Source organism: Streptomyces sp. WG5 (assembly GCF_049974565.1).
Lineage (GTDB): Bacteria > Actinomycetota > Actinomycetes > Streptomycetales > Streptomycetaceae > Streptomyces.
On record NZ_JBNGGC010000017.1, the window covers coordinates 113744 to 170228 of the forward strand.

Here is a 56485-nt window from a genome sequence, read left to right on the forward strand (position 1 = left end):
ACAAGATCAGCCTCCGGGAGGCGATGCGGGAGTCGTCGAACTCTGCCTTCGTGCAGCTCGGCATGGACGTCGGTCTGGACAAGGTGAAGGAGGCCGCCGTTGACGCGGGCCTTCTCGAGGACAGCCTGGCGGGTGCCGGCTACCCGTCGTTCTCCATCGGTGTCTCGTCCCCGAGTGCCATCCGTATGGCGGACGCGTACGCGACCTTCGCGGCGAGCGGCAAGCAGAGCGAGCCCTACTCCGTGACCAAGGTGACGGACAAGAGCGGCACGATCTACACGCACAAGGTCGAGACCGAGCAGGCGTTCAGCGCTCAGGTCGCGGACAACGTCACGGACATTCTGAAAACCGTCGTCGAGGAAGGTACGGGTACCAACGCCCGGCTGCCGGGCCGCGAGGTGGCGGGCAAGACCGGTACCACGGACGGCAACAAGTCCGCCTGGTTCGTCGGCTACACGCCGCAGCTGTCGACCGCGATCAGCATGTTCCGCTACCCGGACGACGAGTCCGTCAAGGAGCGGAAGTTCCTGGAGATGTACGGAACAGGCGGTGAGGAGACGATCCACGGCGCGTCGTTCCCGTCCCACATCTGGAAGGACTACATGGAAGACGCGCTGAAGGGCACCAAGGCGGAGAAGTTCCCGAAGCCGGAGCCCATCGGCGAGGTCGTCAACGACACCCCGCCGCCGAGCCCGTCCCCCTCTCCCTCTCCCTCTTCCTCCGAGACGGAGGAGGCGAGCCCCTCGCCGAGCCCGTCGCCGAGCAGGACGGAGACCAGCCCCACACCGTCCGCACCGACATCGACGTGCGAGGTTTGGGACTGGAACTGCAACAACGGGAATGATGGCGACAATGACAACTCCGACAACGACCCGGGCGGCCCGGGCGGGAGCGGGTCACCCTCACCGACGTCCACCGAGACGGAGGGCAACGGCGACGGAGACGGGAACAGCCAGGGAAACACCATCTGGGGCTCGAACGGTTAGCTGAAGAGTTGCCCGGCATGGGCGTTTCACGTGAAACGCCCGCAAGTTTCACGTGAAACAGGGGCCGTCGCATCCACGAGGGTGCGGCGGCCCCGGCGTATTCCCAGGTACGTACGGCAGGATGTGCCCCATGCCCAGTGCAGAATCGACGCCAGCGAGCGTGCACGAGCCGGACCCGGCACAACCGACCAGGGAGGACACGGTCGCCGCCGCCGGCAGCGAGCTGATCGGCGGCCCTCTCGGCCGACGTGCCCTGCTCGGGACGTCCTGGTGGACTCCTGTGCGGGTGATCGCTCTTGTGGCGATCGGCATGTTCGCCCTCGGCCTGGTCCAGAAGGCGCCCTGTTACAACGGTGCCTGGTTCTTCGGTGCCAGCTCCCAGTACACGCATGCGTGCTACTCGGACATCCCGCACCTCTACCAGGGGCGCGGGTTCGTCGACGGGCTTGTGCCGTACTTCGACAAGTTGCCGGGCGACATGGAGTACCTCGAATACCCGGTGCTGACCGGCGTTTTCATGGAGGTTGCGTCCTGGCTCACCCCGGGTGACGGCTCGATCCAGGACCAGGAGCAGTGGTACTGGATGGTCAACGCCGGGATGCTCATGGTGTGTGCGGTCGTCATCGCCGTATGCGTGACCCGTACGCACGCGCGGCGCCCCTGGGACGGCCTGCTGGTCGCCCTTGCGCCGGCCTTGGCGCTGACCGCGACCGTCAACTGGGACCTGCTGGCTGTTGCTCTGACGTCCGCCGCGATCCTGATGTGGTCGCGGGGGCGTTCGTTGGCCTTCGGTGTTCTGCTGGGGCTGGCCACGGCCGCGAAGCTCTATCCCTTCCTGATCCTGGGCCCGCTGCTCGTGCTGTGCTGGCGTGCGGGCAAGTGGCGTGACTTCGGGAAGGCCCTGGGAGGTGCGGCCGTCGCCTGGCTCGTGGTGAACCTGCCGGTGATGCTCTTCGCGTTCGACGGCTGGTCGAAGTTCTACACGTTCAGCCAGGAACGCGGAGTCGACTTCGGATCCTTCTGGCTGATCCTGGCCCAGAACTCCGACAACCCGCCCAGCACCGAGACCGTCAACACGCTGGCCACGCTCCTGATGGTGGTGTGCTGCGGCGGCATCGCGGCGCTCACCCTGACCGCCCCCAGGCGTCCGCGGTTCGCCCAGCTCGCCTTCCTGATCGTCGCGGCGTTCATCCTCACCAACAAGGTCTACTCACCGCAGTACGTGCTGTGGCTGATTCCGCTGGCCGCCCTGGCCCGGCCGAAGTGGCGCGACTTCCTGATCTGGCAGGCATGCGAGGTCGTTTACTTCCTGGGCATCTGGATGTATCTCGCGTACACGACCAGCGGCGACGCCCACAAAGGCCTGCCGACGGACGGTTATCACTGGGCCATCGGCGTCCACCTGCTGGGGACGCTGTTCCTGTGTGTCATGGTCGTGCGCGACATTCTGATGCCGGACCGGGACCCGGTCCGGCGAACGGGCGACGACGACCCGTCGGGTGGTGTGCTCGACGGCGCGAAGGACGCCTTCGTCCTGGGACCCGCCGCTCATTCCCCGCATCACACGGCTCACTACGAGACATCCCGGGTGCAGTGGGGCGTGGGACAGCAGACGGGTCGTTCGCTCTGAGCGAACAGGGCCCTGGCGCGGAACTGCCGCCGTAAGCCATGGGGAAGGCCGTACACGGGACAGCGTGTACGGCCTTTGTCGCTGTTGCCGGATCCGACGCCGGCCCGGCCGTCAGCGGTCGACGATCCGGTCGAACTGCGTGGTGGTGTGCCGCAGATGGGCCACCAGTTCGTCACCGACCTTGGGCTCCGGCGCGTCCGAGGGCACGAACAGGATCGAGACCTGCATGTGCGGCGGCTCCGCGAACCAGCGCTGCTTGCCGCCCCAGACGAACGGCGCGAGATTGCGGTTGACCGTGGCGAGTCCGGCCCGGGCGACACCCTTGGCGCGCGGCATGACGCCGTGCAGCGCCTTCGGTGCTTCCAGGCCCACCCCGTGCGACGTACCGCCCGCCACGACCACCAGGAAGCCGTCGGAGGCGGCCCTCTGCTGCCGGTAGCCGAAGCGCTCGCCCTTGGCGACGCGCGTGACGTCGAGGACCGCCCCGCGGTACTCGGTGGCCTCGTGGTCCCCCAGCCACAGCCGGGTACCGATCCGGGCGCGGAAGCGGGTCTGCGGGAACTGCTGCTGGAGCCGGGCGAGTTCGTCCGCCTTGAGGTGGCTGACGAACATCGTGTGCAGCGGCAGCCGGGCCGCGCGCAGCCGGTCCATCCAGCCGATGACCTCCTCGACGGCGTCCGAGCCGTCGGTACGGTCCAGCGGCAGGTGGATGGCGAAGCCCTCCAGCCGGACGTTCTCTATGGCGGCGTGAAGCTGCGGCAGGTCCTGCTCGCTGATGCCGTGCCGCTTCATCGAGGACATCACCTCGATGACCACGCGCGCGCCCACGAGGCCGTACACGCCGTCGATGGACGACACCGAGCGCACGACCCGGTCGGGCAGCGGTACGGGCTCCTCGCCGCGCCGGTACGGCGTCAGGACCAGCAGGTCACCGCCGAAGAAGTCCTTGATCCGGGCAGCCTCGTACGTCGTGCCGACGGCCAGCACGTCCGAGCCCAGCCGCGTGGCCTCCTCCGCCAGCCGCTCGTGGCCGAAGCCGTAGCCGTTGCCCTTGCAGACCGGTACCAGCCCGGGGAACTGCTCCTGCACGTGCTTGTGGTGCGCCCGCCAGCGCGCGGTGTCGACGTAGAGCGTGAGCGCCATGGCCGGATCTGGGACCTTTCTCGTGGCTGCGGTGTGCTGCGGTGTGCTGCGGTGTGTTGGGACTGTCGGGGGAAAGCCTTGGGGGAGCTGTGAAAGCTGTCACCGACGCTACGGGAGCCGGCGGCGTCGGGCAGGGGATCAGCGGCGTGACATGTAGATGTCGAGTGCCTTGTGGAGCAGCTTGTTCAGTGGGAAGTCCCACTCGCCGAGGTACTCGGCCGCCTGCCCGCCTGTGCCGACCTTGAACTGGATCAGGCCGAAGAGGTGGTCGTTCTCGTCCAGGGAGTCGGAGATGCCGCGCAGGTCGTAGACGGTGGCGCCCAGGGCGTAGGCGTCGCGCAGCATGGCCCACTGCATCGCGTTCGAGGGCCGGACCTCGCGGCCGATGTTGTCGGAGGCGCCGTAGGAGTACCAGACGTGCCCGCCGACGACCAGCATGGTCGCCGCCGACAGGTTCACCCCGTTGTGCCGGGCGAAGTACAGCCGCATGCGGTTGGGGTCCTCGTTGTTGAGGGCCGCCCACATGCGCTGGAAGTACGACAGCGGACGCGGCCGGAAGCGGTCGCGCACGGCCGTGATCTCGTACAGGCGCTGCCACTCCTCGAGGTCGTGGTAGCCGCCCTGGACGACCTCGACACCGGCCTTCTCGGCCTTCTTGATGTTGCGGCGCCACAGCTGGTTGAAGTTCTTGTGGACCTCTTCCAGGGACCGGTTGGCCAGTGGCACCTGGAAGACGTAGCGGGGCTGCACGTCACCGAAGCCGGCGCCGCCGTCCTCGCCCTGCTGCCAGCCCATGCGGCGCAGCTTGTCGGCCACCTCGAAGGCGCGCGGCTCGATGTGGTCGGCCTCTATGTCACGCAGGCGCTTGACGTCGGGATCCTGGATGCCCTTCTTGATGGACGTGGCGTCCCAGCGGCGGATGATCACCGGCGGGCCCATCTTCACCGAGAAGGCGCCCTGCTGCTTGAGATGCGCCAGCATGGGCTCCATCCAGTCCTGCAGGTTCGGCGCGAACCAGTTGATGACCGGGCCCTCGGGGAGGTAGGCGAGGTAACGCTTGATCTTGGGCAGCTGCCGGTACAGGACCAGTCCCGCGCCGACCAGATGACCGGTCCGGTCGTCGAACCAGCCGAGGTTCTCCGAGCGCCATTCCGCCTTCACGTCTGCCCATGCCGGGACCTGCATGTGACTCGCCGCGGGCAGACTCTGGATGTAGGCCAGATGCTGTTCGCGGCTGATGGTCCTCAGGGTCAGGCTCATTCGGGGCGCTCCTCGGGCTGGTGTGTCCCCATGGGTACAGGGGCTCCGGCTCTCGCGCGAAGCCTACTGCGCCCCGTGAGCGCCCCGTCCGGCGTACGGGTGGAAGGCGGCCGTCGCGGGTGTCGGCGGCCGGGACTCAGCCGCCGACGAACCCGCCGAAGTTGCTGAAGGGCCCGCCGTGGGCCATGCCGAAGAAGAAGCCGATCGCGCAGGCTCCGATGCCCACCACCAGGCCGAACCGCTCCCGGGTCGTCTCGGAGACGTACTGGCCGTAACCGCCGGTCAGGATTCCGATGAGCCCGGCCCACGAGGTCAGGACGTGGAGCCACGAGAATCCCGCGGTGACCAGGGCCAGCACGCCGAGCGCCAGCGTCACGACCAGCAGCGTGTCCTGCAGGGGGTGCGGTTTGCCGTCGGTGGCCAGCAGCCCGGTCCGGGGCTTGGCGGATCGCATGATCTGTGCCATGGGGAACCTCCTGCCAGAGGCAGTGTGTCTTCGCCCTTCACATTCCGCTGAGTACCGATTGTGTCCCCTCACAGCCGGATTTCAACCGCAAGCCGGTGGACGGGTACTCTGTACCTTCTGCACTGGTGTCTGCTGCCGTCCCATGGCCGGGCCACCTCCCCGGAGGAGGCCCGCTTGTCCGTGGGTCCTGGTTTACTCGTTGATACCGGTGCCAACGCATCGCAACCCTCCTGCCACGGAACGACCGTGGCCGCTGAGTCCAAAGGAGGTGGGTTCCACATGCGTCACTACGAGGTGATGGTCATCCTCGACCCCGATCTCGAGGAGCGTGCTGTCTCCCCGCTGATCGAGAACTTCCTCTCTGTCGTCCGTGACGGCGGCGGAAAGGTCGAGAAGGTCGACACCTGGGGCCGTCGTCGTCTCTCGTACGAGATCAAGAAGAAGCCCGAGGGCATCTACTCGGTCATCGACCTGCAGGCCGAGCCTGCGGTCGTCAAGGAGCTCGACCGCCAGATGAACCTGAACGAGTCGGTCCTCCGGACCAAGGTCCTCCGTCCCGAGATGCACTGAGCCTTCCGCTCAGCCGATCCCGGGATTCGAGTAGCAGCACAAGCAGCCAGCAGCAAACCCGCCGAGAGGTTCCCCCATGGCAGGCGAGACCGTCATCACGGTCGTCGGCAATCTTGTCGACGACCCCGAGCTGCGCTTCACCCCGTCCGGTGCGGCCGTCGCGAAGTTCCGTGTCGCGTCGACTCCCCGCACCTTCGACCGTCAGACGAACGAGTGGAAGGACGGCGAAAGCCTCTTCCTCACCTGCTCGGTCTGGCGTCAGGCGGCGGAGAACGTCGCCGAGTCGCTCCAGCGAGGCATGCGCGTCATCGTGCAGGGCCGGCTGAAGCAGCGGTCCTACGAGGACCGTGAGGGCGTCAAGCGCACGGTCTACGAGCTGGACGTCGACGAGGTCGGCGCCAGCCTGCGCAGTGCCACGGCCAAGGTCACCAAGACCTCGGGCCAGGGCCGCGGAGGCCAGGGTGGTTACGGCGGCGGTGGCGGCCAGGGTGGCGGCGGCTGGGGCGGCGGCCCCGGCGGTGGCCAGCAGGGCGGCGGCGCTCCGGCCGACGACCCCTGGGCGACCAGCGCTCCCGCCGGTGGCCAGCAGGGTGGTGGCGGCCAGGGAGGCGGCGGCTGGGGCGGTGGCTCCGGCGGCGGTGGCGGCTACTCGGACGAGCCCCCCTTCTAGAGGGCGCTCCACTCACACTTCTTGATCACACAGGAGAAACATCATGGCTAAGCCGCCTGTGCGCAAGCCGAAGAAGAAGGTCTGCGCATTCTGCAAGGACAAGGTCACGTACGTGGACTACAAGGACACGAACATGCTGCGGAAGTTCATTTCCGACCGTGGCAAGATCCGTGCCCGCCGCGTGACCGGTAACTGCACCCAGCACCAGCGTGACGTCGCCACGGCCGTGAAGAACAGCCGTGAGATGGCGCTGCTGCCCTACACCTCCACCGCGCGATAAGGGAAGGGTGACCGACTAATGAAGATCATCCTCACCCACGAGGTCTCCGGCCTCGGTGCCGCGGGCGACGTCGTCGACGTCAAGGACGGTTACGCTCGCAACTACCTGATCCCGCGGAAGTTCGCCATCCGCTGGACCAAGGGCGGCGAGAAGGACGTCGAGCAGATCCGTCGTGCTCGCAAGATCCACGAGATCCAGACCATCGAGCAGGCCAACCAGGTCAAGGGCCAGCTCGAGGGCGTGAAGGTCCGCCTGGCCGTTCGCTCCGGCGAGGCCGGTCGCCTCTTCGGCTCCGTCACCCCGGCCGACGTCGCTTCGGCGATCAAGGCTGCCGGTGGTCCGGAGGTCGACAAGCGTCGCATTGAGCTGGGTTCGCCGATCAAGACCCTGGGCGCCCACGAGACGTCCGTGCGTCTGCACCCCGAGGTTGCCGCCAAGGTCAGCATCGAGGTCGTCGCAGCCTGAGCACTGCTCTCGCTGAAGCGATGAGAGGGGGCCGCTTCTCCCGGAAGGGGGATGCGGCCCCCTCTTCGTGGTCGGGTTCTCACGGCCTCGCTTTGCGGCCGCTTCACGCCTGAGTTTCACGTGAAACATCGTGTTTCATGCGAAACGGTCAGCGCGTCGCGCCGGTGACGACCCAGCGGCCCGATCGCGTTCGCAGCCACAGTGTCACCAGGCGCATCGTCATCATCAGCGTCATGGCTGCCCACACGGCGGTGAGCCCACCACCGAGCGTCGGGACCAGAAGCGCCGCGGGAGTGAAGACCGCGAGAGTGACCAACATTGCCCAAGCGAGATACGGGCCGTCGCCGGCGCCCATCAGAACGCCGTCCAGGACGTACACCACTCCGCAGATCGGCTGCGATACGGCCACGATCACGAGAGCGGGCAGGGCGGTGTCCTTGACAGCGGAGTCCCCGGTGAAAAGGGCCAGGAACACCGGACGCGAGAGCACCACGAGCACTCCGAGCACGACCCCGACCGCGACGCCCCACTCCACCATCCTGCGGCAGGCGTCGCGGGCACCCTGGGCGTCGCCGGCTCCCAGGCAGCGCCCGATGATGGCCTGCCCGGCGATGGCGATGGCATCGAGGGCGAAGGCGAGCAGGCTCCACAGGGACAGGATGATCTGATGGGCCGCGACGTCGGCGTCACCGAGCCGGGCCGCCACAGCCGTGGCGATCATGAGGATCGCCCGCAGCGAGAGGGTACGCACCAGCAGCGGCACCCCGGCCTGGGCGGAGGCCCTGATGCCGGCAATGTCCGGGCGCAGCGAGGCACCGTGTCGGCGTGCCCCGCGGATCACCACCCAGAGGTACACGGTGGCCATGCCGCACTGGGCGATGACGGTGCCCCAGGCGGAGCCCGCGATGCCGAGGCCGGCGCCGTAGACGAGGACGACGTTGAGGGCGGCGTTGGCGACGAAGCCGGCGATGGCGACGTAGAGGGGGGTCCGGGTGTTCTGCAGTCCCCGCAGGACACCGGTCGAGGCGAGTACGACGAGCATGGCAGGGATGCCGAGGGCGGAGATACGCAGATACGTGACGGCGTACGGAGCCGCGGCGTCGGAGGCGCCGAAGAGTTCTACGAGGGAGGGGGCCGTGGGCAGGACGACGGCGATGACGGCGGCACCGAGCAGCAACGCCAGCCAGATGCCGTCCATGCCCTGGCGGATCGCGGATTGCAGATCGCCCGCGCCGACACGCCGGGACACGGCCGCCGTGGTGGCGTAGGCGAGGAAGACGAAGACGCTGACGGCTGTGGTGAGCAGGGCCGAGGCGATGCCTAGTCCGGCGAGTTGTGCGGTGCCGAGATGGCCGATGATCGCGCTGTCGGCCATGACGAAGAGGGGCTCGGCGACGAGCGCGCCGAAGGCAGGGACGGCCAGCGCGATGATGTCTCGGTCGTACCGGCGCCGGGCGGTTCGGGAGCGCGCGGGAGCCTGTGTCATGGGCACCAATCTAATCGTCCACAGGTAAGAGATGCAATGCGACTGTGACCCTTACGCGTCGTCTCGTCGTGTGCACTTCTGGGCACGGTTCGAAGCGATCTTGAACTGAGTGGGAAAGTTTTTCTTCTGCACAGGGAGTGGACGGCAGAGGTGCAGGTCAGATGGGTTTGTCAGGGGAGTGCGAGGGCTTGTTCACAGGGCTGTCCACCGGGTCGTGCACAGGTTTCGGGGAGTTCTCCACAGCATCTGGCCGGTCGTCCACATGGCCTGTGGATAACCAGATTGGCTGACGGTGCCCGCAGGCCTACGGTGGTCCGGCGTCTGCTCCGTCCGTCGGCTGGTGAACCCTCACAAAACCGACGCGCCAGAACCGGATTCGGGCGTCCTATTTGTCAGTGCCGTGCCGTAGAAATGAGAGCACGGCGAGGTCCGCTCGGCGGACGGGAGGAGGTGGCTCGGTGAGCATTTCCGAGCCCTTGGACGACCCGTGGGCCGACACCGGTCCCAGTGATCGTCTGCCCGCTTCCCGCCGTCGAGGAGACGGCGGCCGCAGCCGCGACGAGCAGCACGAGCGGGGTCCGGACAGTGCCGGGTGGGACGGCGGCGGGCCGTCGTTCGAGCGGGTGCCGCCGCAGGACCTGGACGCGGAGCAGTCCGTCCTCGGCGGCATGCTCCTGTCCAAGGACGCCATTGCAGACGTCGTCGAGATCCTCAAGGGCCACGACTTCTACAAGCCGGCCCACGAGACGGTCTACCAGGCCATCCTCGACGTCTACGCCAAGGGCGAGCCGGCCGACCCCATCACGATCGCGGCCGAGCTCACCAAACGTGGCGAGATCAACAAGGTCGGCGGAGCATCGTATCTGCACACTCTCGTCCAGACCGTGCCGACGGCCGCGAACGCCGCGTACTACGCGGAGATCGTGCACGAACGTGCCGTCCTGCGCCGTCTGGTGGAGGCCGGCACACGGATCACGCAGATGGGGTACGCGGCCGACGACGACGTCGACGAGATCGTCAACCGCGCCCAGGCGGAGATCTACGCCGTTACTGAGCAGCGCACCAGTGAGGACTACCTGCCGCTCGGTGACATCATGGAGGGGGCCCTCGACGAGATCGAGGCGATCGGGTCGCGCAGCGGCGAGATGACCGGTGTGCCCACGGGGTTCACGGACTTCGACTCGCTGACCAACGGGCTGCATCCCGGTCAGATGATCGTCATCGCGGCCCGTCCCGCCATGGGTAAGTCGACGCTCGCGCTGGACTTCGCGCGGGCCGCCTCGATCAAGAGCAACCTGCCGAGCGTCATCTTCTCGCTCGAAATGGGGCGCAACGAGATCGCGATGCGTCTGCTGTCCGCCGAGGCCCGCGTAGCGCTGCACCACATGCGGTCCGGCACGATGACAGACGACGACTGGACTCGCCTGGCCCGTCGGATGCCGGATGTCTCGGCCGCTCCGCTCTACATCGATGACTCCCCGAACCTGTCGATGATGGAGATCCGTGCCAAGTGCCGCCGTCTCAAACAGCGCAACGACCTCAAGCTGGTCATCATCGACTATCTCCAGCTGATGCAGTCGGGCGGTTCCAAGCGCGCGGAGAGCCGTCAGCAGGAGGTCTCGGACATGTCCCGTAACCTCAAGCTTCTGGCCAAGGAACTGGAGATCCCGGTCATCGCGCTCTCCCAGCTGAACCGTGGTCCCGAGCAGCGCACCGACAAGAAGCCGATGGTCTCCGACCTGCGTGAGTCAGGTTCGATCGAGCAGGACGCCGACATGGTCATCCTGCTGCACCGCGAGGACGCCTATGAGAAGGAGTCGCCGCGCGCGGGCGAGGCGGATCTGATCGTGGCCAAGCACCGCAACGGCCCGACGGCGACGATCACCGTCGCTTTCCAGGGCCACTACTCGCGTTTCGTGGACATGGCCCAGACCTGACCCAGTGGGGGGAAATCGGCTCGACGCGCGACGCCCCGACCGATGGACTGGGAGCATGACGACATCTCAGGAAGAGCTGCTCCCCGCCACCCGCAGGGCGCTGCTGCACCGGATCGCCGTGGCCCAGGCCGAGGGGCGTACCCCGTCGCTCGTCGCAGCGGTCGTCCGGGACGGGTGCACCGTGTGGCACGGAGCGCGGACCTCGGTGGACGGGCACGGCCCGGACGAGAACGTGCAGTACCGGATCGGCTCGATCACCAAGACGTTCACCGCCGTCCTCGTCCTGCGGCTGCGCGACGATGGAGTGCTCGACCTCGGGGATCCGCTGGAGAAGCACCTGCCGGGTACCGGAGCGGGCGAGGCCACGATCGCCGAGTTGCTGGCGCACTCGGGTGGGCTGGCCGCCGAGTCGCCCGCGCCGTGGTGGGAGCGGACGCCGGGGTCGCTGAGGCCCGAGCTCGCCGACGTGCTGGGCGAGCAGCCGCTCCTGCACCCGCCGGGCCGTCGGCACCACTACTCGAACCCGGGCTATACCCTGCTCGGTGCCCTGGTCGAGAAGTTGCGCGGTGCGCCGTGGGAGGACGTTCTACGGCGGGAGGTGCTGGAACCGCTGGGTCTGGACCGTACGTCCGGAAGTCCGCAGGCACCCCACGCCGGCGGCTGGGCGGTACATCCATGGGCCGATGTGATGCTGGCCGAGCCCGTCGAAGACCTCGGGCGGATGGCCCCTGCCGGTCAGCTCTGGTCCACCACGGGAGACCTGGCACGGTTCGCCGTCTTCCTGGCGAGGGGGGACGACAGGGTGCTGAGCGCGGAGACCGTGCAGGAGATGAGGACACCTGCGGCGCCGGCCGAGGCCGCGGACGTCGTGGACGGTTCGGCGTACGGCCTGGGCCTGCAGATCCAGCGCTGGGACGGGCGGCTGCTCGTGGGGCATTCCGGTTCCTTGCCGGGCTTCCTGGCCAACCTCACCATCAGCGTGGAGGACGACGTGGCTGCGGTGGTCCTGACCAACTGCACGTCCGGGCCGATGCCGGCCGTGGTCGGTGCCGATCTCGTTCGTATCGTCGCCGAGGCGGAACCGCGGTTCCCCGAACCGTGGCGCCCGCTGCCGGAAGTCGACGCCTCTGTGCTTGAGTTGGCCGGTCAGTGGTACTGGGGGACACACGCCTTCGCCCTGAGGCTGACGCCCGGTGGGGGAGTCTCGCTGGAGCCGCTGACGGGATATGGCCGCAGCTCGCGCTTCCGGGCGAACAGCGATGGTACGTGGACGGGGCTCGAGGGCTACTACGCCGGGGAACTCCTGCGAGGCGTGCGGCGGGCGGACGGGTCCGTGAGCCACCTGGACCTTGGGTCGTTCGTATTCACGCGCCAGCCGTACGACGAAGGGGCGCCTGTGCCGGGAGGAGTGGACCCGGAGGGGTGGCACGGGATCGGCCAGGACAAGTTCTAGGTATCTCGAGCAGCGCCGTGTGCGCCCTGTTTCACGTGAAACAGGGCACACACGGCCGCGCCCTGCTCAGAGCTGGAGCTTGAAGCCCGTGTGCGAGGCCGAGAAGCCGAGACGCTCGTAGAAGCGATGGGCGTCGGTCCGGGTCTTGTCGGAGGTGAGCTGTACCAGGTGGCATCCCTGTCGACGGGACTCGTCGATCGCCCACTCGATGAGCTGGGTACCCAGGCCGCTGCCGCGTTCGGCGGCGTCGATGCGGACGCCTTCGATGATCGACCGAGTGGCACCGCGCCGGGACAGGCCGAGGACGATCGTCAACTGGAGTGTGCCGACGACGCGGCCGTCGCGGACGGCGACGACCAGGTGCTGGTTGGGATCGTCGCTGAGCCGTTCGTAGGCGGCCAGGTAGGGGCTCAGGTCGTCCGGTGACTCGCGCTGGGCCCCCAGGGGGTCGTCGGCGAGCATGGCGACGATCGCTGGGATGTCGTCCTCGGTGGTGGGTCGTATAACAAGATCTCCCATGGCCGCACCCTATGCAGAGGCGGCGGGAGAGAGAGTGCGGCCTACGCCGGCACCGGTCGCCGGCCTTCAGGCGGGCGCCGGCGTCTTGAGGGTCTCAACTGCCCGGACCAACGGGGCCAATTCCGCATTCCTGGCCGCCTCGTCGAGGGCCTCGCGCAGGGCGGCGTCATTGGTCGGCCGCGCCTCGTCCAGCAGGCTCAGACCCGCCGCGGTGACGTTGGTGTAGATGCCGCGGCGATCGGTGGGGCACAGATAGCGCTCGAGCAGTCCGCGGTCCTCGAGCCGGGTCACCAGGCGTGTGGTGGCGCTCTGGCTCAGGACGACGGCATCGGCGACCTGCTTCATCTGCAAATGTCCCCCGTCGCCGTCGTGCTGCCGACTGAGTACGTCGAGCAGGGAGTACTCGCGCACGCTCAGATCGTGACCGGTCTGCAGGGCGCGTTCGATGTGAGCCTCGATCCTCCCGTGCAGCAGGGAGAGGGCGCACCAGCCCTGGGAGAGGGCGGTGAGCGCGGGGTCCGTCGCTGTCATGTGTTTCCTCCGACCCGGAGTGGCTGAGACCAGGCTAGACCAGTGCCGCATCATTCGGCGCCTGCATACAGCCCGCGTATGCAACGTTTGTAGGTGCATTGATAGCGGCCCTGTGTTCGTCTGGAAGGTGCACTCCTTCATGCCTCTCGCGCTTGTGGCCCTCGCGATCGGGGACTTCGGAATCGAAACGGCACAGTCCGTGGTGATGGGTTTGCTGCCCGAGGTCACCAGCGACTACGGGGTCTCCAGCCCCACCGCCGGCATGGTGTCCGGTGACCGTGCTCGGTATCAAGGTCCCGCGCACGTGAACGCTGATGCCTCGTCGGCGGCAGGTTCGCCGGCCGCGCCCTGCCGCCCACGCTGGACGTCTCCCTCGGCGCCCGTCGCGCTCGCCCTCTTGGGCTTCGCCGTACCGCACGCCGCTGTACCGGACGCCGTTGCCTCGCGAGAGGCAGTCCGCCGCGCAGGGTCAGCCCGCTGCCACGGTCAGCGGCGCGAACCGCCGGCTCCAGTCCCCGGGCAGTTCGGTGATCCCGTACGCCATGACCGCGTTGGGCGCTACGGAGGAGAGGCCGTGCTCCTTCACCCAGCTCAGCAGCTCTTCGTGGCGCACGTCGATGTCCGTGCGCAACGGCCGGTCGGTGCGGGCGGCGAGGGAGCCGACGAGCGCCTTGGCCGTCTCGGTGTCGCGGGCGATCAGGGGGCCCACGACGTGGGTGTCCATATTGGGCCAGGCCGCGGCGTACCCGATGAGCCGACCGTCCTCCTCGGCGACGCGGAGCTGGTCCGCGAAGGCCGGCAGCCGCGTGATGATGTGCGTGCGGTCGGCGCCGAACACCTCTTCGTCGAGCCGGAGGATCGCGGGGAGGTCCTCGGCCGTGGCAGCGCGCGTGGCGGTCCGGGGTTCCGGCCCGCCTGGTGTGAAACGCCCGCGCACCATCTCGGCCCGGCCGGTGGCCTTGAAGCCGAGCTCCTCGTAGAGCGGCCGGCCGTGCGGGGTCGCGTGCAGGGTCAGGGGGGTGGTGCCCAGTGCGGAGACGACGTGGCGCATCAGCCGGCGTCCGATCCCCTGGCGGGCGTGCCGCTCGGCGACCAGCACCATGCCGATACCGGCGAGGGAGGGACGTTCGTGCGGTCCGTACTCGGTGACGGTGCAAGCGCTGACGAGACCGCCCCCGGGATCGTCGATGCCGTAGCCCTTCCCGGCTGTGAGGAGGAACCTCCACTTGTGTTCTTCGCGCAGCCACCCCCGGTCCTCGGACAGATCGGCGCAGGCGGTGAGATCGCGGAGCGTCAGACGGCGGATCGGCAGAGAGGCGAGGGAAGGTGTCGGCACGCACGTCAGGCTGTCCGACAACGGCCGTCCGCGTCCACCACTTTCCGGCGGAACACGCGAGCTTTTGGCCGCATTGTGGCCGAGTGCACAGCGGTCCGTCACCCGTTGGACTCCGTACCGCCCGACAGACCGGTTGCCGACGGTGTCAGCCGAGGTCGGGAGCGTGCATGGCACGCACCCCCTCGATGTTGCCGTCCAGGAAGTGCCTCAGCGACAGCGGGACGAGGTGGACGGAGGCGATCCCGACCCGGGTGAACGGCACCCGCACGATCTCGTACTCCCCGGCGGGATCGTCGACCTCGGGGCCGTGGCGCAGGGACGGGTCCATGGACTCCAGGCGGCAGACGAAGAAGTGCTGCACTTTCACGCCGGTCGCGCCCTCGTCCTCGCCGACGTGCTCCACCGTGTCCACGAAGCAGGGGACCACGTCAGTGATCTTGGCGCCGAGTTCCTCGTGCACCTCGCGGTGCAGGGCGTCCACGACAGTGCTGTCGCCCGGCTCTACCCCACCTCCGGGAGTGACCCAGTAGGGATCGACACCGGGCTTGGTGCGCTTGATCAGGATCAGGTGATCGCCGTCCAGGAGGACGGCACGGGCGGTGCGCTTGACCACGGGTCGGACGGTCATGGGAGAAATGTGGCCCGGCTGGTTCCACGTGAAACATCGCGGACGCTCACCGTGCGGGGCCGTCGGCCTCAGTTCCAGACGACGGCTGCGCGCAGCAGCCCCTCATGGGCGCGGGCGATGTGCGGCATCGCCAGTGTGCCGGTACGCACCACCAGGAAATACGTTCGCAGCGGCGGCACCGCCGGATCGTGCAGGGAGACGACGTCACCGCGTTCCAGCGCCTCGGCGCACAGATAACGTGGCAGTACGGCGAGCCCGGCGCCCGCGACCGTACAGGCGAGCACCGCACGCAGGTCGGGGGCGACGACTGTGCCCGGGGCGGCCGGGCGAGCGTCGAAGACGGACGCCCAGTAACGGGCGACAAAGGGCAGAGACTCATGCACCTCGACCACGGGAACGTGCTCCAGAGCAGGAGCGGTGGTGCGGCGGGGCTTTTCGGCGCCGGTCCCGGCCCAGCGGGGCGCGGCGACCAGGATGTGCTCCTCGTCGCAGAGCGGAGTCGCCGTGAGGAGCGCGCCGCGCGGCCGGGCTGTGCCGATGGCCAGATCATGATGTCCGGCGGCCAGTCCCTCCAAGATCTCCTCGGCGTTCCCGAACGAAGCGCGCAGGGCTAAGCCCTGTCCGTCCTCGCCGGTGAGCTCCGTGAGTACGGGAAGGGCGCGCTCGGCGGTGAACTCGGGAGGCCCGGCGAGATGCAGGGTCCTCAGCGAGGACTCGTCGTCCACCCCGGTTTCGGCGATCTCGACCAGGGCGTCCAGATGCGGTGCGGCTTTGTGGGCGAGTTCGTCGCCGATGGTCGTCGGGGTCACGCCACGGGCCTGCCGCAGGAACAGGGGGCGTCCGAGCTGCCGCTCCAGGGTGCGGATCTGCGAGGTGACGGCCGGCTGGGAGAGGCCGAGCAGGGCCGCCGCGCGGGTGAAGGAGCCGGCTCGGTACACGGTCACGAAAGTGCGCAGCAAGGCCAGATCCACGGACGCCCCCTCTTCTGTTACCTCCAGCCCTCCGGCCGCGCCCAACTATAAATATGTCGATAGGTCGCTGTCGCTACAGTGATTGGACACTGACACAGAGTCAACTAGCCTTTAACCGCGCGGTTCTTCGCGCGTGGAACCGAAGGGCGGTCCGAGCCACGAGGGGGGAGGCTCGGACCGTCCGTCGTACGCGGCCGGACACGGCGCGGCGGCTGTGCGGCGCGGTCAGTCCGCGGATTCCTCCAGCGCACGCAGCAGATCGGCCAGCAGGTCCTCGGGATCCTCCGCGCCGACCGAGAGTCGGACGAAGCCCTCCGGCACCGCGTCGCCGCCCCAGCGGCCACGGCGCTCGGCCGTGGAACGCACCCCGCCGAAGCTCGTCGCATCGTCCACGAGCCGCAGTGCGTCGAGAAAGCGATCGGCACGCGCGCGGGTGGGCAGTGTGAAGGAGACGACGCACCCGTACCGCAGCATCTGCCGGGAGGCGATCTCGTGCGAGGGATCACCGGGCAGCCCCGGGTACCGCAGGCCGGTGACCTCGGGCCGTGTCCGGAGGGTTTCGGCCACCTTGAGCGCGGTGGTGTTCTGCCGGTCCACGCGCAGCTGGAGGGTGGCGAGTGACCGGTGCGCGAGCCAGGCCTCCATGGGGCCGGGGATCGCACCGACGATCTTGCGCCAGCGTCGTACGGCGGTCATCGCCCCGGCATCGCGGCCGGCCACGTAGCCCAGGAGGACGTCACCGTGGCCGGTGAGCTGCTTGGTCCCGCTGGCCACCGAGAAGTCGGCGCCGAGCTCCAGCGGCCGCTGCCCCAGAGGTGTCGCGAGCGTGTTGTCGACGGCGACCAGGGCGCCGCGCGCGTGGGCCGCCTCGACGAGCCGCCGGACGTCGCACACGTCGAGCCCGGGGTTCGACGGCGTCTCGATCCACAGCAGCTTCGCCCCGTCCAGGACGTCGAGCTGCGCGTCCCCGCCGGTCGGCGCGGTGCGTACCTCGATGCCGTACTCCTGCAGCTGGGCCCGGACCAGAGGCAGCGCCTGGTAGCCGTCGTCGGGCAGGACGACCGCGTCACCGGCGCGCAGCTGGGAGAAGAGCACCGAGGCGATCGCGGCCATGCCGGAGGCGAACACGAGTGTCTCGACCTCGTCCTGCCCGGGCGCCTCCAGCTCACCGATGGCGCGCTCGAGGTGGGTCCAGGTCGGGTTCTCGTCGCGGCCGTAGGTGTACGGGCCGGTCGGCTCGCCCGGCAGATGGAAGTGGGCGGCGAACACGGGGCCGGGCAGGGTCGGCTCGTGCTTGACCGGCTCGGGCAGTCCGGCCCGCACCGCGCGCGTGCCGTCACCGGTGCCGGAAGGGGCCGCCTCTGCGCCCGCCCCGGGTCCGTTGTTCGCAGCGGGATCGCTCATGCCGCTCGTCCTTCCACTTGCTCGCGTACCGCGGCGAGCAATCCTGTGCTCGCCGCCTCCACCATCTCAAGGCACTCCTCGAAGCCGTCCGCGCCCCCGTAGTAGGGGTCCGGTACGTCGAGGTCCTCGCGGTCGGCGGCGGGGTCGTAGGACCGCAGCAGCCTTACCTTGGCGGCGTCCCGCTCCGTGGGCGCCAGGTGGCGCAGCGCCCGCAGGTGGCCGGCGTCCAGGGCGATGACGAGGTCGAGGCGGGGGAACCAGGAGGGCTGGAACCGGCGGGCCGTGTGGTCGAGGCCGTAGCCGCTGCCCTCCAGGACGGCCATGGTGCGCGGGTCGGCGCCCTCGCCCTCGTGCCAGCCGTCGGTGCCGGCGCTGTCGGCCTCGACCAGGCCGCCCAGCCCGGCGTCCGCCACGCGCGCGTGGAAGACGGCCTCGGCCATCGGGGAGCGGCAGATGTTGCCGGTGCACACGAAGCAGACGCGGTAGGTCATCGGGATCAGTCCTTGTCGGGCAGGAACGCGTTGAGCGCCCAGGAGACGACCGAGATGATCAGGCCGCCGAGGACGGCGGTCCAGAAGCCGTCGACGTGGAAGCTCAGGTCGAGCTTGTCGGCGAGCCACGAGGTGAGCAACAGCATGAGTGCGTTGACCACCAGGGTGAACAGCCCGAGGGTCAGGATGAACAACGGGAAGGTCAGCACCCGGACGATCGGCTTGACCAGCAGGTTCACCAGGCCGAACACCAGGGCGACGACGATGAGTGTGGCGGCCTTCTCGCCGGTGCTGCCACCGGTCAGTGTGATCTTGTCGAGGAGCCACACGGCGACCGCGAGGGCGCCCGCGTTGGCGATCGTCTTGACTAGGAAATTCTTCATGTGTCTGATCGTGGCAGACGTGCTCGGTAACGAATGGTGAGGCAGGGGCGGACGAGGCGATGAAGGCATTCCGGCTGGACGAACTGGAGGCGGAACGCGCCGCCAACGATGGTGCCTACCTGCAGTTCCTGCGCGAGCGGAACATGTCGGTCGGTCTGTACGCCCTCGACGCGGGCACGGCCGACCCCCAGCAGCCGCACGCGCAGGACGAGGTGTACTTCGTGGTGAGCGGGCGGGCCGCGATCACCGTGGGCATGGAGACCACCCAGGTCGCCCGCGGCAGCGTGGTGTACGTGCCGGCCGGGGTCGCCCACAAGTTCCACCACATCAGTGAGGACCTGCGGGTTCTGGTGGTGTTCTCGCCGCCCGAGAGCTGAGCCGCGGCCCCGGGGTTCCCTAGGGGATCGGTCAGGGGGAGACAAGGGATGCGAGGGCCCCGCCGGGGCGCTCACGGCCCTAGCATCGAGTGCAGGACATCAGAAGTTCCCAGAGGCACCCGGGCCGTCGAAGGCCCCGGGACTCGAGCGGGCGGAAAGGTAAGGACGAGGCGATGCGAGAGATCTTCACGGGACTGCCGTGGTGGGTTAAGTGGGTCGCGGTACCGGTCATCGCCCTGGTCGTGTTCGGCGGGCTGATCGCCAGCGTGGTCGGTTTCGTCGTCGGACTGCTGTTCAAGCTGCTGCTCTTCGTGGCGCTCGTCGGCGGACTGATCTACGTCGTACGCAAGTTCCTGCCGAGTTCGTCGTCTCGCAGCGACTGGTGAGAGACGCGGGGAACCGGTGGCGGTAACAGGAATCACCGGTTCCCTCGCGCGAGGGAAGTTTCCCGGACGGGCCGTCGGCGAGTGGTGACCGGCGCATAGAGTCCGGAACTCCACGCGGGGGCGACCCCGCGAGTGGCGTACACCCCCACCCGTGTTCCCCGCACGGGCTGCCCCCTCGCGTTCCGGGAGTGCCTCTTGGCCACGGCTGACACCGCGTTTGTTCCAGTGCACGCAGCGCAAGCACTGCCAGTGCAGCCTCGTTCGACGCCTCGCACACCCCCAGCGGCTTCCTCCGCGGACCCGCCTTCCGCGACCCTCATCGGCTCCGTGCAGCGGGCGATGCGTCTTCTGGAGTGCGTCGCCGAACACGGTTACGGAGCTCCCGCCAAGCAACTGGCCCGTGAGGCACGGCTGGCACTGCCCACCGCGTACCACTTGCTGCGCACTCTGGTGCATGAGGGATATCTGCGCCGGGAGAAGGGCCTGTTCTTCCTCGGCGAGGCCACCGAGCGGCTGAGCAGCAGCGGAGCCGAGCAGAAACGTCGCAGCACGGTGGCCGACGCCTTGGCGCACGTACGCGACACGATCGGTGCCCCGGTGTACTACGCCATGTACCGCGACGGCGAGATCGAGATCATGAGCGTCTCGGACACGCCGGGCATTCCGGCGGTCGAGGAGTGGGCGGATTTCCGTGAGACCGGGCACGCGCACGCCGTCGGGCAGTGCCTGTTGTCGCAGCTGGACGAGGATGCCCGCCGCGACCACCTGGACCGCTACCCGGTGCAGCCGGTCACGCCGTACACGGTGCGTGACGGGCACAGTCTGCTGAAGCGACTGGAACGCATGCGTCGCATGGCGCCGGTGACCGAGCGCCAGGAGTACGCCCTGGGGACGGTCTGTGCGGCGATTCCGATCACCGTCGGCACCACGGCGGCGACGGTGGCCATCTCCCTCCCCCTCCAGCAGGCCGACCGGCTGCTGCCCGCGGCGGATCTGCTGCAGAACGAAGTGGGACGGATTCTGGGGTCACTCGCGATCTCTATCAGTATCTGAAAACTCACTCCTTGTGATCTGGTGTGTACGTTAAGCAAGATGCCACCAGTGTTAGAGGTTTGATTCCCGGACAGTCGACGGCGAATGACGGGGTAGGCGATGGGCGAGTCCGTACAGGCGGAGGTCATGATGAGCTTTCTCGTGTCCGAGGAGCTCTCTTTCCGCATTCCCGTGGAGCTGCGCTACGAGACCTGTGATCCCTATGCCGTGCGACTGACCTTCCATCTGCCCGGAGACGCTCCGGTGACCTGGGCCTTCGGCCGGGAGTTGCTGGTCGACGGGGTGGGCCGGCCGTGTGGCGACGGCGACGTGCGTATCGCGCCGGTCGATCCGGAGCCTCTGGCCGAGGTGCTGATCCGGCTTCAGGTGGGCGGCGATCAGGCGCTGTTCCGTTCGTCCGCGGCGCCCCTGGTGGCGTTCCTCGACCGGACCGACAAGCTGGTGCCGCTGGGGCAGGAGGGCGCGCTCGCCGACTTCGACGCCCACCTCGACGAGGCCCTGGACCGCATCCTGGCGGAGGAACAGAGCGCGGGCTGAACCGTTACGGCAGCTCCGCAGCGGTGGCGTAACGCTTCGCCGGACCGGTTGCCGGCGGGTCAGCGCTTCCGGCGACGGCCTCGCCCGCGTACGGGAGCCGACGCACCGGCGCCCGGTGTCGTCGTGCCGGCTGCCGGTGACGCCGGTCGGTCGCCGGACCGGTCGGCCGACACGACGAGGGCCGCGAGTGCCGTGGTGACCGGAACAGACGCCACCAGGCCGATCGAACCGACCAGCGTGCGCACGATCTCCTCCGCGACCAGCTCGCTGTTGGCGACCGTTCCCACGCCGCTCTGCGCGATCGAGAACAGCAGCAGCAGGGGCAGCGCGGCGCCGGCGTAGGCGAGGACGAGCGTGTTGACGACCGAGGCGATGTGGTCGCGGCCGATACGGATGCCCGCGCGGTACAGCCCGCGCCAGCCCATCGTCGGGTTGGCCTCGTGCAGTTCCCAGACCGCCGAGGTCTGGGTGACCGTCACGTCGTCGAGGACACCGAGCGAACCGATGATGACCCCGGCGAGCAGCAGACCGCTCATGTCGATCGTCGGATACAGGCCGTGGATGAGGCCGGTGTTGTCGTCCGTGTTCCCCGTGAGTGCGGCCCATCCGATGAACAACGACCCGAGGAGACCGATCAGCAACAACGAGATCAGGGTGCCGAGGACCGCCACCGACGTACGGGCCGACAGGCCGTGGCACAGATACAGCGCGATCAGCATGATGGCGCTGGCCCCGACCACCGCCACCGCGAGCGGGTTCGAACCCTGCAGGATCGCGGGCAGGATGAAGAAGTTGAGCAGCAGGAAGCTGATGGCCAGCGAGACCAGGGCCATGAGGCCGCGCAGCCGTCCGACGACCACGACGGCGACCGCGAAGATGCCGGCGAGCAGGGCCATCGGGAGCCCTCGGTTGATGTCGGTCACCGAGTACTGCAGGTCCTTCGGCGCGGAGGGCTCGTAGGCGACCACTACCTTCTGGCCCTCGTGCAACTGCCGTGACTGGTCCGGCTGCACGATCTCGGTGAACGTGCGGCCCTTGTCGTCGCCGCTGTCCACGCGGATCGTCGCCCGCTTGCAGTCGCCGTTCGCCTGCTGCACCGCGGACGAGCCCTCGGCGGTGGAGGTGTCTCCGGTCGGGGGGACACCCGAGGCGTTGACGGACTGGCAGCTCAGCTCGACCACCTTGGTGACGGTTCCCTGCTGCGTCTGCCGGTCGAAGCCCACCCCGGTGCGTTCGTGCGGTGGCGCACCGCCCGGCCACAGCACCGCCAGCCCGACCAGTACCGCCGCGGCGAACGGGATCAGGACCGCGGCGATGACCTTCCTCAGATGCCGGGAGACAGGCGCTGCCGGTCCGTGACTGTGGGAGTGCGCGTGTCCGTGTCCGCCCCCGTGCCCATCGGAACCGCCGGGGCCGTGACCAGCACCGTGGCCGCCGCCCGTACCGTGTCCGTCACCCCTGCCGTGTCCGTCCCCCGCGTCATGTCTGCCACCGCCCGCGTCGTGAGGAGGGACGGGGGCCTGCTCGGCCGCACGGTGGCTGTTGCCGGCCTCGGCACTCGGTCCGCGGCGGGGATCGTGCGGTGGAAACGGGGGCTGCTGCGGTGTGGTCACCGGCCGATCATCGCAAGAACGAGCGGAGCCCTCTGTTCACCGCGCCCGGATTGACGCTAGCGTGGAGGCACCTTTGTACACGCGGGAGCTCGGAGCACCGGGCTGAGAGGGCGCTGACCTCCGTCCCAGCGATGTTTCACGGGAAACGTCACCGAAGCCGAGTGATGTTTCCCACGAAGCGTCGGCAGACGGAAGCCGCTGCGTCGACCGCCGAACCTGTTACCGGGTAATGCCGGCGTAGGGAGTAGGTCTCATGACCATCAAGGACGCACGCACGCCTGCCTTCACGCAGGGTTCCGCCCAGGCGGAACCCACGGAGGCCGGGAAGTCCATCGGCTGGCACAAGGCGTACGTCGAGGGTTCGCGCCCCGACCTGCGGGTGCCGGTTCGTCAGGTGCATCTCACCAACGGGCAGTCGGTCACGCTCTACGACACGTCGGGCCCGTACACCGATCCACTCGTCGACACCGACGTCCGCAGGGGGCTGCAGCCGCTGCGAGAGAACTGGATCATCGCCCGCGGTGACACCGAGGAGTACGCGGGTCGTCCCGTCCGTCCCGAGGACGACGGAATCAAGCACACCTCCCCGCGCGGTGGTCTGCGTAACCTCGACGCCGTTTTCCCCGGACGGCCTCGTCAGCCGCGCCGGGGGAGGGACGGCAACGCGGTCACGCAGCTCGCGTACGCACGCCGGGGCGAGGTCACGCCGGAGATGGAATACGTGGCCGTCAGGGAGAACGTCTCGCCGGAAGTGGTGCGCGAGGAGATCGCGGCGGGCCGTGCCGTACTCCCGGCCAACGTCAACCACCCGGAGATCGAGCCGATGATCATCGGCAAGAGGTTCCTGGTGAAGGTCAACGCCAACATCGGCAACTCGGCTGTGACGTCCTCCATCGAAGAGGAGGTCGAGAAGATGACCTGGGCGACCCGGTGGGGCGCCGACACGGTCATGGACCTGTCCACCGGACGCAACATCCACACCACTCGCGAGTGGGTGCTGCGCAACTCCCCCGTCCCCATCGGGACAGTGCCGCTCTACCAGGCACTGGAGAAGGTCGACGGCAGGGCCGAGGAGCTGACCTGGGAGATCTACAAGGACACGGTCATCGAGCAGGCCGAGCAGGGGGTGGACTACATGACGGTCCACGCGGGAGTGCGCCTGGCGTATGTGCCGCTCACCGCCAACCGCAAGACCGGCATCGTCTCTCGCGGCGGCTCGATCATGGCGGCGTGGTGCCTGGCGCACCACAGGGAGTCGTTTCTGTACGAGAACTTCGAGGAGCTCTGCGAGATCCTCGCGGCCTATGACGTCACGTACTCACTCGGCGACGGCCTGAGGCCGGGCTCGATCGCGGACGCCAACGACGAGGCGCAGTTCGCGGAGTTGCGGACGCTCGGGGAACTCAACCGGATCGCGAAGCGTCTGAACGTTCAGACCATGATCGAAGGCCCGGGCCACGTCCCGATGCACAAGATCAAGGAGAACATCGACCTCCAGCAGGAGATCTGCGATGAAGCTCCGTTCTATACGCTCGGTCCGCTGACGACGGACGTCGCGCCGGCGTACGACCACATCACCTCCGGCATCGGTGCCGCGATGATCGCCTGGTGGGGCACGGCCATGCTCTGCTACGTCACGCCCAAGGAGCATCTGGGGCTCCCCAACCGTGACGACGTCAAGACCGGCGTCATCACCTACAAGATCGCCGCCCATGCCGCCGATCTCGCCAAGGGACACCCGGGTGCGCAGGAATGGGACGACGCGCTGTCGGACGCCCGCTTCGAGTTCCGCTGGGAGGACCAGTTCAACCTGGCTCTCGACCCGGACACGGCACGGGAGTACCACGACGAGACGCTGCCGGCCGAGCCCGCCAAGACGGCCCACTTCTGCTCCATGTGCGGACCGAAGTTCTGTTCGATGAAGATCTCGCAGGACATCCGACGTGAGCACGGAGGCAGCAAGGCCGAGATCGAGGAGGGGATGGCCCGGAAGTCGAAGGAGTTCGCGGCAGGGGGGAACAGGGTCTACTTGCCCCTGGCCGACTGAGCTCCGTCCGTACTGACCTCACGCTGAGCCACTCCTCCGTACGCGCGGCGGGGACTCAGCGTGAGCCGGGGTCCGATGTCGGTTGGGGAGGGCTTGCCCCCCGGACGGGTTGTCGATCACGTAACGCCAGTCCCCGTCCGGCCCACGGCGAGCCACGTCTGTCGCGGTGCCCCCGATGTGGGCCTGGCCGCCGTGGGCGGCTGTGCCCGCGAGGAGGAAGCCGACGCTCAGTGGGGTCAGGTCACCGGTGACGTAGGTGTGGCGTGGCGCCACCTCGACCGGGACGACACGGCGTCGACGCCCGCCCCTCCCCACCGGCGGCTGGGCTGGGCAGACTGGGCGCATGACAGCCACCTCCCTGAGCAAGGGCGCCAACCTCGCCGTCGACTCCCCCGCGGTGTGCGTCGAACTCGTCTGGCCCGCCGGACCGGGCGTGCCCGAGGTCGACGCCTCCGCGCTGCTGCTCACCTCGGCCGGGCGTGTGCGGGACGATGGCGACTTCGTCTTCTACAACCAGCCACGCCACGCGTCCGACGCAGTGCGGCACTTGGGAAAACAGGGTGGCCGCGGCGCCGGCGCGGGCGTCACGACCGACGCCGTCGAGGTGGACCTGCGCTCGGTGGAACCGGCCGTCGACCGCATCGTGCTGTGCGCCTCGGCGGACGGCGGGACGTTCGGCCAGATCCCGGGGCTGTCACTGCGGTTGCTGGACGCCGGGACCCGCACCGAGCTGGCCCGGTTCGACATCACGGCCGGCACGGAGACCGCCCTCGTCGGCGGTGAGCTGTACCGGCGCCAGGGGAAGTGGAAGTTCCGTGCGGTCGGGCAGGGGTATGCCTCCGGGCTCGCGGGGCTGGCCACCGACTTCGGGATCAGCGTGGACGACGCTCCCCCGGCGGCCGCGCCCGCCGCCCCGTCAACGGCAGCCTCTCCCCCGCTCCCGACCCCGCCGCCGTCCGTACCGGCGGCTCCGTCCGCCCCGCCCACGGCAGCGGCTCCGCCGTCGGCGACCTCGGCGCTTCCTGCCGCCGGGCCCCGTCTCACCAAGGGCGAGGAGCACCTTCCCGTCGACATGCGCAAGCGGCTGTCCCTGCGCAAGGAACAGGTGGCGGTCAGTCTGACCAAGCACGGGGCGTCCGGTGTCACCGCGCGCGTCATCCTGGTCCTCGACGCCTCCGGGTCCATGTCCTTCCTCTACTCCAAGGGCGTGGTCGCGGACGTCGTGGAGCGGATGGCCGCCGTCGCCGCGCAACTGGACGACGACGGGGAGATGCAGGCATGGACCTTCGCCTCGAACCCCGCCCGCCTGCCCGACCTCCGCCTCGGTGAGCTTCCCGAGTGGCTGCGGCTGCACGTACGCGTGGGGGAGATCAGCCTCTTCCGGCGGGGCAGGAAGAAGGGCTTGCACCCGGAGCAGGTCGACATGCGGGCGGTCGGCATCCAGAACGAGGAACAGAAGGTGATCGCCGAGATCCGGGCCTACGTCCGGGACAACCCGGCGTCGGCTCCGACCCTGGTGCTGTTCTTCTCCGACGGCGGTGTCTACCGCAACGCCGAGATCGAGCGCGAGCTGCGGGGTGCGGTGGAGGAACCGGTCTTCTGGCAGTTCGTGGGGCTCGGGCGGTCCAACTACGGGGTGCTCGAGCGTTTCGACACGCTGCCGGGCCGCCGTGTCGACAACGTCGGCTTCTTCGCCGTGGACGACATCAGCACCGTCCCGGACCCGGAGCTGTACGACCGCCTGCTGTCCGAGTTCCCGTCCTGGATCACTGCCGCCGGCCGGGCGGGCATCCTCTGATCCGCTGCCCGCCCGGGCCGGTGGCTACTCGGGTCGGTGCTCCGGGCCGCCGAAGTCCGGGCTGCTGTAGTCCGGGCTCGAGTAGCGCGGACGCCGACTCGCCTCCGAGCCGCCGTCGGGGCTCGTGAATCCGGGACGGTCGTAGCCGAGGTGCGGCATGCGGCCGGCCGGCGCGACCGGTCCCGTGCGGTGCAGGGCGGTCGTGCTCGGAGCGGCGAGTGCCTCCCGCAGGAAGGGCAGGATGCCGCGTTCCAGCAGGGCGTCGTGCCAGGCGTCCCTGGCCCGGACCACTTCCTCGTCGAGTTCGCCGTAGCGGACGGGCTCGGCGGAGGGACGATTGCGCAGCGCGGTGAGCAGCAGGCCCACCGCGGCGACGAGGATCGCCACCGCGGTCACGGCACCGAACACCCATCCGGTGGTGAGCATGGTCTGCGCGAAGGTCTGCCCCGGATCGAGCATCTTCAGGAGGTAGCCGACGAGCAGGAAGATCGCCGCGGCGGTGCCGGCCAGGACGGGTGCCAGGACGGCGACGACGGCGACGGCACCCGCGCCGGTCGCCTCGGCGACCTCGCCCATGGTGGCGGCGAGCCCCGACGCGCCCGTGCCCGGCTCGGCGGTGCCGGATTCGCGCGTGGACGACGGGGCGGCCGACGGGGTGGACGGCGCCGGGTGGCGCCGTTCCTCGCGGACCTTCACGTAGTGCTGGTACTCGGTCGTGGCCGCCGCCGTGATGAGGGCGGTGGCGTTGAGTGCCATGGTGCGCAGTTGTTCGGTATTGAGGCGCTGTCCGACAGCGGCCAGTTCCGGGCGGTGTGGTGCGGAGCGCAGTGCCTCGTCGAGGAGCCGCTCGTAATCCTTGCGGTCCTCGTTCGGCAGGTACTGCGGAACGCTGTTCATGTGCATCCCCCGATGCTCCGTAGGGCTTGGGGCTCGCATGCCAACGAGCCGTCGGGCAGAAACGGAGGGGAGCCTGCTACGGATAAGCCGATGGTAGAGCCGTGACGGTGGGCGGTGACAGGGGGTTTACAGAAATTGGGTGCCGAGCTGTAGGGGCGCGGTCACGCGCGAACTTGTGCGACGAACGGTCAGGCGTCGAGCGGAAGTTGCTGGACCAGCAGCTTTCCGGCCATGGTCACGCCGCCGTCCATCGCGATGGCCAGCCCGTCCGCGTAGACATGAGGTCCCTCCACCGCGGTACGGGCGTCGTCCTCGCCGTCCTCGGAGCCGACCTCGCCCAGGAGGTAGGGGATGGGGCTGTGGCCGTGAACGATCCGGGTGCCGCCGTACGTGTCCAGCAGGGAGCGCACGGCGTCGGCGCCGCCCTCGTCGCGGAAGGAGAAGCGCTTGGTGAACTTGCGGAACAGGTCCCACACCTCCTCCGCGTCGTTGCGCGTCAGCGCCTCGCGGACGGTGTCGTTGACCTCCTCGATGGAGCGGCCGTAGTCCAGGTAGGTGGTGGTGTCGGAGTGGACCAGGAGGTGGCCGTCGACCTCTTCGAGGGCGTCGAGGCGGGCCATCCACTGCAGGTGATGGTCCTGCAGTCGGTCCATGTCGGTCTTCTGTCCGCCGTTCAGCAGCCAGGCCGCCTGGAACGTGGCGGTGCCCGCTCCGGAGTTGACGGGCGTGTCGCCGAACCGCTTGGCACCGAGCAGCAGCAGCTCGTGATTGCCCATCAGCGCCTTGCAGTAGCCGCCGGCCGCCGCGGCCTCGGCGGACAGCCGCATCACCAGGTCGATGACGCCGATGCCGTCCGGGCCGCGGTCCGTGAAGTCGCCGAGGAACCACAGACGGGAGGTGCCCGCGCACCATTGTCCGGTGGCGTCGATGAGGCCCTTCTCCTGGAGGGCGGCCACCAGCTCGTCGAGGTAGCCGTGCACGTCGCCGACGACGAAGAGCGGTCCCTGCCCCGTGGCGGGCTGCTGCACCGCAGCCGGGTCGGGATCGACGGTCACCTGGACCGTGTCACCCCGACGGATGACGGGCAGATCCCGCTGAGTGGGTGTGTACCCCTCCGGAAGGGTCTCGTCGTACTCCTCCTCGGGCGGCGCGGTTTCGCCCGCGCGCGTGCCGGTGGTGGCGTACGGAGCGGCCTCGTGGACGTACGCGGGCACCCGGAAGTCTCGTACCGTCGCCGTCCGCTCCACCTCGGGTCCCTGACCGGCCCCCTGAGTCATCGACCCCTCCACCATCGCGCCGCATCTGCACCGCTTCGGACTGCCTGGTCGCAGCGGCCCGCGGTGTGTGGGCCCATCATAGGAATGCGGATCGCGCTGTGTGATGACCCAGGGGTGGTGAATCAGCGCAGGACTCCCTTTCACCGCGGCTTTCGCCCCGATTGGGCCCGGCTTCACCCGTCCGCAATGGCGGTTCGACCGTGCCCTGGACGTCCTGGACGCCCTGGACGTGTCGAGCGCTGCCTCCGCCGGCTTCGCCGTCGTTGACACGGAGCTGCCGCCGTTACCGCGGCCGTGCAGGCCGGGGCGCCGCCTTGTCGCGTGTCCGGGGCGGTCCTACTCGCCCTCGGGCGTCCTCGGCGGACTGACCGTCGTACGGGACGGACGGCGCTGTGACGACGTACGCACGATCAGCTCGGTCGGTATCACCTGCTCGACCGGCTGGTCCGAGTCGAGCCCCTCGATGGCGTCGATGAGGACCTGGATCACCGCGGTGCCGATGCGGCGGGGTTTCAGCGACAGGGTGGTGATGGGGGGCTCGGTGCTCGCGTAGACGGTGGATTCGCTGCAGCAGACCAGCAGCAGGTCCTCCGGTACGCGCAGCCCGTAGCGGCGGGCGGCGGCGAGCAGATCGGTGCCGTTCGGATCGAACAGGCCGTAGACGGCGTCGGGCCGGTCGGGGCGGGCGAGCAGCCGGTCCGCTGCGACCGCGCCGGCACACGGGTCGTGCGCCGGGTAGGCCTCGTAGACCGGGTCCTGGCCGACGCGCTCGCACCAGCGCAGGTAGGCGGTGGTCGACAGGTGGGTGTACGTGTCGGTCGTGGTGCCGGTGAGCAGGCCGATCCGTCGGGCGCCGGCGTCGGCCAGGTGGTCGAGGATGCCGAGTACGGCGGCCTCGTGGTCGTTGTCGACCCAGGCGGTGACGGGGAGCGAGCCGGCCGGGCGGCCGTCGGAGACGACCGGTAAGCCCTGGCGTACCAGTTCGCTGACGACCGGGTCGTGGTCGGAGGGGTCGATGACGACGGTGCCGTCGAGGGCGACGTTGGACCACACGTCGTGACGGGAGGTCGCCGGGAGGATGACGAGGGCGTAGCCGCGGGCGAGCGCGGCGGACGTGGCGGCGCGCGCCATCTCTGCGAAGTACGCGAACTCGGTGAAGGTGAAAGGTTCATCCCCGTATGTCGTCACGGTCAGACCGATGAGTCCCGACTTGCCGGTGCGGAGCGTGCGGGCGGCGGCCGAGGGCCGGTAGCCCAGTCGGTCGGCGACCTCGCGCACATGGCGCCGGGTGGCATCCGGGAGTCGGCCCTTGCCGTTGAGGGCATCGGAGACGGTAGTGATGGATACTCCGGCGGCGGCGGCCACGTCCCTGATGCCCGCCCGGCCCGGCCGACTGCCTCGACGTGAGGTTTCCGCGCGGCTCACCTGGTGCTTCCCTGCTGCTGTCATGGCGAGCCGATAGTAGGGCTCATGGCATGGGGTAGGGCGGACGCATATGCATGCGTTGACAGTCACGTTTCTGCATGATCATTAAGCCATAACGGCCATGCAAAGTAAGCTACTTGGCCTCTCGTACCCCATTACCTGACGTGTCGACCAGCGGGGGCCTGCCAAGTGGCAGATGTTGCGAAGAGGTCTCAACTCACCTGCACGAGGGATGCGCGCTAGGGCGTGAGCCACCGGCGCGTAGATATATGTGAGGCGCGCCCCCCGAATCGTGCGCCTTCGTACATGGATGCCCTTGTTTTCCCTGATGCCAGGGTGACGCCCGCGGTCCGGCCTCACCTATACGCAGGGGCGCCGAATCCTCTTAAGGTGAGAAGTATTCAATGCCGGTGGTGGTCACGAGGAGGACTGCGGTGAGCGAGACGAGCCCCAAGTTGCGCGCCGAGCTGGAGGGTATTCCCACCTACAAGCCGGGCAAGCCTGCCGCGTCCGGCGGCCCCGTGGCCTACAAGCTGTCCTCCAACGAGAACCCCTATCCGCCGCTGCCGGGTGTGATGGAGACGGTGACGGCCGCGGCCTCGTCCTTCAACCGGTACCCGGACATGGCCTGCGCGTCCCTGATGAGCGAGTTGTCGGACCGGTTCGGAGTGCCTCTGTCCCACCTGGCCACCGGCACTGGCTCGGTCGGTGTGGCTCAGCAGCTGGTCCAGGCGACCTCGGGTCCGGGCGACGAGGTGATCTACGCCTGGCGCTCCTTCGAGGCCTATCCGATCATTACGCAGATCAGCGGTGCGACGTCCGTGAAGGTGCCGCTGACGCCGGGCGACGTTCACGATCTGGACGCGATGGCGGCCGCGATCACCGACCGGACCCGGCTGATCTTCGTCTGCAACCCGAACAACCCGACGGGCACGGTGGTGCGGCGGGCCGAGCTGGAGCGGTTCCTCGACCGGGTGCCGAGCGACGTGCTGGTGGTCCTCGACGAGGCCTACCGGGAGTTCATCCGCGACGCCGAGGTGCCGGACGGTGTCGAGATCTACCGCACGCGGCCCAACGTCTGCGTCCTGCGGACCTTTTCCAAGGCGTACGGACTCGCCGGCCTTCGGGTCGGGTTCGCGATCGCACACGAGCCCGTGGCGGCGGCGCTGCGCAAGACGGCGGTGCCCTTCGGGGTGAGCCAGATCGCGCAGGAGGCGGCGATCGCCTCGCTGCGGGCGGAGGACGAGCTGATCGGCCGGGTCGGTTCGCTGGTGTGCGAACGCACGCGCGTGGTCGACGCGCTGCGCGCGCAGGGCTGGACGGTGCCGGACACCCAGGCCAACTTCGTGTGGCTGCGGCTGGGAGAGCGCACGGTCGCCTTCGCCGACGCCTGCGAGCAGGCCGGCGTGGTCATCCGCCCGTTCCCGGGTGAGGGAGTGCGGGTGACGGTCGGAGAGAGTGAGGCGAACGACATCTTCCTGAAGGTGTCGGAGGAGTTCCGCAAGGGGCTGTAGACACTCCGTACCCCCGGTCGCCGTAGGGGGGGCGGGCTCAGGGCATTGCAGGAGAGCCGCGAGGCGGCGCACGAGACGGGTTACAGGTGGCACCCACCCTCACTCGCGAGACAGGCGTGTGCCCAGGCGGCGGCTATGGCGGCTGTGACGGCGCCAGTGCGTCGCCATCGGCCCAGGAGGCGGCCGTGCACGTGCCCGGCTCGGTCGGCGACCTTGGGTAGCCGTTTCGCGTGAGGGTTGATCTGTTGGGTGCCGGCTTCGCGTGGGGGGTGACCTGTTGGTGCCGATACCCCGCGAAGGTGACCCGTTTCACGTGAAACAGGCATGCACGTCCCCAAGCGCACCTCTTCGCCCCATGAGGCCCGTATCCACGCGCGGTGAATTCAACAAGTCGTTGAAGCTCTCACCAAGGGCTTGACGTCACAGGGGACCCCCCTTCCGGTGCCGAAAAGCTGTACGTCATAATTGCTTGTGAATGTGAACGCGTTCACAAGCGTGTCCCGGTTGCGCCCGAGATGGGCATGACATACACGCTCAAACCGCCGCTGACCACGGCGATGTGGCGATGTAAGGAGACTGACGACGTGGACATGGCTCTGGCGCCGGAGACGCTGGCGCGATGGCAGTTCGGCATCACGACCGTCTACCACTTCCTGTTCGTCCCGCTGACGATCTCGCTGGCGGCCCTCACGGCCGGACTGCAGACCGCCTGGGTCCGTACGGAGAAGGAGAAGTACCTCAGGGCGACCAAGTTCTGGGGGAAGCTGTTCCTGATCAATATCGCCATGGGGGTCGTCACCGGCATCGTGCAGGAGTTCCAGTTCGGTATGAACTGGTCCGACTACTCCCGCTTCGTCGGCGATGTCTTCGGTGCGCCGCTCGCCTTCGAGGCGCTGATCGCCTTCTTCTTCGAGTCCACCTTCATCGGCCTGTGGATCTTCGGCTGGGACAAGCTGCCGAAGAAGATCCACCTGGCCTGCATATGGATGGTCTCGATCGGCACGCTGCTGTCGGCATACTTCATCCTCGCGGCCAACTCCTGGATGCAGCACCCCGTCGGCTACCGCATCAACGAGGAGAAGGGCCGCGCCGAGCTGACCGACTTCTGGGCCGTCCTGACCCAGAACACCACGCTCAACCAGGTCTTCCACAGCTTCTCTGCGGCCTTCCTGACGGGCGGCGCCTTCATGGTCGGCATCGCCGCCTTCCACCTGATGCGCAAGAAGCACATCCCGGTGATGAGGACCTCGCTCCGGCTCGGTCTGGTCACCCTGGCGGTCGGTGGTGTGCTCACCGCCGTCAGCGGCGACACCCTCGGCAAGGTCATGTACGAGCAGCAGCCGATGAAGATGGCCGCCGCCGAGGCCCTGTGGGACGGCGAGGAGCCGGCGCCCTTCTCCGTGTTCGCCTACGGAGACGTCGACAAGGGGCACAACAAGGTCGCACTGGAGATCCCCGGCCTGCTGTCCTTCCTCGCCCACAGCGACTTCGACTCGTACGTGCCGGGCATCAACGACACCAACAAGGCCCTGCAGGAGAAGTTCGGACCGGGCGACTACAAGCCCATCGTCCCCGTCGCTTACTGGGGCTTCCGCTGGATGATCGGCTTCGGGATGGCGTCCTTCTCCCTCGGACTGCTCGGCCTGTGGCTGACACGGAAGAAGTTCATGCTTCCGGCCGCCCTGCGGACCGGCGAGGACGAGGTGCCCCATCTGGTCCTGCTGCGCAACCCGCTCGGCACGAGACTTTCCCGTCTGTACTGGCTTCTGGCTCTCTGGACGATGGCGTTCCCGCTGATCGCCAACTCCTGGGGCTGGATCTTCACGGAGATGGGCCGGCAGCCCTGGGTCGTCTACGGCGTGATGCAGACCCGCGACGCGGTCTCCCCCGGTGTTTCCCAGGCGGAGGTCATCACCTCGATGGTCGTCTTCACCACGCTCTACGCCATCCTCGCCGTCATCGAGGTCAGGCTGCTCGCCAAGTACGTCAAGGCGGGGCCGCCCGAGCTCACCGAGGCCGACCTCAACCCGCCCACGAAGATCGGCGGCGACCTCCGTGACGCCGACAAGCCGATGGCCTTCTCCTACTAGGCCGAGGGAGCCGCACAGTCATGGAACTGCACGACGTCTGGTTCGTTCTGATCGCCGTCCTGTGGACCGGCTACTTCTTCCTGGAGGGGTTCGACTTCGGGGTCGGCGTGCTCACCAGGCTGCTCGCCCGGAACCGGGCCGAGAAGCGGGTGCTGATCAACACCATCGGGCCTGTGTGGGACGGCAATGAGGTATGGCTGCTCACGGCGGGCGGTGCGACCTTCGCCGCCTTCCCCGAGTGGTACGCCACGCTCTTCTCCGGCTTCTACCTGCCTCTGCTCGTCATCCTGGTCTGCCTGATCGTCCGGGGCGTCGCCTTCGAGTACCGAGTGAAGCGACCCGAGGAGAGCTGGCAGCGCAACTGGGAGACCGCGATCTTCTGGACCTCGCTGATCCCGGCGTTCCTGTGGGGCGTGGCCTTCGGCAACATCGTCCACGGCGTGAAGATCGACCGGGATCTGGAGTACGTCGGCTCCGTATGGGACCTGCTCAATCCGTATGCACTCCTCGGCGGCCTGGTCACGCTGACGCTGTTCACCTTCCACGGGACGGTGTTCACGGCCCTCAAGACCGTCGGTGAGATTCGCGAGCGAGCCCGGACCCTCGCGCTGCGGGTCGGCCTTGTCGCGGCCGTGCTGGCCCTGGCCTTCCTCTCCTGGACGCAGGTCGAGAACGGGGACGGGAAGAGCCTGGTCGCCCTGCTGGTGGCCGTCGCATCGCTGATCGTCGCCCTCTTGGCCAACCAGGCCGGGCGGGAGGGCTGGTCGTTCGCGCTCTCCGGCGTCACCATCGTGGCCGCCGTGGCGATGCTCTTCCTGACGCTTTTTCCGAACGTCATGCCGTCCACGCTCAACGCGGACTGGAGCCTCACCGTCACCAACGCCTCGTCCAGCCCCTACACCCTGAAGATCATGACGTGGCTGGCCGCGGTCGCCACGCCGGTCGTCCTGCTCTACCAGGGCTGGACGTACTGGGTGTTCCGCAAGCGGATCGGCACCCAGCACATAGCCGAACCCGCGCACTGAGTCCGGTCGGGTGTGTTTCACGTGGCACGGGTGTCGTGTTCCACGTGAAACACACCCCCTGGACGGGAGGGCATGTTTCACGTGAAACCCATTGATCCACGTCTGCTGCGGTACGCCCGAGCCACCAGGTTCTTCCTGGCGGCGGTCGTCGTCCTGGGCGCCGTCGGCGCCGGGTTGCTCGTCGCCCAGGCGATGCTTATCGCCGAAGTGGTGGTGAGCACCTTCCAGTCCGGCATGACGGCAGCCGAACTCCGTGCTCCTCTGCCGCTGTTGGTGGTCGTAGCCTGTGGACGCGCGTTGGTCGGCTGGCTCACCGAACTGGCCGCGCACCGGGCGAGCGCGGCAGTGAAGTCCGAGCTGCGAGGCCGTCTGCTGGAGCGGGCCACCGCGCTCGGTCCGGGCTGGCTGAGTGGACAGCGGACCGGATCACTCGTGGCGCTGGCCACCCGTGGAGTCGACGCCCTCGACGACTACTTCTCGCGTTACCTGCCGCAGCTGGGCCTCGCGGTGGTCGTACCCGTGGCGGTACTCGCCCGCATCGTCACCGAGGACTGGGTCTTCGCAGCCATCATCGTCGGCACGCTGCCGCTCATCCCGATCTTCATGATGCTGATCGGCTGGGCCACACAGTCCCGGATGGACCGTCAGTGGCAGCTCCTGTCCCGGCTGTCCGGGCACTTCCTGGACGTGGTCGCCGGACTGCCGACGCTGAAGGTCTTCGGACGGGCCAAGGCGCAGGCCGACTCGATCAGGCGCATCACCGGCGAGTACCGGCAGGCGACCATGCGGACGCTGCGGATCGCCTTCCTGTCGTCCTTCGCGCTGGAACTCCTCGCCACCCTCTCCGTGGCACTCGTCGCCGTCACCATCGGCATGCGGCTCGTCCACGGCGACATGGCCCTGTACGACGGTCTGGTCGTGCTGGTACTGGCGCCCGAGGCCTACCTGCCGCTGCGGCAGGTAGGGGCGCAGTACCACGCGGCAGCCGAGGGACTCGCCGCCGCCGAGGAGATCTTCTCGGTGCTGGAGCGACCCGTACCCGCATCGGGGACCGGACCGGTGCCGGCGAACGGCGCACTGTCCTTCGAGGACGTGACGGTCCGCTACCCCGGACGTGCCACAGACGCCGTGACGGACGTGAGCTTCTCGGTCGAACCCGGGGAGACGGTCGCGCTCGTCGGCCCGAGCGGGGCGGGCAAGTCGACGCTTCTCCACGCCCTCCTCGGCTTCGTACGCACGGCCGGGGGACGGGTCCGCATCGGGGGAGCCGACCTCACGACCCTCGACCTGGCCCAGTGGCACGCCCGCGTCGCCTGGGTGCCGCAGCACCCTCACCTGTACGCCGGGACTATCGCCGAGAACGTACGGCTGGCCCGGCCCGAGGCCGACGACAACGCCGTACGACGGGCGCTGGGCGACGCGGGCGCGCTGAAGTTCGTGGACGCGCTGCCCGAGGGGACGCGGACGGTGCTCGGGGAGGACGGGGCCGGATTGTCCGCCGGGCAGCGGCAGCGGCTGGCGCTGGCCCGGGCGTTCCTCGCGGACCGGCCGGTGCTGCTGCTCGACGAACCGACGGCCGCGCTGGACGGGGCCACCGAGGCCGAGGTCGTGGCCGCTGTGCGAAGGCTGGCGCAGGGGCGGACGGTGCTGCTGGTGGTACACCGCCCGGCCCTGCTGGAGGTGGCCGACCGGGTGGTACGGCTCGAGGAGCCGGCACCGGCCGCAGCGGTCGGCCGTCCCCACGGAACGCCCGCCGCCCGACGCTTCGAGGCGACCCCCGCAGCTACTGCGGCGGTTGTCCCCGATGACCTGGACCCCTCGCCGGCAGTACCCGGCGGTGTCCTCGCCAGGGTTCGGACGATGTCCGCCGCCCGGCGCGGGCGGCTCGGCCTCGCCCTGCTGCTCAGCAGTCTGGCGCTCGGCAGTGCCGTCGGTCTGATGGCCACCTCCGGGTACCTCATCTCGCGGGCCTCCGAGCAGCCGCCGGTGCTGTACCTGATGGTGGCCGTGACGGCGACGCGCGCCTTCGGTATCGGTCGTGCCGTGTTCCGCTATGCCGAGCGTCTCGTGTCGCACGACGCCGTGCTGCGGATGCTGGCCGACACCCGGGTCGCGGTGTACCGGCGACTGGAGCGGCTGGCACCTACGGGACTGCGCCGCAGCCGCCGGGGCGACCTGCTGTCCCGGCTCGTCGCGGACGTCGACGCCCTGCAGGACTACTGGTTGCGCTGGTTGCTGCCCGCCGCGTCCGCGGTGGTCGTCTCGGCCGCGTCGGTCGCCTTCATGGCCTGGCTGCTGCCGGAGGCCGGGGTCGTCCTCGCGGTCGGTCTGCTGGCGGCCGGAGCCGGGGTCCCGCTGGTCACCGGCGCCGTGGCACGGCGGGCCGAACGCAGGCTCGCCCCCGCCCGAGGCGTGCTCGCCACCCGGGTGACCGATCTGCTCACCGGCACCGCCGAGCTGACCGTCGCCGGCGCCCTGCCCTCACGGGCCGCCGAGGCGCGCCGGGCCGACGGCACGCTCACCCGGATCGCCTCGCGTGCCGCCACCGCCACCGCGCTGGGTGACGGTCTCACCGCGCTGATATCCGGTCTGACCGTGGCGGGCGCCGCCCTCACCGGGATCCACGCCGTCGCCGAAGGCCGGCTCGCGGGTGTGGCCATGGCAGTCGTCGTACTCACCCCGCTGGCCGCCTTCGAGGCCGTACTCGGGCTGCCGCTGGCCGTCCAGTACCGGCAGCGTGTGCACAGGAGTGCCGAGCGGGTGTACGAGGTGCTCGACGCCCCCGAACCCGTACGGGAGCCGGAGGCACCCAGGCAGGCGCCCGCGTCGCCGTTCCCGGTCGTCCTCAAGGGGCTGGCCGCGCGTCATGCCGGGCAGGACCGGCAGGCCCTGTCCGGAGTGGACCTGACTCTGGCCGAGGGCCGGCGCGTCGCCGTGGTCGGTCCGTCCGGGTCCGGCAAGACGACGATGGCCCAGGTGCTGCTGCGGTTCCTCGACGCCGAGGCGGGCTCGTACACCCTGGCCGGCGTCGACGCCTACGCCCTGGCCGGCGACGACGTACGGCGGCTCGTCGGGCTGTGCGCCCAGGACTCGCACCTCTTCGACAGCTCGGTACGCGAGAACCTTCTCCTGGCCAGGAAGGACGCAGCCGAGGACGAACTGCGAGACGCGCTGGCACGGGCCCGGCTGCTGGAGTGGGCCGACGGTCTGCCCGACGGCCTGGACACGCTGATCGGGGAGCACGGCGCCCGGCTGTCCGGCGGTCAGCGGCAGCGGCTGGCACTCGCCCGGGCGCTGCTCGCCGACTTCCCCGTCCTCGTACTCGACGAGCCGGCGGAGCACCTCGATCTGCCGACCGCCGACGCGCTCACCGCCGATCTGCTGGCCGCGACCGAGGGCCGTACGACACTGCTGATCACACACAGGCTGGCGGGCCTGGACGCCGTGGACGAGGTGATCGTGCTGGACGAGGGCCGCGTCGTGCAGCGGGGGCCGTACGCGGAACTGGCCGCCGTGCCGGGGCCGCTGCGCGCGATGGCCGAGCGGGAGGCGGCGTCGGAACTGCTCGTGGGGGCGGAGTGACCGGCAAGTTCACGCCGGGGCCGCAGCCGATCCGCGCGGGATCACGACGCAGTGCCGCTCCCGTTCATGCCCCTCGCACCGGTTCGCCGGGCCGGTCGGGCACGGTCGTCGGTGAACCGACCGGCAGCTCCTCATCGCCGCGCTGGGCGAGGCCCTGTCCAACGCCTTCCGGCACGCACACGCGACCGGCATCGATCTCGTAGCCGGCGCGACAGCCACCCTGCCGGACGGCCGGCGGGGGATGCGGCTGGACCGTCGTGGACGACGGTGCCGGCGCCCCGAGGGCGGCCCCGCGGCCTGCTCGGCTTCGAGCGCCGTGCCGGGATCGGCGGCGGCACCAGTCGGATCGGCCGGTCACCGGGCGGGCGTCGGTCGCGCGGTGACGCGGTGGTCGGCACCGTACTGAACTGAGCTCTGCCGGCGCCGGGTTGCCCCATGTGCAGCAGCCGTACTGAGCCGAGTGCAGCAACAGGTCCCCCACTCGTACGACCTCGACAAGACCGTACGCCCTCATCCGGTCCACGATCACTGTCATGCGCTCACCTCGCCGACATCCGCTGCTCGTTCCGGTGTTGCTGTGCGCGCTTGCCGTGCTCGCGGCCCGCCCCAGCGACACCCTGGACGAGGACGGTGGCTCCGGCACCGCCTTCGGGGCGGAGGTGGCGAGGCTCTACGAGGACGCGGCCAAGGCCACTCAACAGTACGAGGACGGACGGCGCGAGGCAGAGGCCCAGCGGTCGAAGGCCCTGGAGTACGAGGCCCGTCTCGACCGGCAGCGGCAGAAGATCGACGCCATGCACGAGGACCTGGGCCGGATCGCCCGTGCCCAGTACCGCAGCGGCGGTGGACTCTCGCTCACCGCGCAGGTGGTCCTCGCGGATGACCCCGACGAGCTGGTGCGAAGTCAGCGTGCGGTGTCGCGTGTGGATCTGGCCGTCAACAACGCCATTGAGAAGAGCCTGCGTGCCGAGGCCCGGCTCGCTGCCGACGAGGCCAAGGCGCAGTCGGCCTGGCAGAGGCTGGAGGAACGCAACGCCGGGCTGGCCGAGCTGAAGAAGAGGATCGAGGGCAAGCTGGAGGCGGCGCGGGCGCGCCTCGAGGGGCAGGCGGACGCCTCGGTCGCGGCCGGCTCGTGTCCCGGCGCGGTCCGTCTCGGCCAGCCGGAGGTGCGCCTCGGCCGGTCCTGGGTGTCACCGGTGGAGACGTACGACCTGTCGGCGTCCTTCGGCAGCGGGGGGTCGCGGTGGGCGCACCGGCACACCGGGCAGGACTTCGCGGTGCCGGTGGGAACGCCGGTGCGGTCGGTCGGCACGGGCCGGGTGGTGAAGGTGTCGTGCGGTGGTGCGTTCGGCATCCAGGTCGTGGTCCAGCACGCGGGCGGCTACTACACGCAGTACGCCCATCTGGCCGCTGTCGCCGTCGACCAGGGCGACCGGGTCCGCCCCGGCCAGTGGGTCGGGCAGTCGGGCAGCACCGGCAACTCCACCGGACCGCACCTGCACTTCGAGGTACGGGTCACACCGGAGATGGGATCGGCGCTGGACCCGGTGCCGTGGCTGGCGCAGCGCGGGGTGCCGCTCTGACGGACCGGGCGCCCGGCGAGGCCGGGCATCCCGTGGGACGGGGCTGCGGGGCCGGCCGCTAGGGCAGGTCCCGCAGCATCCGCTCGATCACGACCGCCACCCCGTCGTCGTTGTTGGCGACCGTCCGTCCCGACGCGGCGGCGATCACGTCCGGATGCGCATTGCCCATCGCGTAGGAACGTCCTGCCCAGGTGAGCATCTCGACGTCGTTCGGCATGTCACCGAAGGCGACGACCTCTTCGTGCGAGATGCCGCGCTCGGCGCAGCACAGGGCGAGCGTGCTGGCCTTGGAGACGTCCGGCCCGCTGATCTCCAGCAGGGCGCTGGGGCTGGACCGAGTGACGTTGGCCCGGTCGCCGATGGCGAGGCGGGCCAGCGTGAGGAAACCGTCCGGGTCCAGCTCGGGGTGGAAGGCCAGGATCTTGAGAACCGGCTCGGAGGCGGCGCGACCACCCGGTGCCAGGATCTCCTCGGCGGGCAGGAGGTCGTCGGGGGCCTCCATGTGCAATTTCGGGTACGCCGGCTCCTGGTGGAAGCCGTATGTCTGCTCGACCGCGTACACCGTGCCGGGCGCCGCCTCGCGCAGCAGCCGTACGGCGTCCAGCGCGTTCTCCCGGGCCAGCTCCCGCACCTTCACGAATCGGTGGGCTCCGGGGCCGCCGTGCAGGTCGACCACGGCGGCTCCGTTGCCGCAGATGGCGAGGCCGTGACCGTGCACGTGGGCACTGACGACGTCCATCCAGCGGGCGGGGCGGCCGGTGACGAAGAAGACCTCGATGCCCGCCTTCTCGGCGGCGGCCAGGGCGGCGACCGTACGCGGGGAGACCGACTTGTCGTCGCGCAGCAGGGTGCCGTCGAGATCGGTGGCGATGAGCCGCGGGCGAGTGGCGGCGGCCGGGGGGTCGGGCTGTCGGGTCGCTGAGGTCACCCGGCCATTGTCACGCATATGCCTGCACGACCGTGCGCGAGTCCGCACATATGTGAGCTACGGCTCTCAGCTCTTCAGCTGTGCCAGTGCCTCCATGGCGATCCGCTCGAAGACCTTCTCGTCCGCCGTGAAATCCGAGTCGGGGATCGGCCAGTGGACGACGAGGTCGGTGAATCCGAGATCCCGGTGCCGGCCGGCGAAGTCCACGAACGCGTTCACGGACTCCAGTGGTCGACCGCGGTCGGGAGTGAAGCCGGTGAGCAGGACCTTGTCGAGCTCACTCACCTCCCGGCCGATCACCGCGCAGGCGGCGGCCAGTCCCTCGGCCTGCTCCCGCAGCGCGCGGTCCGACTGCTCGGGCGTGCCGTTCTCGTACAGCTTCGGGTCACCGGTGGTCACCCACGCCTGCCCGTACCGGGCAGCGAGCCGCAGCCCGCGGGGACCGGTCGCGGCCACCGCGAAGGGCAGCCGGGGCCGCTGTACACACCCCGGGATGTTGCGCGCCTCGTGCGCCGAGTAGAAGTCGCCTTCGTAGGACACGGCGTCCTCGGTCAGCAACCGGTCGAGCAGCGGAAGGAACTCGGCGAACCGGTCGGCCCGCTCGCGCGGTGTCCACGGCTCCTGGCCGAGCGCGGTGGCGTCGAAGCCCGTGCCGCCCGCTCCTATACCGAGGGTGACCCGGCCGTCGGAGATGTCGTCGAGGGAGATCAGTTCCTTGGCGAGCGTCACCGGGTGCCGGAAGTTCGGTGAGGTCACCAGGGTGCCCAGGCGCAGTCGCTCGGTGACGGCCGCGGCGGCGGTGAGCGTCGGCACGGCACCGAACCACGGGCCGTCCCGGAAGCTCCGCCAGGACAGGTGGTCGTAGGTGTACGCGGTGTGGAAACCGAGCTGCTCGGCACGCGTCCAGCTCGAACGGCCGCCCTCGTGCCAGCGGCGGTGCGGAAGGATCACGGTGCTCAGACGCAGGCTCATGTGTCCGAGCCTATTGCGCCCGAACCGGTTTCACGTGAAACGTCCACCGGGTCTCGCCATGCGTCACCGTACGCGACCACTCAGCCACGAGGTGAGGAGGAGCATCGGCACGAACTCCTTGTACGTGCGGTCGCCCGGTAGCGGCACGATCAAGCGGCGTCCCTTGACGAAGGCGAGGCCGCCGAAGACAGAGCGCAGGAACGCGGGGACGTCGTCACGCGGGATGTCGGGGAACTCCACGTCCTCGACGGTGATCAAGGCGTCGCCCTCGGGAAAGAGCCGGACGCTCACCCGGGGCACCCCGCCGAACTCGGCGAACGCCTCATGGGGGAGGGAGCCGTCGGCATCGGTGGTCACGCCCACGCCCGCGGCGCTGCGGCGGGAGGTCTGGTCCGCGCCGATGTCTTCGGTGACCTCGATCTCCAGCGCGTACTCCGCGGCGACGACGCGGAGAGCGGTCACGGCGGCCTGAGTGGTGGGTAGCTGCTCCATGTCCCCGATCATGCGGGGCCGGTGCCGGGCAGGGAAGCGCAGATACCGCGGCGGCACTCTCCTCGTCAGCCAGACCCCGTTCTCGCTGACGTGGAAGACGTGTCCGTCGCGCTGCGTGGAAAGGGCGTTCACCGTGACGGTGCTTCTGTCTTCCACGTGGTCCTGTGGCAGGGAACCAGCGTGCCAAGAGAGACGCGCGTCACGCGATCGAGTGTCCCGCACAGGTTTGATCCACAGCCAAGTGGACTTATCCACAGGTTCTTTGAGGGTCCCTGTGGAAACTACAGGGACGTCTTTGCCCGCGCGCTCCATCTCGACACTCCTGGTGCGAACGGGAATCTCAGATACTCAGCGCGCAGGCACGCGCTCGGCTCGTGCGACAGCCGGGCCGCTTCGCGCTCGGTCATCTCGGGCCCAAGCCGAGCCGCCACGGCTGGAGGGCGCTCCCCGGTGTGCCGCACCTCGGGCACAGCCGCAGCCCCGTGCGGAGTCCGCCCAGACCATCGCCATGGCACCCTGTTCCGCCTGTCCGGTGCGCCTGGCGCGGTCGGCACGGTCCGTGCCGACCGCGCTCCTCGTTCGTCACGCGACATCGCCGAATCTCCCAGCCGTTGGATCCGGCATCAATCGGCCGGGACGCGCGGCCCGGGAAGCGGCTCCGTGGCTCTCAGGTACGGCATCCCCTACGGGCCCGTACTACTCGAGTCGGATTCCAAGACGGCTCTCCGGTCTGACGACGTGAGTGGCGGGCGTCACTACTGTCATGGATGTGACTGTGATCGCGACCGAAAGCCTGAGCAAGCGGTTCCCCCGGGTGACCGCGCTCGACCGGCTCTCCGTGGATGTCGGACCCGGTGTGACCGGACTCGTCGGTGCCAACGGCGCCGGCAAGTCCACTCTGATCAAGATCCTGCTGGGTCTGTCTCCCGCCACCGAGGGCCGGGCCGAAGTGCTCGGACTCGATGTCGCCACCAAGGGCGCCGACATCCGTGAGCGGGTCGGCTACATGCCGGAACACGACTGCCTGCCGCCCGACGTCTCGGCCACCGAGTTCGTCGTCCACATGGCACGCATGTCCGGCCTTCCGCCCACCGCCGCCCGCGAACGCACGGCCGACACCCTGCGCCACGTCGGTCTGTACGAGGAGCGCTACCGGCCCATCGGCGGCTACTCCACCGGCATGAAGCAGCGTGTGAAGCTCGCGCAGGCGCTCGTCCACGACCCGCAGCTGGTCTTCCTCGACGAACCGACCAACGGTCTCGACCCGGTCGGCCGCGACGAGATGCTCGGCCTCATCCGCCGCATCCACACCGACTTCGGCATATCCGTCCTGGTCACGTCACACCTGCTGGGCGAACTGGAACGCACCTGCGACCACGTCGTCGTCGTCGACGGCGGCAAGCTGCTGCGCTCCAGCTCCACCACGGACTTCACCCAGAGCACGACGACCCTCGCGATCGAGGTCACCGACACCGACGAGCACCCCGACGGCACCCGCGCGGTACGCGACGCGCTCGACGCGCGTGGGGTGACCGTCCAGGACGGCAGCGGTCTGCCCGGCGCAGGCCACGTCCTGCTGCTCACCGCGGCGGGCGAAGAGACCTACGACCTGGTGCGGGACGTCATCGCCGACCTCGGCCTCGGACTGGTGCGCATGGAACAGCGCCGGCACCACATCTCGGAGGTCTTCACGGACAGCGACGCAGAACGGAAGGAGGCAGCCGGCCATGGCAACTGAGCAGCCCGTAGCCCGTGCGACGGGTGACCAGACCCGCATCCACAACATCGGCTACCGCAGCTACGACGGTCCCCGCCTCGGCCGCGCCTACGCCCGCCGTTCGCTGTACTCGCAGTCCCTGCGCGGCGCCTACGGCCTCGGCCGCTCGGCCAAGTCCAAGGTGCTGCCGATGCTGCTGTTCGTGGTGATGTGCCTGCCCGCAGCCATCATGGTCGCCGTCGCTGTCGCGACCAAGGCCGACGAACTGCCCCTGGACTACACGCGCTACGCGATCGTCCTGCAGGCAGTCATCAGCCTCTACGTCGCCTCACAGGCCCCCCAGTCCGTCTCGCGCGACCTGCGCTTCAAGACCGTGCCGCTGTACTTCTCGCGGCCGATCGAGACCGCCGACTACGTCCGCGCCAAGTACGCGTCGCTGGCCTCGGCCCTGTTCATCCTCACCGCCGCGCCCCTGCTGGTGCTCTACGTGGGCGCGCTGCTCGCCAAACTCGACTTCGCGGACCAGACCAAGGGGTTCGCACAAGGACTCGTCTCCGTGGCACTGCTCTCGCTGCTCTTCGCCGGCCTCGGCCTGGTCATCGCATCGGTCACCCCGCGCCGTGGCTTCGGCATCGCGGCCGTCATCGCCGTCCTGACCATCACCTACGGCGCGGTCTCCACGCTCCAGGCCATCGCGGACGTCCAGGGCAGCTCCGGGGCCGTCGCCTGGATCGGCCTGTTCTCGCCGATCACCCTCATCGACGGCGTGCAGTCCGCCTTCCTGGGAGCCACCTCGGCCTTCCCCGGCGGGATCGGACCGAGCACCGGCGAAGGCGCGGTCTACGTCCTCGTCACCCTGGGACTGATCGCCGGCGCCTACGGCCTGCTGATGCGCCGCTACACGAAGGTGGGACTGTGACCACGCTGAACATCGACCATGTCTCCCGCTGGTTCGGCAACGTGGTCGCCGTCAACGACGTCACCATGACGATCGGCCCCGGCGTCACCGGCCTCCTGGGCCCCAACGGCGCGGGAAAGTCCACCCTCATCAACATGATGGGCGGCTTCCTCGCCCCCTCCACCGGCAGCGTCACCCTCGACGGCCAGCCCGTCTGGCGCAACGAGGCCATCTACAAGCACATCGGCATCGTCCCCGAGCGGGAGGCGATGTACGACTTCCTCACCGGCCGGGAGTTCGTCCTCGCCAACGCCGAACTGCACGGCCTCGGCGCCAAGGCGGCCCACGAAGCGCTCGCCACCGTGGAGATGGAGTACGCGCAGGACCGGAAGATCGCCACGTACTCCAAGGGCATGCGGCAGCGGGTGAAGATGGCCTCCGCCCTCGTCCACCAGCCGACGCTGCTCCTGCTCGACGAGCCTTTCAACGGCATGGACCCGCGCCAGCGCATGCAGCTGATGGACCTGCTGCGGCGCATGGGCGACGAGGGCCGCACCGTGCTGTTCTCCTCGCACATCCTCGAAGAGGTGGAACAGCTCGCCTGGCACATCGAGGTCATCGTCGCCGGACGGCACGCGGCCAGCGGCGACTTCCGCAAGATCCGCCGTCTGATGACCGACCGGCCGCACCGCTACCTGGTGCGTTCCAGCGACGACCGGGCCCTCGCGGCAGCGCTGATCGCCGACCCGTCGACGTCCGGCATCGAGGTCGACCTCGCCGAGGGTGCGCTGCGCATCCAGGCCGTCGATTTCGGCCGGTTCACGGCCCTGCTGCCGAAGGTCGCCCGTGACCACGGCATCCGGCTGCTCACGGTCTCGCCGTCCGACGAGTCCCTCGAGTCCGTCTTCTCGTATCTCGTCGCGGCGTAGGAGGCCGAAGAATGTACGACCCCACAGTCGCCAGGCTCACCTATCGAGCCCTGCTCGGCCGTCGCCGGGCCTTCATCCTGGGCGCGCTGCCCCTGCTGCTGCTCGTCATCGCCGTGGCGGTGCGCGCACTCGCCGGAGCCGACGACCAGACGGCGGCGGACGTACTGGGCGGATTCGCCCTCGCCACCATGGTGCCGATCATCGGTGTCATCGCCGGCACCGGAGCCATCGGCCCGGAGATCGACGACGGCTCGGTGGTGTACCTGTTGTCCAAGCCGATCAAGCGGCCGACGATCATCTTCACCAAACTGATCGTCGCCGTCGCCGTGACGATGGTCTTCTCCGCCCTACCCACCCTGCTTGCCGGCCTGATCCTCAACGGCAACGGCCAGCAGGTCGCCGTCGCGTACACGATCGCCGCGCTCGTCGCCTCCATCGCCTACGCCGCGCTGTTCCTGCTGCTGGGCACGGTGTCCCGGCACGCGGTGGTCTTCGGCCTCGTCTATGCCCTCGTCTGGGAGGCGCTGTTCGGCTCGCTGGTCCCCGGTGCCCGCACGCTGAGCGTCCAGCAGTGGTCGCTGGCGGTGGCCCAGAAGGTCGCCGACGGGAACCTGGTGACCTCCGACGTCGGTCTGACGACCGCGACGGTGCTGCTGGCCGGGGTGACCGTGCTCGCGACCTGGTACGCAGGCCAGAAGCTGCGGTCGCTGACGCTTGCCGGGGAGGAGTGACCGGGCCCGGATCCTGACGGGGCTTTCACCCCGGCCCGGGCACACTGGGCCGGGGAAGACACGAGGGCGCAGGGTGGGAGGGACCGGGATGGCGGGCCAGACACCTCGGCACGGTGGCCGTGGACAGCCGGACGGCGGATCCGAAGACGCCACCAAGAGCACCAGGCAGGAAGCCGACGCCGAACCTGCCACCGAAGCCGCCGACGATGCCTGGGACGGCCTCGTCCTGGACGAGGGGTTCATACGCGACGCCGGGACCTCCGAGCCCTCGGCCCGCGCCCGGATGCTCGCCGCCCGCTGGCGCCGCGAGCAGCCGGAGCCGCAACCGTGGCGCTCCGACGAGCCCCCCGCGGGATGGTTCTTCAGCAAGGTCCGACGCCGCAGGTGGCGTCGGCGCTGACGCCGCATACGTCCGCTCTTAATCGGTGGCGCCCGGCTTTCCGCAACGGCACTGTGGTGGATGCACGAGGCCGGAGGGCGTCGGCGCATCGGGCGGCCGCTTCGAGCACGCGAGACGCATCGTCTTGCGTGGGCCGGCCGACGGGGACGCCGACGCCCTTCGAGCCGTGGCGTCAGGGCCGCGGTTCCAGCGTCCCGGGGCTGCGGTCAGGAGGCCAAACGCTCCAGCACCACCGCGATGCCGTCCTCGTCGTTCGAGGACGTCACCTCGTCGGCCACCGCCTTCAGCTCATCGTGGGCGTTGGCCATCGCCACGCCCCGGGCGGCCCAGCCGAACATCGGGACATCGTTGGGCATGTCGCCGAACGCGATCGTGTCCGCGGCCTTGAGGCCGAGCCGGCGCGCGGCCAGGGACAGGCCGGTGGCCTTGGACAGGCCGAGGGGGAGCAGCTCGACGATGCCCGCGCCGGCCATGGTCACCGTGACGAAACCGCCCGCGGTGCGCCGGGCGGCCTCGGCCAGCTCGTCGTCCGACAGGGTCGGATGCTGGATGTAGATCTTGTTCAGCGGCGCCGACCACACATCGGAGGCATCGGTGAACGGCACGGCCGGAAGGTCGCCTGTGACCGCGTAGCCCGGTCCGACCAGGACGTCACCGTCCAGGCCGTCGCGGCTCGCCGCCAGGTACAGAGGGCCGGTCTCCGCCTCGATCTTGGCCAGCGCCACCCCGGCCAGCTGACGGTCCAGCGTGACCGAGGTCAGCAGCCGGTGCTCCCCGGCGTGGTAGACCTGCGCGCCCTGACCGCAGACGGCGAGCCCGTTGTAGCCGAGGTCGTCGAGGATGTGCCGGGTCCACGGGACCGCGCGGCCGGTGACCACGATGTGGGCCGCGCCCGCCGCGGTAGCCGCGGCGAGCGCCTCACGGGTGCGCTGCGAGATCGAGTCGTCACTGCGCAGCAGTGTGCCGTCGAGATCGGTCGCGATCAGCCGGTAGGGGAAACCCCCGGCGGGCCCGGCGGGGGTCCCTGCGGCGGAGCCTGTGGCAGTCACTTGACCACCGGCTCCAGGACCTCCCGGCCGCCCAGGTACGGGCGCAGCACCTCGGGCACTCGCACTGAACCGTCGGCCTGCTGGTGGTTCTCCAGGATCGCCACGATCGTGCGCGGTACGGCGCACAGTGTGCCGTTGAGCGTGGCCAGCGGGCGTACCTTCTTGTCCTCGCGGACGCGGATCGACAGCCGACGCGACTGGAACTCGGTGCAGTCCGACGTCGAGGTCAGCTCGCGGTACTTGCCCTGGGTCGGGATCCACGCCTCGCAGTCGTACTTGCGCGCGGCCGAGGAACCGAGGTCGGCCGAGGCGACGTCGATGACCCGGAACGGCAGTTCCAGCGACGTCAGCCACTGCTTCTCCCACTCCAGCAGGCGCTGGTGCTCGGCCTGCGAGTCCTCGGGGAGGACGTAGGAGAACATCTCGACCTTGTCGAACTGGTGCACGCGGAAGATGCCCTTGGTGTCCTTGCCGTGCGAGCCCGCCTCGCGGCGGAAGCAGGGCGAGAAGCCGGCGTAGCGCAGCGGCAGGCGGTCCGCGTCGAGGATCTCGTCCATGTGGTAAGCGGCGAGCGGTACCTCGGACGTGCCGACCAGGTACAGATCGTCCTTGTCGAGGTGGTAGACGTCCTGGGCTGCCTGGCCGAGGAAGCCGGTGCCGGCCATCGACTGCGGTCGGACCAGCGCCGGGGTCAGCATCGGAGTGAAGCCGGCCGCCGTGGCCTGGGCGATCGCCGCGTTGACCAGGGCGAGCTCCAGGAGCGCGCCGACGCCGGTCAGGAAGTAGAAACGCGAACCGGAGACCTTGGCGCCGCGTTCGACGTCGATGGCGCCGAGCAGCTGGCCCAGCTCGAGGTGGTCCCTGGGCTCGAAGCCCTCGGCCGCGAAGTCGCGGTGCGTGCCGTGCGTCTCCAGCGTGACGAAGTCCTCCTCGCCGCCGACGGGGACGTCGGGGTGGACGAGGTTGCCGAGCCGCTGGAGGAGTTCCTGGGTCGCGGCGTCGGCCGCGTCGCGCTCGGTGTCCGCCGCCTTGACGTCGGCGGCGAGCTGGCTCGCCCGCTTCAGCAGCTCGGCCTTCTCGTCTCCGGAGGCCTTGCCGATGAGCTTGCCGAGGCCTTTCTGTTCGGCGCGCAGCTCGTCGAAGCGGACGCCGGACGACCGGCGCCGCTCGTCGGCAGACAGGAGGGAGTCGACGAGCGCGACGTCCTCTCCACGGGCGCGCTGCGACGCGCGCACACGGTCGGGGTCCTCACGGAGCAGGCGAAGGTCAATCACGCGGTCAAGGCTACCGGTGTGCGGTGACGGGTCTCGACTCACTATTGCCGGTCACGGGTTCTGAGTTCCGTTATGCGGAAGATGCGCCTTGTTCGCATCGTGTCCGCAGCCTTTTCCCCGCGGTCAATCAGGGGTGTCTCCATACCTGGAACGAGCCAACGGGGGCGACGGTGGTTGACTGGATTTCCTTGTGGAGAACGGGACTTGTGGAGCTGTTCCGCACCCGTCTGTCCACAGGAATCCCCAGCCCCGGGAAGTTATCCACAGGCTGTGCGAAAGATCTGTGGACTCACGGGAAGTGGGTATGCGCAACGGCCCGCGATGGCTGTGTGAGCCGTTCAAACCCTTCACGCCCCCCACTTTCGGGTGGAAACGGAGCGCTCGGTGTCACTCCGGAGGATGGGGGGCGAGAAACAGGTGGATGAAAGGTGGCGGAGGTGCCTGCGGTGAAGCGGGGCGCCAAGTAGGACATGTCGACTGAATGCCCTTTCGTTGTCGACTTGTCCCCAGGTCGAGAAGCAGACCTGTGGATAACACCTGTGGATAACGAGAATATGCAGGTACGACTGGTGGAACCGGCCGGTTCCGGCCGTCAGAACCGACCGTCCTGGCAGCGCGCGACCCAGTCCGCCGCCGCGACGAACGCCTCGTCCGAGGTGCCCGGCCGTGGTGCGCCCACGTCCGCCGGCTCGACCTCCGCCCGTGGGTACGAACCCAGGTAGCGCACCTGGAGGCAGGTCCGCTTCAGGCCCATCAGGGCATCGGCCACCCGGCGGTCGGAGATGTGCCCCTCGGCGTCGATGCAGAAGCAGTAGTTGCCGATGCCGGCACCGGTGGGCCGGGACTGCAGCAGCATCAGGTTGACGCCTCGCGTGGCGAACTCGCCCAGCAGGTCGCGCAGGCCGCCGGGGTGGTCGTCGCGCTGCCAGAGCACGATGGACGTCTTGTCCGCGCCGGTCGGTGCCGCGGGCCGGGCGGGGCGGCCCACCAGGACGAAGCGTGTCTGGGCGTTCTCCGCGTCGTGGATGTCGGCCTCGAGGACCTCCAGGCCGTAGCGGCCCGCGGCGAACTCGCCGGCGAACGCCGCATCGTACCGGCCCTCCTGCACCAGGCGGGCGCCGTCCGCGTTGGAGGCGGCCGACTCCCAGGCGGTGTCCGGGAGGTGCTTCCTGATCCAGTTGCGTACCTGGGGCTGGGCGGCCGGGTGGGCGGTGACCGTTTTGATGTCCGACAGTTTGGTGCCGGGGCGGACCAGCAGGGCGAAGGTGATGGACAGCAGCACCTCGCGGTAGATCATCAGCGGCTGGCCGGCGACCAGCTCGTCGAGGGTGGTGGTGATGCCGCCCTCGACGGAGTTCTCGATCGGCACGAACGCGGCCTCTGCCTCGCCGGTGCGCACCGCGTCGAGCGCGGACTGGACTGACACGTACGGGACCAGTTCCCGGGTCGCCGTCTCCGGGAGGGTGCGCAGGGCGACTTCGGTGAAGGTGCCTTCGGGGCCGAGATACGCGTAACTGGCTGGCATGACCTCACCCTAATGGGCCCGGTCAGGCCTGGCTCACGTGTCGGGGACGACCCGCTCCGCGGGGGCGGACTCCGGCCGGTTTCACCCCTCCAGCAGCCGCTGGCCCACGTATTCTCCCTCGGCCGCCCCGCCGGGTACCGCGAACAGCCCGCTCGCCTCGTGCCGGATGAACTGCGAGAGCGCGTCCCCCCGGTCCAGCTTGCGCTGGACCGGTACGAAGCCGCGCAGCGGGTCGGCCTGCCAGCAGATGAAGAGCAGGCCCGCGTCGGGCACGCCGTCCGCGTCGAAGCCGTCGTGGTACGAGAAGGGCCGCCGGACCATGGCCGCACCGCCGTTCTGGTCGGGGCGGGTGATGCGGGCGTGGGCGTTGATGGGGACGATCAGGTTCCCGGCCTCGTCCGTCTTCTCCAGGTCCATCTCGGTCGTCTCGGTGCCCCCGGTCAACGGAGCCCCGTCGGACTTCCGGCGGCCTATGACCTCCTCCTGGGCCTTGACGGGCAGCTTCTCCCAGTCGTCGAGGAGCATGCGGATGCGGCGTACGACGGCGTAGGAGCCGTTCGCCATCCATGCGTGCTCCTTGTTCTCGTTCTCTCCGGAACTCCCGTGCTGTTCGGGGACGAAGATCCGTTGGTCGAAGTCGGTGTCGGACGGCTTCGGGTTGCGCGTGCCGTCGACCTGGCCCATGAGGTTGCGGGCGGTCATGGGGTGAGTGGTGGCACCCGGCGAGCGGTTGAAGCCGTTCATCTGCCAGCGGACGCGGGCGGCCGATCCGGCGTCCTGCTGGACGGCGCGCAGGGCGTGGAAGGCGACCAGGGCGTCGTCGGCGCCGATCTGCACCCACAGGTCGCCGTTGCTGCGGTTCTTGTCGAGGTGGTCGGAGGAGAAGTCGGGCAGCGGGTCGAGGGCGGCCGGTCGCTGCTCGGCCAGGCCGGTCCGGCCGAAGAAGCTGTGCCCGAACCCGAAGGTGACGGTCAGCGAGGCGGGCCCCGCGTCCCGGGCCACGTCCGTGTCACGGGAGCCTGTCGGGTCGCCCGCCATCAGCCGCCGGGCGGTGTCGGACCAGCGGCGCAGCAGTGCGGCGGCCTCCTTGCGGCCGGCGCCCGCCGCCAGGTCGAAGGCGATGAGGTGGCCGCGGGACTGCATGGGGGTGGTGATGCCGGGCTGATGTTTCCCGTGAAACATCACCTGCTCGCTGCCCAGCGAGGTGAGCGGTGTGGCGGCGGTCGGGGAGGAGGGGGCGGCGGCGTAGCCCGCGGCGCCGCCGGCCGCGCCGAGTACGAGCCCGGTGGCACCGGCGGTGCCGAGCAGCCGCCGCCGCGAGATGCCCGCGCGGGCGGTGGTGCTCGCGGAGTCGAGGGGCCCGGGCCCGCCGGGCGACCCGTGGGCCGTCTCGGGGGTCCGGGCTTCGGGGGTCCGGGCTTCGGGGGTCCGGGCTTCGGGGGTGGACTGGTCAGCCATGGTGCGGTTCAGCCGATCTGCGCGTTCTTGGTGACGGTCACCTGGTCGATGTCGGAGGTCCGCACGGTGACGGCGACCTCCCAGTCGCCGGCCATCGGGATCTGCACCCCGCTCGCCGACCAGTGTCCGGTGGTGATGCGGTCGGGGACGACGGGTAGCGGCCCGATGTTCTTGGCCTCCAGGGTGAAGGCGACTTTCACCTCGGGGATGTCGAAGGCGTTGCCGTTGGGGCGCTCGACGTAGAGGTGCATGTCGTTGGCGCCCACGCGTGCGGGGTCGAGTTCGACCCGGACGACGCCCTTGCCGTTCTGGCTGCCGGTGTCGAAGGGCATGTCCAGGGTGACCGTCCCGGTGGAGGGCGCGGACGGGGAGGCGGTGGACGGGTTGGCGGCCTTGGCCTCTTCCTCGGTCCGGCCCGGCTCCGTCTGGGTCAGGACGGTGGTGACGGCGAGCAGGACGACGGCGACGCCGGCTTCGGCGAGGACGGAGCGGCGCAGTCCGAAGCGGTGGGGGTCGGCGTCCCGTTGCCGTTTCTGCCGGGCGGCGTCCACGGCCGCGCGCTGCCGGGCGAGCTGGGCGGCGCGCTGGGAGGTGCCGGAGTCCTTCGTCGCCTCGGGGGACCGCGGGGAGTCCTTCGCCGTCCTGGTCGTCCCCTCGTCGGTCTTGGACGTCCTGGCCGCCCCCTCGTCGGTCTTGGACGCCCTGGAAGCCTCCGCGGCGGCTTTCGATGCCCCGGTAGCCTTCCCGGCGGCCTCCGCGTCCTCGGCCTTACGGCCGGTGCCCGCGTCGGTCTGCTCCTTCTCCCGCTGGCGGGCGATCGCGGGCACCGCCTCCGCCAACTGTGCCGTCCACCGTCGAGAGAGGTAGGCGATGCCGACCAGCACCGCCACGAGCCCGATCTTGACGAGGAGCAGCCGGCCGTACCGGGTGTCGGTGAAGGCTGTCCAGGAGCCGAGCTGGCGCCAGGACTGATAGGTGCCGGTCACCACGAGCGCGACCACGCTGCCGAAGGCGACGCGTGAGAACCGGCGTACGGCGACGGTGGGGAGCGGTGTGTCCGCGGGGGCCCGGTACAGGGTGACGAGCAGGGCGGTGAGTCCGCCGAGCCAGCCGGCCATCGCGAGGAGGTGGACGACGTCGACCGGCATGGCGAGACCGGCCTGGAGGCCGACGGAGGCGTGCTCGGACATCGCCCAGGTCGCCGCGAGCCCGGCCGCCACGACGGTTCCGCCGATCCCGAGTCCGAAGGTGAGGTCCCGCTTCTCCTCGTCCTCTCGCTTGTCATAGGCGCCGAAGAGGACGGCGACGAACAGGGCGGCCGCCGCGAGCAGGAGCAGCCGGGAGACCAGCGAGGCGCCGGTCTTGGTCTGCAGCACCTCGCCGAGCAGGTTCAGGTCGAAGACGTCGCCGAGCTTCCCGGAGCCGGTGTAGGAGCCGCGCAGCAGGAGCAGCAGCAGCGTGGCGGCGGTGAGCGCGAGCCATCCCGAGACGACGAGCCGCTGTACCGCCCGGATTCCCGAGCCGCGTGGCCAGCAGGCGAGGACGAAGGCAGCACCGCCCACCAGCACGGTGAACCCGGCGTACGACACGTACCGCCCGAGGCCGTACAGCCAGCCGACGATCCCGTCGCCCGTCTGTGTGCCGTACACGGAGACGGAGGTCTCGGACGGGGCTCCGATGGAGAAGGTGTAGGCGCCGGCGACGGGGTGGCTGTCGGCGGACACGACCTGGTAGGTCACCGTGTACGTGCCGTCGGGCAGCCCGGCGTGCAGTTTCACGGAGTAGGTCGTGCCGCTCGTACCGGACGGCTCGCCGTCGTCGACGCGTTCGCCCCGGGGGTCGAAGACGCGCAGCGAGTCGGCGTCCATGGAGACCGATTCGGAGAAGGTGAGCGACACCTGGGCCGGAGCCTTGTCGACCACCGCCCCCTGTCGGGGGTCACTGCCGGTCAGTGCGGCGTGCGCGGAGGCCGGTCCGGCGCCGGCGAGCAGCGCGCAGGCCGCGGCCAGGAGCAGCAGCACCACGGTCCGGACGCGCGGGGCGATGGTCTGCGACAAGGTGGTCCTTCCCTCAGTGTCCGGTGTGTTCGGAGTGTCCGGGTTGCCCGGTGGGCCGGTACGTGGCCGCCTTCACGGGCAGCTTGACCGTGACGGGGTCGGCGTGGGCGAAGTGAAGGTCGACGGAGACCGTCTGTCCCTCCTTGGGCTGCTGCTTCAGCTTCTCGAACATCAGGTGGTTGCCGCCGCTTTCGAGCACGAGCCGGCCGTGGGCGGGGATCGGGAGGCTGTCGACCTCCTTCATCGTCCCGTCGACGGTTTCGTGCACGGTGACGTCACCGGCTCCGCTGGTCACCGAGGTCAGTTCGTCCTCGGTGTCGCCCTCGTTGGTGATGGTGAGGAAGCCCGCCGCCATCGAGTCGGAGACAGGCTGCGGTATGTAGGCGGCGTCGACGGAGAGTTCGGCGCCGGAGGCCGAGGAGCCGGAGCCGGAGTCCGAGTCGCCGCAGCCCGCGAGGGCCAGCGCGCCGATCACCGTCACGGCGGCGAGAGCGGGACGGCCCCTCACGGGTTCTCTCCCTTGACGAGCTCGGGGAGGTCCTTGGTGTAGTCCTCGACGGTGGCGTCCTCGCCGTAGAGGACGTAGCCCGCGTCGGACTTCGGGGAGAAGGCGACGACCTGGGTGCCGTGCGCCGAGACGACCTTGCCGTTCTTGTCCTTGGTCGGCGGGTCGATGGAGATGCCGAGGGTGCGGGCGCCGGCCTGGACGGTGTCGAAGTCGCCGGTCAGGCCGATGATCTGCGGGTCGATGCCCTTGAGCCACTTGCCGAGCGCGGCCGGGGTGTCGCGTTCCGGGTCGGTGCTGACGAACACGATGCGGAGCGTGTCCTGCTCGGCCTGGGACAGCTGCTTCTTGGCCACGGCGATGTTGTTCATGGTCAGGGGGCAGACGTCGGGGCAGTGGGTGTAGCCGAAGTAGATCAGGGTGGGTTTGCCGGCGGTCTGCTCGCGGAGGTCGTACTCCTTGCCCTGGGTGTCGGTGAGGACCAGGTCGGGCTTCTCGAACGGCTTGTCGAGCACGGTGGCGGCCTTCTGGCTGGTGTCCTCGGAGACCATCGCGACGGGCTTGTCGCTGTCGGCGCCGCTGCCGCAGGCGGACAGGGTCAGGGAGGCGGCGGCGAGCAGTGCGGCCGCGGCGAACGTCTTCTTGCGCATAGAGAAATGTCCCAGATGTGAGGTGCTCCGGTGCGCGCCGGGGTCCGTCGGACCGACGGGGTGCCCGGCGCGCACCGGACGAGAGGATGCGTGGGCGTTGTCACGCCGACGCACCGGCGCGGGCGTTGTTACGCCGACGCGTCGGAGGCGCGCCGGCGTCCGGCCAGCACGCCGTAGGCGACGCCCGCGGCACCGACGACGATGCCGACGACGCCGAGGATGCGGGCGGTGGTGTCGGTGCCGTCCCCGGAACCGGAGTCGGAGGAGGCGGTGGTGTCGGCGGCGGTGTTCTGCGCGGCCGCCTCGGTGCCGTCCTCGGCCTTCGCGCCCGACGAGCCGTGGGCGTCGCCCTCGGCGGCGGTCAGCTCCAGCACGGGCGCCGGGTGCTCGGGCTCCTCCTGGCCCTCCTGCGGCACCTCGATCCAGCGCACGACCTCCTTGTTGTCGTACGTCTGGATCGCCTTGAACACCATCTCGTCGGCGTCCTCGGGCAGCGCGCCGACGGAGACCGGGAACTTCTGGAAGTAGCCGGGCTCGATGCCCGTGCCGTCGGCGGTCCAGGTGACCTTGGTGACGGCCTCGGTGAGCTGCTTGCCGTGCGACTCCAGCGGCTTGTCCAGCTTGGACTTGGTGACCTCCGCCTTCCAGCCGGGGACCGGCTGCGGCATCACGGACGCCAGCGGGTGGTCGGTGGGGAAGGCGACCTCCAGCTTGGTGGTGGAGGCGTTGTCCCGTTCGTTGGGGACCTTGAAGTCGACGACGGCGTAGCCGCCCTTGGCGGCCGCGCCCTCCGGCTGCACGCTGACGTGCGCGAAGGCGGGGGCGGACAGGGCGAGGACGGCGATGCCGGAGACGGCGCCGGCGGCGGCGATACGAGAAGGCTTCATGGACGGAGCACTCCGCTTCGAGTGGGTCACCGGTGTCGAACCGGTGGCGGGTGACGGGAGGGTGCGCGCACGCGCGCGTGCCGCACGACGGCGGCCCCTCCGCGCGGCGGCCGAGGGGCCGGCCGGGGCGGGGTGGTGGTCGCGTCGTGTCAGGCGGCGAGGGCGAACGCGTCGTCCGGCGGGCCGCGTCTGATCACCGT

Annotated in this window: 52 protein-coding genes and 2 pseudogenes (2 of these 54 cut by a window edge); 25 read left to right on the forward strand and 29 right to left on the reverse strand. The window is 69.5% G+C overall.

Features of this window, described 5'->3' with window-relative positions:
- Nucleotides 1-986, forward strand: partial view of a transglycosylase domain-containing protein gene (locus ACP4IX_RS19810; protein ID WP_426556241.1) — the 3' portion only. 1714 nt of this gene lie to the left of the window's left edge; only the last 986 of its 2700 coding nucleotides appear in the window; its start codon lies beyond the left edge, outside the window; the stop codon is at nucleotides 984-986.
- A 121-nt stretch (nucleotides 987-1107) separates the two neighbouring features.
- A complete protein-coding gene (locus ACP4IX_RS19815; protein ID WP_426521489.1) occupies nucleotides 1108-2616 on the forward strand; it encodes a glycosyltransferase family 87 protein in 1509 nt (502 codons plus the stop codon).
- 111 nt (nucleotides 2617-2727) lie between these two features.
- On the opposite strand, the gene ACP4IX_RS19820 is transcribed toward ACP4IX_RS19815, so the two are convergent.
- From ACP4IX_RS19820 to ACP4IX_RS19830, 3 genes are all read right to left on the reverse strand, one after another.
- Nucleotides 2728-3759: an alanine racemase gene (locus ACP4IX_RS19820; protein ID WP_426521488.1), complete on the reverse strand. Its 1032-nt coding sequence runs from the start codon at nucleotides 3757-3759 to the stop codon at nucleotides 2728-2730.
- A gap of 138 nt (nucleotides 3760-3897) precedes the next feature.
- Nucleotides 3898-5019 (reverse strand): peptidoglycan bridge formation glycyltransferase FemX, encoded by a 1122-nt coding sequence (gene femX, locus ACP4IX_RS19825; RefSeq protein ID WP_426521487.1) that lies wholly within the window; start codon nucleotides 5017-5019, stop codon nucleotides 3898-3900.
- Nucleotides 5020-5155: 136 nt separating this feature from the next.
- The gene (locus ACP4IX_RS19830; protein WP_426521486.1) at nucleotides 5156-5485 is read right to left on the reverse strand and encodes a hypothetical protein; all 330 of its coding nucleotides are present in this window, start codon (nucleotides 5483-5485) and stop codon (nucleotides 5156-5158) included.
- A gap of 279 nt (nucleotides 5486-5764) precedes the next feature.
- Here ACP4IX_RS19830 and rpsF point away from each other — a divergent pair, with 279 nt between their 5' ends.
- The 4 genes from rpsF (at nucleotide 5765) to rplI (ending at nucleotide 7470) form a co-directional block, all read left to right on the forward strand.
- Nucleotides 5765-6055 (forward strand): 30S ribosomal protein S6, encoded by a 291-nt coding sequence (gene rpsF / locus ACP4IX_RS19835; protein WP_077798159.1) that lies wholly within the window; start codon nucleotides 5765-5767, stop codon nucleotides 6053-6055.
- Between the two features lie 76 nt (nucleotides 6056-6131).
- A complete protein-coding gene (locus ACP4IX_RS19840; protein WP_393509069.1) occupies nucleotides 6132-6725 on the forward strand; it encodes a single-stranded DNA-binding protein in 594 nt (197 codons plus the stop codon).
- 43 nt (nucleotides 6726-6768) lie between these two features.
- Nucleotides 6769-7005 (forward strand): 30S ribosomal protein S18, encoded by a 237-nt coding sequence (rpsR, locus tag ACP4IX_RS19845; protein WP_003949403.1) that lies wholly within the window; start codon nucleotides 6769-6771, stop codon nucleotides 7003-7005.
- 18 nt (nucleotides 7006-7023) lie between these two features.
- Complete coding sequence (rplI, locus tag ACP4IX_RS19850) at nucleotides 7024-7470, forward strand: 50S ribosomal protein L9 (RefSeq protein WP_351387660.1); 447 nt, start codon at nucleotides 7024-7026, stop codon at nucleotides 7468-7470.
- A gap of 148 nt (nucleotides 7471-7618) precedes the next feature.
- On the opposite strand, the gene ACP4IX_RS19855 is transcribed toward rplI, so the two are convergent.
- Nucleotides 7619-8956 (reverse strand): MATE family efflux transporter, encoded by a 1338-nt coding sequence (locus ACP4IX_RS19855; protein WP_426556242.1) that lies wholly within the window; start codon nucleotides 8954-8956, stop codon nucleotides 7619-7621.
- Nucleotides 8957-9414: 458 nt separating this feature from the next.
- On the opposite strand from ACP4IX_RS19855, the gene dnaB reads away from it, so the two are divergent.
- Entirely contained in the window at nucleotides 9415-10893 is a 1479-nt protein-coding gene (gene dnaB, locus ACP4IX_RS19860) for a replicative DNA helicase (protein WP_426556243.1), read from the forward strand.
- A 55-nt stretch (nucleotides 10894-10948) separates the two neighbouring features.
- Entirely contained in the window at nucleotides 10949-12346 is a 1398-nt protein-coding gene (locus tag ACP4IX_RS19865; RefSeq protein ID WP_426556244.1) for a serine hydrolase domain-containing protein, read from the forward strand.
- Between the two features lie 66 nt (nucleotides 12347-12412).
- Here the strand turns inward: ACP4IX_RS19865 and ACP4IX_RS19870 are convergent, their stop codons facing one another.
- The gene (locus ACP4IX_RS19870) at nucleotides 12413-12865 is read right to left on the reverse strand and encodes an N-acetyltransferase family protein (protein ID WP_426521482.1); all 453 of its coding nucleotides are present in this window, start codon (nucleotides 12863-12865) and stop codon (nucleotides 12413-12415) included.
- Between the two features lie 66 nt (nucleotides 12866-12931).
- Nucleotides 12932-13396 carry a MarR family winged helix-turn-helix transcriptional regulator gene (locus ACP4IX_RS19875; RefSeq protein WP_426521481.1) on the reverse strand — a complete coding sequence of 155 codons (465 nt, stop codon included), beginning with the start codon at nucleotides 13394-13396 and terminating at the stop codon, nucleotides 12932-12934.
- 139 nt (nucleotides 13397-13535) lie between these two features.
- On the opposite strand from ACP4IX_RS19875, the pseudogene ACP4IX_RS19880 reads away from it, so the two are divergent.
- Nucleotides 13536-13664: pseudogene (locus ACP4IX_RS19880) on the forward strand (MFS transporter); the annotation flags it as partial.
- Nucleotides 13665-13865: 201 nt separating this feature from the next.
- Here the strand turns inward: ACP4IX_RS19880 and ACP4IX_RS19885 are convergent.
- From ACP4IX_RS19885 to ACP4IX_RS19910, 6 genes are all read right to left on the reverse strand, one after another.
- Nucleotides 13866-14732, reverse strand: coding sequence for a GNAT family N-acetyltransferase (locus ACP4IX_RS19885; protein ID WP_426521480.1), 867 nt, complete (start codon nucleotides 14730-14732; stop codon nucleotides 13866-13868).
- 145 nt (nucleotides 14733-14877) lie between these two features.
- Entirely contained in the window at nucleotides 14878-15360 is a 483-nt protein-coding gene (locus ACP4IX_RS19890; RefSeq protein ID WP_426521479.1) for an NUDIX domain-containing protein, read from the reverse strand.
- 68 nt (nucleotides 15361-15428) lie between these two features.
- Nucleotides 15429-16331 (reverse strand): LysR family transcriptional regulator, encoded by a 903-nt coding sequence (locus tag ACP4IX_RS19895; RefSeq protein WP_426556245.1) that lies wholly within the window; start codon nucleotides 16329-16331, stop codon nucleotides 15429-15431.
- A 225-nt stretch (nucleotides 16332-16556) separates the two neighbouring features.
- Nucleotides 16557-17735, reverse strand: a complete 1179-nt coding sequence (locus tag ACP4IX_RS19900) for a cystathionine gamma-lyase (RefSeq protein WP_426521477.1) — start codon at nucleotides 17733-17735, stop codon at nucleotides 16557-16559.
- Entirely contained in the window at nucleotides 17732-18226 is a 495-nt protein-coding gene (locus tag ACP4IX_RS19905) for a low molecular weight protein-tyrosine-phosphatase (protein WP_426521476.1), read from the reverse strand. Before ACP4IX_RS19905 ends, ACP4IX_RS19900 begins: the two co-directional genes overlap by 4 nt.
- Nucleotides 18227-18231: 5 nt before the next feature.
- Nucleotides 18232-18609, reverse strand: a complete 378-nt coding sequence (locus tag ACP4IX_RS19910; RefSeq protein WP_426521475.1) for a phage holin family protein — start codon at nucleotides 18607-18609, stop codon at nucleotides 18232-18234.
- Between the two features lie 59 nt (nucleotides 18610-18668).
- On the opposite strand from ACP4IX_RS19910, the gene ACP4IX_RS19915 reads away from it, so the two are divergent.
- The 4 genes from ACP4IX_RS19915 (at nucleotide 18669) to ACP4IX_RS19930 (ending at nucleotide 20962) form a co-directional block, all read left to right on the forward strand.
- Nucleotides 18669-18986, forward strand: a complete 318-nt coding sequence (locus ACP4IX_RS19915; protein WP_361158897.1) for a cupin domain-containing protein — start codon at nucleotides 18669-18671, stop codon at nucleotides 18984-18986.
- Nucleotides 18987-19159: 173 nt separating this feature from the next.
- Nucleotides 19160-19372, forward strand: a complete 213-nt coding sequence (locus tag ACP4IX_RS19920; RefSeq protein WP_426521474.1) for a DUF5326 family protein — start codon at nucleotides 19160-19162, stop codon at nucleotides 19370-19372.
- Nucleotides 19373-19699: 327 nt separating this feature from the next.
- Nucleotides 19700-20425, forward strand: coding sequence for an IclR family transcriptional regulator (locus ACP4IX_RS19925; protein ID WP_426556246.1), 726 nt, complete (start codon nucleotides 19700-19702; stop codon nucleotides 20423-20425).
- Between the two features lie 99 nt (nucleotides 20426-20524).
- A complete protein-coding gene (locus tag ACP4IX_RS19930; RefSeq protein ID WP_426556247.1) occupies nucleotides 20525-20962 on the forward strand; it encodes an SsgA family sporulation/cell division regulator in 438 nt (145 codons plus the stop codon).
- A gap of 59 nt (nucleotides 20963-21021) precedes the next feature.
- Here the strand turns inward: ACP4IX_RS19930 and ACP4IX_RS19935 are convergent, their stop codons facing one another.
- Entirely contained in the window at nucleotides 21022-22575 is a 1554-nt protein-coding gene (locus tag ACP4IX_RS19935; RefSeq protein WP_426521472.1) for a YibE/F family protein, read from the reverse strand.
- A 253-nt stretch (nucleotides 22576-22828) separates the two neighbouring features.
- On the opposite strand from ACP4IX_RS19935, the gene thiC reads away from it, so the two are divergent.
- Both thiC and ACP4IX_RS19945 read left to right on the forward strand, forming a co-directional pair.
- On the forward strand, nucleotides 22829-24622 hold the full coding sequence (thiC, locus tag ACP4IX_RS19940) for a phosphomethylpyrimidine synthase ThiC (protein ID WP_426521471.1): 1794 nt from the start codon (nucleotides 22829-22831) through the stop codon (nucleotides 24620-24622).
- A 343-nt stretch (nucleotides 24623-24965) separates the two neighbouring features.
- A complete protein-coding gene (locus ACP4IX_RS19945; RefSeq protein ID WP_426556248.1) occupies nucleotides 24966-26420 on the forward strand; it encodes a VWA domain-containing protein in 1455 nt (484 codons plus the stop codon).
- A gap of 24 nt (nucleotides 26421-26444) precedes the next feature.
- Here the strand turns inward: ACP4IX_RS19945 and ACP4IX_RS19950 are convergent, their stop codons facing one another.
- The 3 genes from ACP4IX_RS19950 to ACP4IX_RS19960 form a co-directional block, all read right to left on the reverse strand.
- Nucleotides 26445-27323 carry a hypothetical protein gene (locus tag ACP4IX_RS19950; protein WP_426556249.1) on the reverse strand — a complete coding sequence of 293 codons (879 nt, stop codon included), beginning with the start codon at nucleotides 27321-27323 and terminating at the stop codon, nucleotides 26445-26447.
- Nucleotides 27324-27505: 182 nt separating this feature from the next.
- Nucleotides 27506-28609 (reverse strand): metallophosphoesterase family protein, encoded by a 1104-nt coding sequence (locus ACP4IX_RS19955; RefSeq protein ID WP_426521468.1) that lies wholly within the window; start codon nucleotides 28607-28609, stop codon nucleotides 27506-27508.
- A 321-nt stretch (nucleotides 28610-28930) separates the two neighbouring features.
- Nucleotides 28931-30043, reverse strand: a complete 1113-nt coding sequence (locus ACP4IX_RS19960; RefSeq protein ID WP_426521467.1) for a LacI family DNA-binding transcriptional regulator — start codon at nucleotides 30041-30043, stop codon at nucleotides 28931-28933.
- A 410-nt stretch (nucleotides 30044-30453) separates the two neighbouring features.
- Here ACP4IX_RS19960 and hisC point away from each other — a divergent pair, with 410 nt between their 5' ends.
- The 5 genes from hisC (at nucleotide 30454) to ACP4IX_RS19985 (ending at nucleotide 39813) form a co-directional block, all read left to right on the forward strand.
- A complete protein-coding gene (gene hisC / locus ACP4IX_RS19965; RefSeq protein WP_426521466.1) occupies nucleotides 30454-31533 on the forward strand; it encodes a histidinol-phosphate transaminase in 1080 nt (359 codons plus the stop codon).
- 584 nt (nucleotides 31534-32117) lie between these two features.
- Nucleotides 32118-33623 carry a cytochrome ubiquinol oxidase subunit I gene (locus tag ACP4IX_RS19970; RefSeq protein ID WP_426521582.1) on the forward strand — a complete coding sequence of 502 codons (1506 nt, stop codon included), beginning with the start codon at nucleotides 32118-32120 and terminating at the stop codon, nucleotides 33621-33623.
- A 20-nt stretch (nucleotides 33624-33643) separates the two neighbouring features.
- Nucleotides 33644-34648: a cytochrome d ubiquinol oxidase subunit II gene (gene cydB, locus ACP4IX_RS19975; RefSeq protein ID WP_426521465.1), complete on the forward strand. Its 1005-nt coding sequence runs from the start codon at nucleotides 33644-33646 to the stop codon at nucleotides 34646-34648.
- Nucleotides 34649-34720: 72 nt separating this feature from the next.
- Nucleotides 34721-38230: a thiol reductant ABC exporter subunit CydD gene (cydD, locus tag ACP4IX_RS19980; protein WP_426556250.1), complete on the forward strand. Its 3510-nt coding sequence runs from the start codon at nucleotides 34721-34723 to the stop codon at nucleotides 38228-38230.
- Between the two features lie 533 nt (nucleotides 38231-38763).
- A complete protein-coding gene (locus ACP4IX_RS19985) occupies nucleotides 38764-39813 on the forward strand; it encodes a peptidoglycan DD-metalloendopeptidase family protein (protein WP_426521463.1) in 1050 nt (349 codons plus the stop codon).
- 58 nt (nucleotides 39814-39871) lie between these two features.
- On the opposite strand, the gene ACP4IX_RS19990 is transcribed toward ACP4IX_RS19985, so the two are convergent.
- The 4 genes and pseudogenes from ACP4IX_RS19990 to ACP4IX_RS20005 form a co-directional block, all read right to left on the reverse strand.
- Nucleotides 39872-40759: an HAD family hydrolase gene (locus tag ACP4IX_RS19990; RefSeq protein ID WP_426521462.1), complete on the reverse strand. Its 888-nt coding sequence runs from the start codon at nucleotides 40757-40759 to the stop codon at nucleotides 39872-39874.
- Nucleotides 40760-40807: 48 nt separating this feature from the next.
- A complete protein-coding gene (locus ACP4IX_RS19995; protein ID WP_426521461.1) occupies nucleotides 40808-41713 on the reverse strand; it encodes an LLM class flavin-dependent oxidoreductase in 906 nt (301 codons plus the stop codon).
- A 63-nt stretch (nucleotides 41714-41776) separates the two neighbouring features.
- A complete protein-coding gene (locus ACP4IX_RS20000) occupies nucleotides 41777-42217 on the reverse strand; it encodes a hypothetical protein (RefSeq protein WP_426556265.1) in 441 nt (146 codons plus the stop codon).
- A gap of 9 nt (nucleotides 42218-42226) precedes the next feature.
- A pseudogene (locus ACP4IX_RS20005) lies at nucleotides 42227-42322 on the reverse strand (RNA 2'-phosphotransferase); the annotation flags it as partial.
- Between the two features lie 658 nt (nucleotides 42323-42980).
- Between ACP4IX_RS20005 and ACP4IX_RS20010 the strand changes: the two are divergent.
- The 5 genes from ACP4IX_RS20010 (at nucleotide 42981) to ACP4IX_RS20030 (ending at nucleotide 46880) form a co-directional block, all read left to right on the forward strand.
- Nucleotides 42981-43943 carry an ABC transporter ATP-binding protein gene (locus ACP4IX_RS20010; RefSeq protein ID WP_426521580.1) on the forward strand — a complete coding sequence of 321 codons (963 nt, stop codon included), beginning with the start codon at nucleotides 42981-42983 and terminating at the stop codon, nucleotides 43941-43943.
- Nucleotides 43933-44841 carry an ABC transporter permease gene (locus tag ACP4IX_RS20015; RefSeq protein ID WP_426556251.1) on the forward strand — a complete coding sequence of 303 codons (909 nt, stop codon included), beginning with the start codon at nucleotides 43933-43935 and terminating at the stop codon, nucleotides 44839-44841. The genes ACP4IX_RS20010 and ACP4IX_RS20015 overlap by 11 nt, the downstream gene beginning before the upstream one ends.
- Nucleotides 44838-45749 (forward strand): ABC transporter ATP-binding protein, encoded by a 912-nt coding sequence (locus ACP4IX_RS20020; protein WP_426521459.1) that lies wholly within the window; start codon nucleotides 44838-44840, stop codon nucleotides 45747-45749. The genes ACP4IX_RS20015 and ACP4IX_RS20020 overlap by 4 nt, the downstream gene beginning before the upstream one ends.
- 11 nt (nucleotides 45750-45760) lie before the next feature.
- Nucleotides 45761-46480, forward strand: a complete 720-nt coding sequence (locus ACP4IX_RS20025) for an ABC transporter permease (protein ID WP_426556252.1) — start codon at nucleotides 45761-45763, stop codon at nucleotides 46478-46480.
- 88 nt (nucleotides 46481-46568) lie between these two features.
- Nucleotides 46569-46880: a hypothetical protein gene (locus ACP4IX_RS20030; protein ID WP_426521589.1), complete on the forward strand. Its 312-nt coding sequence runs from the start codon at nucleotides 46569-46571 to the stop codon at nucleotides 46878-46880.
- A 206-nt stretch (nucleotides 46881-47086) separates the two neighbouring features.
- Here ACP4IX_RS20030 and ACP4IX_RS20035 read toward each other — a convergent pair whose 3' ends face one another.
- The 9 genes from ACP4IX_RS20035 to ACP4IX_RS20075 all read right to left on the reverse strand — a co-directional run.
- Nucleotides 47087-47929: an HAD family hydrolase gene (locus tag ACP4IX_RS20035; protein ID WP_426556253.1), complete on the reverse strand. Its 843-nt coding sequence runs from the start codon at nucleotides 47927-47929 to the stop codon at nucleotides 47087-47089.
- Nucleotides 47926-49203 carry a serine--tRNA ligase gene (gene serS / locus ACP4IX_RS20040; protein WP_426556254.1) on the reverse strand — a complete coding sequence of 426 codons (1278 nt, stop codon included), beginning with the start codon at nucleotides 49201-49203 and terminating at the stop codon, nucleotides 47926-47928. The genes ACP4IX_RS20035 and serS overlap by 4 nt, the downstream gene beginning before the upstream one ends.
- Before the next feature lie 592 nt (nucleotides 49204-49795).
- Entirely contained in the window at nucleotides 49796-50728 is a 933-nt protein-coding gene (pheA, locus tag ACP4IX_RS20045) for a prephenate dehydratase (RefSeq protein ID WP_426521455.1), read from the reverse strand.
- 81 nt (nucleotides 50729-50809) lie between these two features.
- On the reverse strand, nucleotides 50810-52186 hold the full coding sequence (gene efeB, locus ACP4IX_RS20050) for an iron uptake transporter deferrochelatase/peroxidase subunit (RefSeq protein WP_426556255.1): 1377 nt from the start codon (nucleotides 52184-52186) through the stop codon (nucleotides 50810-50812).
- An 8-nt stretch (nucleotides 52187-52194) separates the two neighbouring features.
- Complete coding sequence (locus ACP4IX_RS20055) at nucleotides 52195-54243, reverse strand: copper resistance CopC/CopD family protein (protein ID WP_426556256.1); 2049 nt, start codon at nucleotides 54241-54243, stop codon at nucleotides 52195-52197.
- Nucleotides 54244-54256: 13 nt separating this feature from the next.
- Nucleotides 54257-54751 (reverse strand): copper chaperone PCu(A)C, encoded by a 495-nt coding sequence (locus ACP4IX_RS20060; RefSeq protein ID WP_426521452.1) that lies wholly within the window; start codon nucleotides 54749-54751, stop codon nucleotides 54257-54259.
- Nucleotides 54748-55398: an SCO family protein gene (locus ACP4IX_RS20065; protein ID WP_426521451.1), complete on the reverse strand. Its 651-nt coding sequence runs from the start codon at nucleotides 55396-55398 to the stop codon at nucleotides 54748-54750. The genes ACP4IX_RS20060 and ACP4IX_RS20065 overlap by 4 nt, the downstream gene beginning before the upstream one ends.
- A 128-nt stretch (nucleotides 55399-55526) precedes the next feature.
- Nucleotides 55527-56285 carry a YcnI family protein gene (locus ACP4IX_RS20070; RefSeq protein WP_426521450.1) on the reverse strand — a complete coding sequence of 253 codons (759 nt, stop codon included), beginning with the start codon at nucleotides 56283-56285 and terminating at the stop codon, nucleotides 55527-55529.
- Nucleotides 56286-56434: 149 nt separating this feature from the next.
- A protein-coding gene (locus ACP4IX_RS20075) for a hypothetical protein (protein ID WP_426521449.1) crosses the window boundary here: on the reverse strand, nucleotides 56435-56485 show its final stretch. The gene runs 798 nt beyond the window's last position; the window shows 51 of its 849 coding nt (coding positions 799-849); its start codon lies beyond the right edge, outside the window — the gene reads right to left on this strand; it ends in the stop codon at nucleotides 56435-56437.

Coding starts and splice junctions, on each gene's coding strand:
- ACP4IX_RS19815 (WP_426521489.1), top strand. CDS start 1,108: ATGTGCCCCATGCCCAGTGCAGAATCGACGCCAGCGAGCGTGCACGAG.
- ACP4IX_RS19820 (WP_426521488.1), bottom strand. CDS start 3,759: ATGGCGCTCACGCTCTACGTCGACACCGCGCGCTGGCGGGCGCACCAC.
- femX (WP_426521487.1), bottom strand. CDS start 5,019: ATGAGCCTGACCCTGAGGACCATCAGCCGCGAACAGCATCTGGCCTAC.
- ACP4IX_RS19830 (WP_426521486.1), bottom strand. CDS start 5,485: ATGGCACAGATCATGCGATCCGCCAAGCCCCGGACCGGGCTGCTGGCC.
- rpsF (WP_077798159.1), top strand. CDS start 5,765: ATGCGTCACTACGAGGTGATGGTCATCCTCGACCCCGATCTCGAGGAG.
- ACP4IX_RS19840 (WP_393509069.1), top strand. CDS start 6,132: ATGGCAGGCGAGACCGTCATCACGGTCGTCGGCAATCTTGTCGACGAC.
- rpsR (WP_003949403.1), top strand. CDS start 6,769: ATGGCTAAGCCGCCTGTGCGCAAGCCGAAGAAGAAGGTCTGCGCATTC.
- rplI (WP_351387660.1), top strand. CDS start 7,024: ATGAAGATCATCCTCACCCACGAGGTCTCCGGCCTCGGTGCCGCGGGC.
- ACP4IX_RS19855 (WP_426556242.1), bottom strand. CDS start 8,956: ATGACACAGGCTCCCGCGCGCTCCCGAACCGCCCGGCGCCGGTACGAC.
- ACP4IX_RS19865 (WP_426556244.1), top strand. CDS start 10,949: ATGACGACATCTCAGGAAGAGCTGCTCCCCGCCACCCGCAGGGCGCTG.
- ACP4IX_RS19870 (WP_426521482.1), bottom strand. CDS start 12,865: ATGGGAGATCTTGTTATACGACCCACCACCGAGGACGACATCCCAGCG.
- ACP4IX_RS19875 (WP_426521481.1), bottom strand. CDS start 13,396: ATGACAGCGACGGACCCCGCGCTCACCGCCCTCTCCCAGGGCTGGTGC.
- ACP4IX_RS19890 (WP_426521479.1), bottom strand. CDS start 15,360: ATGACCGTCCGACCCGTGGTCAAGCGCACCGCCCGTGCCGTCCTCCTG.
- ACP4IX_RS19900 (WP_426521477.1), bottom strand. CDS start 17,735: ATGAGCGATCCCGCTGCGAACAACGGACCCGGGGCGGGCGCAGAGGCG.
- ACP4IX_RS19905 (WP_426521476.1), bottom strand. CDS start 18,226: ATGACCTACCGCGTCTGCTTCGTGTGCACCGGCAACATCTGCCGCTCC.
- ACP4IX_RS19910 (WP_426521475.1), bottom strand. CDS start 18,609: ATGAAGAATTTCCTAGTCAAGACGATCGCCAACGCGGGCGCCCTCGCG.
- ACP4IX_RS19915 (WP_361158897.1), top strand. CDS start 18,669: ATGAAGGCATTCCGGCTGGACGAACTGGAGGCGGAACGCGCCGCCAAC.
- ACP4IX_RS19920 (WP_426521474.1), top strand. CDS start 19,160: ATGCGAGAGATCTTCACGGGACTGCCGTGGTGGGTTAAGTGGGTCGCG.
- ACP4IX_RS19930 (WP_426556247.1), top strand. CDS start 20,525: ATGGGCGAGTCCGTACAGGCGGAGGTCATGATGAGCTTTCTCGTGTCC.
- thiC (WP_426521471.1), top strand. CDS start 22,829: ATGACCATCAAGGACGCACGCACGCCTGCCTTCACGCAGGGTTCCGCC.
- ACP4IX_RS19945 (WP_426556248.1), top strand. CDS start 24,966: ATGACAGCCACCTCCCTGAGCAAGGGCGCCAACCTCGCCGTCGACTCC.
- ACP4IX_RS19950 (WP_426556249.1), bottom strand. CDS start 27,323: ATGCACATGAACAGCGTTCCGCAGTACCTGCCGAACGAGGACCGCAAG.
- ACP4IX_RS19955 (WP_426521468.1), bottom strand. CDS start 28,609: ATGGTGGAGGGGTCGATGACTCAGGGGGCCGGTCAGGGACCCGAGGTG.
- ACP4IX_RS19960 (WP_426521467.1), bottom strand. CDS start 30,043: ATGACAGCAGCAGGGAAGCACCAGGTGAGCCGCGCGGAAACCTCACGT.
- cydB (WP_426521465.1), top strand. CDS start 33,644: ATGGAACTGCACGACGTCTGGTTCGTTCTGATCGCCGTCCTGTGGACC.
- cydD (WP_426556250.1), top strand. CDS start 34,721: ATGTTTCACGTGAAACCCATTGATCCACGTCTGCTGCGGTACGCCCGA.
- ACP4IX_RS19985 (WP_426521463.1), top strand. CDS start 38,764: ATGCGCTCACCTCGCCGACATCCGCTGCTCGTTCCGGTGTTGCTGTGC.
- ACP4IX_RS19990 (WP_426521462.1), bottom strand. CDS start 40,759: ATGCGTGACAATGGCCGGGTGACCTCAGCGACCCGACAGCCCGACCCC.
- ACP4IX_RS19995 (WP_426521461.1), bottom strand. CDS start 41,713: ATGAGCCTGCGTCTGAGCACCGTGATCCTTCCGCACCGCCGCTGGCAC.
- ACP4IX_RS20000 (WP_426556265.1), bottom strand. CDS start 42,217: ATGATCGGGGACATGGAGCAGCTACCCACCACTCAGGCCGCCGTGACC.
- ACP4IX_RS20015 (WP_426556251.1), top strand. CDS start 43,933: ATGGCAACTGAGCAGCCCGTAGCCCGTGCGACGGGTGACCAGACCCGC.
- ACP4IX_RS20025 (WP_426556252.1), top strand. CDS start 45,761: ATGTACGACCCCACAGTCGCCAGGCTCACCTATCGAGCCCTGCTCGGC.
- ACP4IX_RS20030 (WP_426521589.1), top strand. CDS start 46,569: ATGGCGGGCCAGACACCTCGGCACGGTGGCCGTGGACAGCCGGACGGC.
- pheA (WP_426521455.1), bottom strand. CDS start 50,728: ATGCCAGCCAGTTACGCGTATCTCGGCCCCGAAGGCACCTTCACCGAA.
- efeB (WP_426556255.1), bottom strand. CDS start 52,186: ATGGCTGACCAGTCCACCCCCGAAGCCCGGACCCCCGAAGCCCGGACC.
- ACP4IX_RS20065 (WP_426521451.1), bottom strand. CDS start 55,398: ATGCGCAAGAAGACGTTCGCCGCGGCCGCACTGCTCGCCGCCGCCTCC.
- ACP4IX_RS20070 (WP_426521450.1), bottom strand. CDS start 56,285: ATGAAGCCTTCTCGTATCGCCGCCGCCGGCGCCGTCTCCGGCATCGCC.